Genomic DNA, 53192 nt, shown 5'->3' with positions numbered 1-53192 from the left:
GCAAGGTCGTCTGGTTCGAACTGGACTTCGCCGCGTGAACGCCCCCATCGGCCCCACGACAAGATCCTCCGCACCTACACCGAACCCGAAGTGACCTCCCTCCTCCGCGAACTCCACGAACGGGCTACCGATCTGTGAGGCATCCGGTCCTGGGAATTCCGCGCCACTAAAGGCAGGACACCGCCAAGCAGCAGCGGGGCCGGGGAAGGCGAGGAGGGCGGTGCTTCGAGAGAGTTCTCGAAGCACCGCCCTCCTCGTGGGTCAGTGCTGGGTGGGCGGGAGGGTGCCCGTGCTGGTGCCGGAGGCCGTCGCGGAGGCGGTGCCGGAGACGGTAGCCGCGGCGGAGCTGGAGCCGGAGGCGGTGGGCGAGCCGGTGCCGGTCGGGGTCGAGGTTGGGGTGCCCGTCGGGGTCCCGGTGGGGGTGCCGGTCGGCGTGCCGGTCGGCGTCCCCGTCGGCGTCGGGGTGCCGGTGGGCGTACCAGTGGGCGTGGGCGTACCGGTCGGCGTCCCCGTGGGGGTACCGGTCGGCGTTCCGGTGGCGGACGGCTCGGGCGTGCCCGGAGTGGTCGGCGTAGTCGCCGGGGTGCCCGGGACCGCCGGCACGACCGGGGGGACCACGGTGCCCTCGGGAAGCGGCGGCTGGTTGAGCGGGCTGGACGCGATCGGGGTGACCGCGTCCCAGCCGGCCGGCAGCTCCGGCACCTTCCAGGCGCCGCCCGCCTCGTCGGCCGTGCCGTCCGGGTCGGGCCGGACGGCGCCGAGGATCGGGTTGGCCCCGATCGGCCCGACCTTGACGTACGAGCCCGGCCGCGGCGCGTGCACGACCAGCCCGCCGCCGATGTACATCGCGACGTGCGTGGCGCCCTCGAAGTAGATGACCAGGTCACCGGGCCGCAGCTGGTTGAGCGGGATGTGCTGGAGCTGGGCCCACTGCTCCTGGCTGGTGCGCGGGATCGGCTTGCCGGCGTGCAGCCAGGCCTGCGAGGTGAGCCCGGAGCAGTCGAAGGCGTCCGGACCGGAGCCGCCCCACAGGTACGGCTTGCCCAACTGCGCGAGCGCGAAGGCGACGGCGGCCCGGCCGGCCAGCGAGGGGGTGCGCTCGTCCTTGCCGAGCACGCCGGTGGCGAGGAAGGCCAACTGCGCCTCGTCGGCCTTGGCCTTCTCGACCTGCTCCAGCTCGGCGCGCTGGGCGCCGGTGAGCGAGGAGACCAGCTGTTCGACGGCGGCGAGGTCGGCGGCGACCTTGGCCTTGGCGGTGTCCTGCTGGGTGACCAGGGTCTGCGAGGTGGCGAGGGCCTCCTCGTTCTGCTTCTTCAGCCCGCCCAGGGTGTCGCGGTCGGCGGTCAGCTTGTTGAGGAACTCGGACTGCGAGCGGCTGGCGACGGCGAGCAGCTCGGCGATGGTGACGGCCTCGTACGGGTCCTTGGAGAGCAGCAGCTCCGCGTAGGCGGAGGCGGAGCCGTTGCGGTACTGGGCGGCGGCGAGCTGGGCGGCGATGTCGGTGCCGGCGTCGACCTGCTTCTCCTGGCGCTCCAGCCTGGACTTGAGCTCGGCGAGCGAGGCCTGCTGCTCGGTGACCTTGGCGACGGCCGCGTTGTACTGCTCGGTGGCGGCCTCGGCGCCCTGGTAGAGCGCGTGCAGCTGGTCGAGCAGCGGGCCGAGGGTGGCCTTGGCGGCGGCGAGCGGGTCGCCGCCGGGGTCGGCGACAGGCGCACCGGCCGTGCCGGGCACACCGGGCGCGGTGGCGCCGGGGGTCGGCTGGGCCGGGTCGGCCCAGGCCTGGCCGACGGCCAGCGGCAGCGAGAGCGCGGCGGCCGCGAGGACGGCTCCGCAGCGCAACGCGGCCCGCACCCAGGCCGGCCGTCTGCCCCCGTGGAGGCCCGGGTTCCGCCCGTCCGTCAGCTCCGCACGCCGCACTGCCCCGCCCATGGTCCCGTCCTCCCCGTCCGCCCGCGTTCCGGGGTCCCCGGACCTCCGCAGATCCTGTCACGGGTTACTCGCCGGAAACAGACCGCACCCGGACGGCCCGATGAATTTTTCCCGCCGGCTGTGAGAGAGGTCTCACCAAAAGGGGCGAACCGGACGGATCTCCACTAATGTCCAGCTCGGAGCGGCCCACGACACCCATCAGAAAGCTCCCGGCAACCCCTCGGACACCCTCGGAACCATGATTCCGACGCCCGTTTACCTTCCGTTCACCAAGCATCCCTACCGTCGCGCCTGAAGCCAACATCAGTGCGACAACTACGACGATTGTTTGGGTATGGAACACATCTCGTTCCTGGTGGCCGTTGTGATCATCACGGCGCTCGCCTTCGACTTCACCAACGGGTTCCACGACACCGCCAACGCGATGGCCACCTCCATCGCCACCGGGGCCCTCCAGCCGAAGGTCGCGGTCACCATCGCGGCCGTCCTCAACTTCGCGGGCGCGTTCCTCTCCGTGAAGGTCGCCACCACCATCTCCGGCGGCATCGTCAACGAGAAGGCGGGCATCCACCCGGAGATCATCTTCGCCGCACTGGCCGGAGCCATCCTCTGGAACCTGCTGACCTGGCTGCGCGGCCTGCCGTCGAGCTCCTCGCACGCGCTCTACGGCGGACTGATCGGCGCCACCGTGGTCGGCGTCGGCGTCAACGGCGTCAACTTCGACACCGTCGTCAGCAAGATCCTCATCCCGGCCGTCGCCTCCCCGCTGGTGGCCGGCCTGGCCGCCTGGGGCGCCACCAAGCTCGCCTTCGCGATCACCCGCAAGAGCAACGACGAGACGGTCGGCAAGGGCTTCCGCACCGGCCAGATCTTCTCCTCCTCGCTGATCTCGCTGGCGCACGGCACCAACGACGCCCAGAAGACGATGGGCATCATCACCCTGACCCTGGTCTCGGTCGGCGCCCTGCCGAAGGGCGCGCTGCCCCCCATCTGGGTCATCGTCACGGCCGGTGCCGCGATCGCGCTCGGCACCTACATGGGCGGCTGGCGGATCATCCGCTCGATGGGCAAGGGCCTGGCGGACATCACCCCGCGCCAGGGCTTCGCCTCCGAGTCGGCCGCCGCGACGGTCATCCTGACCTCCTCGCACATGGGCTTCGGCCTCTCCACCACCCAGGTCTGCTCCGGCGGCATCATGGGCGCCGGCCTCGGCGGCCCGAAGTGCGAGCTGCGCTGGGGCATGGTCCGCCGCATGGTGTACACCTGGGGCCTGACCCTGCCCGCCGCCGCCACGGTGGGCGGACTCGCGGCCTTCCTGGCCGAGCAGGGCAACTGGGGCGTGGCGCTGGTCGGCGTCGCCCTGGTGGCCGGTTCGGGCGCGATGTGGCTCATCTCGCGCCGCCAGCCGATCGACGCGGACAACGTCAACGACCACCTCGCCGACGTCACCCCGGTCGAGGTCGACCCGGCCGCCGCGCCCGCCACTCCGACCCCCGCCTCGACCACGGTCGCGGCCTGATCGCCGCCGGCTGAGGAGCTCGAAACACCATGCACATCAAGTGGAACGCCCTGGCCCAGACCGCCGGAGTCAGCTTCGGCGTCACCGTCGCCGTGGTCGCCGTCTTCGCGCTCGGCATCCTGGCCCTCTCCCGCCGCGAGGCCTCGCTCACCGCGCAGCGCGAGGCGGCCGGCCCGAACGCCCCGGCGAACGGCGGGCGGCTGGCCCTGGCCGGCGCCTACGCCTGCTTCGCCGTCTGCGGCGCGGCCGTCCTCTACGGGCTGTCGCTGATCGCGGGCAAGTAGCCCCCGTCGGCGAAAACCGACGAACGCCGGAGGGCCGGGAGTGGATCACCACTCCCGGCCCTCCGGCGTTCCCAACAAACCCACGGCCCGCGTCAGTTCTGGCCGGTGCGCAGCACGGTCTCCCGGATGAACAGCACCGTGACGAAGGCCAGCAGCGCGAACGGCGCCGCGGTCAGGAACACCACGCCCACCCCGTGCCCGAAGGCGTCGGTGACCAGCGGCACCAGCGGCGCGGGCAGCCCGTGCAGGTCCGGGATGCCGCCGCCGAGGGCGCCGCCGCCCGCCGGGACGTGCGCGGCGGCCAGGTTCTCGGTGAGGTAGTGGCCGACCCGGTTGTTCATCAGCGCGCCGAGCGCGGAGACGCCCATCGCGCCGCCCATGGTGCGGAAGAAGGTGACCACCGAGCTGGCCGCGCCGAGTTCGGCCTGCGGCACGGTGTTCTGGACGGCGAGGACGAGGTTCTGCATGGTGAGGCCGAGGCCGAGGCCGGTGATCGCCATGTGGACGCAGAGCAGCCCGTAGGGGGTGTCGGCCCGGACGGTGCCGAGCAGGCCGAAGCCGACGGCGAGCAGCAGCGTGCCGGCGACCAGGTAGGCCTTCCACCGGCCGTACTTGGTGATCAGCCGGCCGGCGACGGTGGAGGAGACGGCCAGGCCGAGCATCATCGGCAGGGTCATCAGGCCGGCCACGGTCGGGGACTCGTCCCGGGCGAGCTGGAAGTACTGGCTGAGGAAGGTGGTCGCGCCGTACATCCCGATCCCGACCAGGACGCTGGCCAGCGCGGACAGGGTGACCGTCCGGTGCCGGAACAGGTGCGGCGGGATGATCGGCTCGGCGGCGCGGCGCTCCACCAGGACGGCGAGGGCGCCGAGCAGCAGGCCGCCGCCGGCCAGGGCCGCGGACTGCCAGGAGAGCCAGGGGTAGTTCTTGCCGGCCAGGGTGATCCAGATCATCAGCAGGCTGACCGCGCCGGTGATCACCAGCGCGCCGAGGTAGTCGATCTTCACCGGGCGGCGGACCACCGGCAGCTTCAGGGTGCGCTGCAGCACCAGGATCGCGGCCAGCGAGAACGGGACGCCGACGTAGAAGCACCAGCGCCAGCCGAGCCAGGAGGTGTCCACGATGACGCCGCCGATCAGCGGGCCGCCGATGGTGGCCAGTGCGAAGACGGCGCCGAAGTAGCCGCTGTACCGGCCGCGCTCGCGCGGCGGGACCATCGCCGCGAGGCAGATCTGGGCGAGCGCCGTGACACCGCCGACGCCGATGCCCTGGAGGGCGCGGCAGGCGATCAGCTGGCCGATGTTCTGGGAGAGGCCGGCCAGCGCGGAGGAGGCGATGTAGATGACCAGCGCGATCTGCAGCAGCAGCTTCTTGCTGGCGAGGTCGGAGAGCTTGCCCCAGATCGGGGTGGAGGCGGTGAGGGTGAGCAGGGTCGCGGTGATCACCCAGGTGTAGGCGGACTGTCCGCCGTGCAGGTCGGTGAGGATCCGCGGCAGCGCGTTGGAGACGACGGTCGACGAGAGCACGGCGACGAAGAGGCCGAGCAGCAGGCCGGAGAGCGCCTCCATCACCTGCCGGTGCGTCATCGGGCGGTCGGTCGTGGCGGCGGCGGCTCCGGTCGGGACGGCGGGGGTGGCGGTGACGGTCATCGAGGTCCTTCGAAATAGTTGCCTGAAGCAACCATAAGCAGAGATGGTTGACTTGGGCAACATTCTTCAAGAGCAAGTAAAGCCCGGACCGAACCCGGCCCGGGCCCTTCCATCCCCCGCCGCACCGCTCAGACGGCCGACACCGCCGCGTCACCCACCACGTCGTTGAAGCGGTGCAGCAGCTCGGCGAAGCGGACCACGTCCTCCTCCGACCAGCTGTCCATCAGCTCCCGCACCCGGGCCATCCGGGCCTCCCGGGCGGCCAGGAACCGCCGCCGCCCGTCCTCGGTGAGCGAGACCAGCGCCGAACGGCGGTCCAGCGGGTCCGCCTCCCGGGCCAGCAGGCCCAGCTCCTCCAGCGCCCGGATCTGCCGGCTGATCGTCGCCTTGCCGACCGCGAAGTGCACCCCGACGTCGGTCACCCGCACCGGCCCGGCCTGCTCGATGTGGCCCAGCAGGCTGTACGCCATGCCCTCCAGCTGCGGATGGACCCGCCGGGACAGCTCGGCCACCCGGGCCCGGCCGCGCCGGAACAGCACCCCGACCTCGCGCTCCACGGCCAGCAGGGGCTCCTCGTTCGGCACACTCACCGCGCCAGTATCCCGCAGCGGGCCCGGGCCGGGCCCTCAGGCCTCCAGCCGCCCCGGGTCGGCGAGCACCGCGCGGACCACGCCGACCGCAGCCCCCAGCAGGGGGCCGCGGCGGCCCAGCCGGGAGACCGTCAGCCGGTCGTCCGCCCAGGGGCGGACGGTCACCCGGGCGGCCAGCTCGGCCCGCATCGCGGGCAGCAGCCAGGGGGCCAGCTGCGCGTACCCGCCGCCCAGCACCACCTCGGCGGGGTCCAGCAGGTTGACCGCCCCCGCCGAGGCGATCCCCAGCGCGGCGCCGGCCCCGGCGAGCGCGTCCCGCACCTCCTCGTCCCCGGCCTCGGCCCGCTCGGCGAGCAGCGCCACCCAGTCGCCCCGGATGCCCTCGAGACCGGCGGCGCGCAGCACCGCCGCCTCCCCCGCGTACTGCTCCAGGCAACCGCGCGCCCCACAGGCACAGCGCGGCCCGTCCGGACGCACCGGGACGTGGCCCAGCTCGCCCGCGTAGCCGTCCGCGCCGCGCAGCAGCCGGCCCTCGACGACGATCGCCGAGCCGATCCCGGCCTCGGCGGAGACGTGCAGGAAGTGCGCCGGACCGCCGCCCAGCCAGAGCTCGGCGAGGCCGCCGAGGTTGGCCTCGTTGTCGGCCCGCAGCGGCAGTTCGGCGAGTTCCCCGGCGTCGGCGGCGCGCAGCGCGAGCCGCAGTTCGGCGGCGAGCGGCACGTCCTGCCAGCCCAGGTTGGCGGCCCGCTGGAGCAGCGCGCCGTCGGCCCCGACGAGTCCGGGCACCGCCAGCGTCAGCCCGGCCGGGCGCAGTCCGGACTCGGTGGTGGCCCGGTGGAGCAGTGCGGCGAGGTCGGCCATGACGGCGGCGGGCCGCCGGTCCCGGTTGCGGACCTCCTGGCGGCGCCAGGCGCGGACCTCCCCGCGCAGGTCGACCACGCAGGCGCCCAGGTGCTCCACCCCGATCTCGGCGCCGAGGCCGCCGAGGCCGTTCCGGTTGAGGCCGAGCGCGGTGCCGGGCCGGCCGACCTTGCCGCTGGGCGCGGCCGGGCCCTCCGCGACCACCAGCCCGGCCGCGATCAGCTCCTCGGTGAGCGAGGAGACCGCGGCCCTGGTCAGCCCGGTCTCGGCGGCCACCTCGGCGCGGGAGCGCGCGGCGCTCGCGATGACGCCGAGCACCAGCGCCAGATTGGCCCGGCGCATCCCCTGCTGGCTCGCCGGCCCCGTCCCGAAGCCGTCCGTCTCACGCATCGCCCTCACCCGCTCCGGCTTCCACTGACCGCACCTGTGAGCCCAGGACCGCCGGTCCCGGTGGGAGCGGCTCCGCTCCGCCCCGCCCGGTGAAGACCCAGCGTTGCATGGCCCAGAAGCGGAACAGCATCGCCACGAAGGTGCCCAGCACCATCCCGCTCAGGAAGTCGGCCACCTCCTGGGCGACCGGGCCGACCCAGGGCTCGCGCAGGTTCAGCAGGTAGCGGGAGGCGATCAGCGGCAGGTCGTTGACGGCGATCGCGACGGCGCTCACCAGGACGAAGAGCAGCGGTTCGCGCCGCCGCCAGGCGGAGCGGAAGCACCACCGCCGGTTGAGTACGTAGGAGACGGTGGTGGCCACCACGGTGGCCAGGGTGAGCGCCGCCACCGGCTTGCGCTCCAGCACGGTGAACCGCAGCCCGTAGTTGATCAGCACGGTCAGCGCGAAGCAGCCGTTGCCGATCAGCAGGAACTTCACCAGCCGCCGGTGCCGGACCAGGGCCGGGCGGAGCCGGACCGGCACCCGGGCCAGGACGCGCTGGGTGAGGGAGGGCACCCTTCGCAGTCTGGCACGGAGCACGGAGCCCGTCCCGTCCGGCGAACCGGACGGGACGGGACCGGATGACACCGGACGGGTCGGGCCGCGGCCCCCGCCCCCGCCGGGTCAGGCGACGGCGGCCAGCACCTCGGCCGGCTCCAGGGCCAGCTTCAGCACCTCCCGGACGTCCGCGACCGGGTGCACGGTCAGCCGCTCCAGCACCTCGGCCGGGACGTCGTCCAGGTCGGGCTCGTTGCGCCGCGGGATGATCACCGTGGTGACCCCGGCCCGGTCGGCGGCGAGCAGCTTCTGCTTCACCCCGCCGATCGGCAGCACCCGCCCGGTCAGCGACACCTCACCGGTCATCGCCACGTCCGTGCGCACCTTGCGCCCGGAGAGCAGCGAGGCCAGCGCCGTGGTCATGGTGATGCCGGCGCTCGGACCGTCCTTGGGGATGGCGCCGGCCGGGATGTGCAGGTGCACGCCGCGGTCGCGCAGCGAGGTGACCGGCAGCTCCAGCTCGGCGCCGCGCGAGCGCAGGTAGGAGAGCGCGATGTGCGCGGACTCCTTCATGACGTCGCCCAGCTGGCCGGTCAGGGTCAGCCCGGTGCCGCCGGTCTCGGCGTCGGCGAGCGAGGCCTCGATGAAGAGGACGTCGCCGCCGGCCCCGGTGACCGCCAGGCCGGTGGCCACGCCGGGCACCGCGGTGCGCCGCTCGGCGGGCTCCTGGGCCGCCTCCGGGACGTGGTGCGGCCGGCCGATCAGGGCGCGCAGGTCCTCGGCGCCGACCGCGGCGGGCAGCTCGCGCTCGCCCAGCTCGCTCTGTGCGGCGATCTTGCGCAGCACCCGGGCGATCGACCGTTCGAGGTTGCGGACGCCGGCCTCGCGGGTGTACTCGCCGGCCAGCTTCCGCAGCGCCGGCTCGTCGACCGCGACCTCCTCGCCCTTGAGCCCGGCCTTCTCCAGCTGGCGCGGGAGCAGGTGGTCGCGGGCGATGACGACCTTCTCGTCCTCGGTGTAGCCGTCCAGGCGGACCAGCTCCATCCGGTCGAGCAGCGGCTCGGGGATGGCCTCCAGCACGTTGGCGGTGGCGAGGAAGACCACGTCGGAGAGGTCCAGCTCGACCTCCAGGTAGTGGTCCCGGAAGGTGTGGTTCTGTGCCGGGTCGAGCACCTCCAGGAGGGCGGCCGCCGGGTCGCCCCGGTAGTCGGAGCCGACCTTGTCGATCTCGTCCAGCAGGACGACCGGGTTCATCGAGCCGGCCTCCTTGATGGCGCGGACCAGCCGGCCGGGCAGCGCGCCGACGTAGGTGCGCCGGTGGCCGCGGATCTCCGCCTCGTCCCGGACGCCGCCGAGCGCGACCCGGACGAAGTTGCGGCCCATGGCGCGGGCCACCGACTCGCCGAGCGAGGTCTTGCCGACCCCGGGCGGGCCGACCAGCGCGAGCACCGCCCCGCCCGCCCGTCGCCCGCCGCCACCCTTCTTGGGAAGGGCTTCGCCCTGCCCCTCCTGATGCCCGCCGACCTGCCCGAACCCCTGCTCGGCCCGGCGCTTGCGGACGGCCAGGTACTCGACGATGCGCTCCTTCACGTCGGTCAGGCCGGCGTGGTCGGCGTCCAGCACCGCGCGGGCGCCGGCGATGTCGTAGGAGTCCTCGGTGCGCTCGCTCCAGGGCAGCTCCAGGACGGTGTCCAGCCAGGTGCGGATCCAGGAGCCCTCGGGCGACTGGTCGCTGGCCCGCTCCAGCTTGTCGACCTCCTTGAGGGCGGCCTCGCGGACCGCCGCCGGCAGGTCGGCGGCCTCGACCCGGGCGCGGTAGTCGCCCTCCTCGTCGGCCGGGTCGCCGTTCAGCTCGGCCAGCTCCTTGCGGACGGCCTCCAGCTGGCGGCGGAGCAGGAACTCCTTCTGCTGCTTGGCCACGCCCTCCTCGACGTCCTTGCGGATGGTGTCGTTGACCTCCTCCTCCGCGAGGTGGTCGCGGAGCAGGCCGAGCGCGTACTCCAGTCGGGCGACCTGGTCGGCCTCCAGCAGCACCTTGAGCTTCTGCTCGGCGGTGACGAAGGGCGCGTAGCCGATGTTGTCGGCGAGCTCGCCGACGCCCTCGATGGCGGCCACCCGGTCGACGATCTGCCAGGCGCCGCGCCGGCGCAGCCACTGGGTGGAGAGGCTCTTGTACTCCTTGACCAGCTCGGCGGCCCGGCCGGCCACCGGGGTGCCGACCGAGGACTCCCGGAACGGCGTGGTCTCCACCCAGAGCGCGGCGCCGGGCCCGGTGGTGCCGACGCCGATGCGCACCCGGCGGACGGCGCGGACCAGCGCGGCCGGGTCGCCGTCGGCCAGCCGGCCGACCTGCTCGACGGTGGCGAGGGTGCCGGCCGCCGCGTACGAGCCGTCCACCCGCGGGACCAGCAGGACCTGGGGCTTGCCGGTGCTGCCGGTGGCGGCGGCGCGCGCGGCCTCGACGGCGGCGCGGACCTCGGTGTCCTGCAGGTCCAGCGGCACGACCATGCCCGGCAGGACGACCTCGTCGTCGAGCGGCAGCACGGGCAGGGTGAGCGGTGTGGACGTCGATGCCATGATCTCTCCCCAGTCAGTGAACTTGAGTCGATCTGACTAAAGGCTCGGCGGGCGCCGGATGTTCCCCGTCCACCGTTCGCCGTGAGCGAACGCGAGGGGGCCCCGGCGGGCCTGTCAAAAAGGGGCCTCGACGCGGGCCGGGAGCCAGCCGGGAGCGGGCCGGGAGCCGGCCGGCCGCCGTCGGAACCGGTCCGGCGCCGTCAGAACCGGTCCAGCACCGCGGTCCGCCCGCGCCCGCGCGCGGACCCGGGCGCCGCCGCGGGCCGGGAGCGCTCGGCGGGCAGTCCGACCCGGGTGCGGCGCGGCCGGTGCCCGTCCCAGCGGCGCAGCCACCGCCACAGCGCCACCCCGACCAGCAGCGCCGCCGGGTGGCCGACCCCGGTGACGAGGTCCCGGTCGGTGGCGATCTGGTCGGCGATCATGGCCGCGGCCGGCGCGAGCACCGCCGCCCGCCCGGCCGGCCGGAGCAGCCCGGCCAGCGCGCCGAGGCTGGCCAGCACGCCGTAGCTGACCCCGATGTCCAGGTGGTCCATCGCGGCCGGCTCCAGCCGCCCGGTCTCCACCCCGACGACGACCACGCCCTGGGAGAGCAGGGTGGCGGTGACGTGCCCGGCGGCGAAGACGGCCGCCGCCCGGGCGGGGCCGACCCGGCGCTCCAGCGGCGCGACGGTGAAGGCGAAGGCCCACAGATAGGGGATCCAGACCGGGCCGGCCACCCAGAAGCCGCTGAACAGCAGCGCGCGCAGCGGGTGCTGCAACAGGTTGTGCCCGTCCGAACTGGAGGCCTCCTGGAGCCGGAGCACGAGCTCCGGGTCGGCCAGCCCGGCGAAGGTGGTGGTCGCGCCGACCACGGCGAGGTAGCCGAGCGCGAAGGGATTGCGCCGCGGGGTCGGCACCCACGCCAGCGCCCGGTCGACCACGCCGGCCCGCAGGCCGAGCCGGTACATCCCGTACGGCGGCCCGCCACGCCCGGCGTACGCCTGCCGATCCGTCATGTCGCCTCCGCTCCACCGCTCGCAGCCGTCACCCCGCGTGCGTCCAACGTACCGGCGCGTACCGAAAGTCCCACCCTCCGCGATTTGTCGTGGCCACGGTACGTCCGGTGTCTGGGAGCCGGCTGGGAGAACGCCGTGAGAATCCGGGGTTTGACCGGCCCCGAATTGGTACGGACCTACCCTCCTCCTTCACACCCCCATCCCCCCTGACCGGCGGCTTGGCGTCAACTCAGGTGCATACGTACCGTTACACAGTGAAAAAACGCCGGGTAAGGTATCGGCCCGTGCCCACCTTCCGGTGGGCCCGACAACCGGCTTGACAGGCCGGTTCGTGGGCCGGAAATGTCCGGTCCACCTGCCGGGAATCGCCCGCTGTCCGTACGCTGCGAGGTGCACGGGAGACGGAGAGCGGCACACGCCCTCGCCGGACCCCGCGCACGCGACGGGACGGCGGACCCGGCACAGTCCACGACGGAACAAGACTACGAAGCGGAGCCTTCGCCATCCCCACAGGTGGCCGGCCCGCAGCCCTGGGGGCGGTGGCGTGACCGTGACAGAAATTCAGCAGGACAACCAGAGCACCGGCGGCACGGTGAGCAGCCAGCGCAGAGTGCTGGTGGTGGAGGACGAGCCCACCATCGCCGAGTCCATCGCGGCCCGGCTGGGCGCGGAGGGATTCAAGGTGGCCGTCGCGCACGACGGCCCGGGCGCCGTCGACGGCTTCCACACCTGGCAGCCCGACCTGGTCGTCCTCGACATCATGCTGCCCGGCTTCGACGGCCTGGAAGTGTGCCGCCGGATCCAGGCCCAGCGCCCGGTGCCGGTCCTGATGCTCACCGCGCGGGACGACGAGACGGACCTGCTGGTCGGCCTCGGCGTCGGTGCCGACGACTACATGACCAAGCCCTTCTCCATGCGCGAACTGGCCGCCCGGGTCAACGTGCTGCTGCGCCGCGTCGAGCGCGCCCAGCAGGCCGCCCGGACGCCCGCGTTGGGCAGCCTGCGGTTCGGCGAGCTGGAGATCGACCACGTGCAGCGCCGGGTCCGGCTGGCCTCGGGCGACGTCCACCTGACGCCGACCGAGTTCGACCTGCTCGCCTGCCTGGCCGCCCAGCCGCGCGCGGTGCTCACCCGCGAGCAGCTGCTGGCCGAGGTCTGGGACTGGACGGACGCGTCCGGCACCCGCACCGTCGACAGCCACGTCAAGGCGCTGCGCCGGAAGATCGGCGCCAGCTGGATCCGTACCGTCCACGGCGTCGGCTACGCGCTGGAGGCCCCGCTCTCGTAGCGCGGCGCTCCTTCGGACACCGGGCCGCCGGGGGGCCCGTGTCCCGAATCGCCGTGCTGCGGACCCACGCGGGGGATCACAGGGGACCAATGACCTTTCCACAGCAACGCAACGGGGACATCGACGGCAGTCGGCCGCCCACCCTGGCCGCCCGCGCCGCGAAACGGGTCTGGGCCGACATCCGGCCGCTCGACCCGGTCCGCTCCATCAAGGGCAAACTCGCCCTCCTGGTGATCGTCTCGGTCTTCCTGGCCACCGGCATGGTGGTCGTGGCGATCCGGTCCGAGACCCAGATCCGGATCATCATGATCTTCTCGATGATCGCCTCACTGCTCTTCATGCAGTTCCTCGCGCACGGGCTGACCGCCCCGCTGCGCGACATGACCGCCGCCGCCCGCGCGATGGCCTCCGGCGACTACAGCCGCCGGGTCGAGGTGAACTCGCGCGACGAGATCGGCGAGCTGGCCGCGACCTTCAACCAGATGGCGGCCGACCTGGAGGCCGCCGACCGGCACCGCCGCGAACTGGTCGCCAACGTCTCGCACGAGCTGCGCACGCCGATCGCCGCGCTGCGCGCCGTGCTGGAGAACGTGGTCGACGGCGTGGTCCAGCCCAACCCGGCGACCCTGGGCGCCGCGCTGGAGCAGACCGAGCGGCTCGGCCGGCTGGTCACCCACCTGCTCGACCTCTCCAAGATCGACGACGGCGTGGTCGACCTGGACGCGCGCCCCTTCGAGGTGCGCGAGTTCCTGGACGGCGTGCTGCGCGGGGTCACCGTGGACGGCGCCACGGCCGGCGGGGCGTTCTCCCGGCGCGGCGACGTCCGGCTCGCGCTGGAGGTGAGCCCGTCCGGGCTGACCGGCGTCGCCGACTCGGAACGGCTCCACCAGGTGGTCGCCAACCTGGTCGACAACGCCTGCAAGCACTCCCCGCCCGGCGGCACCGTGACCGTCCGCGCCAGGCCCGGCGAGGGGCCCGGCGCGCTGCTGCTGGAGGTCGAGGACGAGGGCCCCGGCATCCCGGCGGCGGACCGGACCAGGGTCTTCGAGCGGTTCGGCCGCAGCGGCACCGCGACCGCCGCCGGACCGGGCTCCGACGGCGGGACCGGCCTGGGCCTGGCCATCGCCCGCTGGGCGGTGGACCTGCACGGCGGGCGGATCGAGGTCGCCGAGGCCGAGCGCGGCTGCCGGATCGAGGTCCGGCTGCCCGGCCCGCGCTGAGCGCCGGGGCTGACCACCCGGGCTGACCACCCGGGCGGAGGTCCGGGCCTCGGAGGCGGATGTCACAGATCCGACACAGAGCCCCAGCTGAGGTCCGGACTACCCTTTGTCCCTATTCATCCACCTTTGGATGGCGATCGGAACCGGTCGGTTCCCCTTCGATCTGGGTTTCTAACGCACATTTTCAGCCAAACCGCAGGTCAGGACTGTGATCTGGGCGACGCCTGACCCCCGGGGACTGCGCGATCACTGGTCAGAGGCGTAGCCTTAATCCCCGCTGTCCAAACATCCCAAAAGGAAGCGGAAGAGGGCGGTTGCCGCCGTGTCGCCACAGTCCCATGAACACCCCAACAGCTCGGCAAGCTCCACTGGCTTCGGCCCCAATGAGTGGCTCGTCGACGAGATCTACCAGCAGTACCTCCAGGACCCGAACTCGGTCGACCGAGCCTGGTGGGACTTTTTCGCCGACTACAAGCCCGGTACCGAGGTGACCCCAGTGACCCAGGCCGCGACCCAGGTCGGCGCTACGCCGACCCCCGCCGCCGCCCCCGCGCCCGCCGCCGCTCCGGCCGTCCAGGCCCCCGCCGCACCGGCCGCGCCCGCGCCGGTGCAGCCCGCCCCGGTGCAGCCCGCCCCGGTGGCCGCCGCGCCGCTCGCCGCAGCTCCGGCCGCTCCGCCGGCCCCCAAGGCCGCCGCCCCGGTCGCCGCGCCCGCCGCCCAGAGCACCGGCCCCGAGCTGGTCCAGCTCCGCGGCCCGGCCAAGGCCGTCGCGACCAACATGGACGCCTCGCTGGAGGTGCCGACCGCCACCTCGGTCCGCGCCGTCCCGGCCAAGCTGTTGATCGACAACCGCATCGTCATCAACAACCACCTGCAGCGCGCCCGCGGTGGCAAGGTCTCCTTCACCCACCTGATCGGCTACGCCCTGGTCCAGGCCGTCAAGGCCTCCCCGGGCATGAACCACAGCTACAAGGTGGAGGACGGCAAGTCCTACCTGGTCAAGCCCGAGCACGTGAACCTCGGCCTGGCCATCGACCTGGTCAAGCCGAACGGCGACCGCCAGCTCGTCGTCGCGGCCATCAAGAAGGCCGAGACCCTCGACTTCTTCGGCTTCTGGCAGGCCTACGAGGACATCGTCCGCCGGGCCCGCGCCAACAAGCTGACCATGGACGACTTCACCGGTGTCACGGTCTCGCTGACCAACCCCGGCGGCATCGGCACCGTGCACTCCGTGCCGCGCCTGATGCAGAACCAGGGCACCATCGTCGGCGTCGGCGCCATGGAGTACCCGGCCGAGTTCCAGGGCTCCGCCCCGGAGACGCTGGCCCGCCTCGGCGTCTCCAAGATCATGACGCTGACCTCGACCTACGACCACCGCGTCATCCAGGGCGCGGCGTCCGGCGAGTTCCTGCGCACGATCCACCAGCTGCTGCTCGGCCAGAACGGCTTCTACGACGAGATCTTCGAGTCGCTGCGGATCCCGTACGAGCCGGTCCGCTGGGCCACCGACGTCGCCACCACCCACGACGACGAGGTCAACAAGACCGCCCGCGTCATGGAGCTGATCCACTCCTACCGGGTCCGCGGCCACCTCATGGCCGACACCGACCCGCTGGAGTACAAGCAGCGCAAGCACCCCGACCTGGACGTCGTCCAGCACGGCCTCACCCTGTGGGACCTGGAGCGCGAGTTCGCGGTCGGCGGCTTCGGCGGCCAGCGGATGATGAAGCTGCGCGACATCCTCGGCCTGCTGCGCAACACCTACTGCCGCACGGTCGGCATCGAGTACATGCACATCCAGGACCCGAAGCAGCGCAAGTGGCTGCAGGAGCGCCTGGAGAAGCCGTACACCAAGCCGGAGCGCGAGGAGCAGCTGCGCATCCTGCGCCGGCTGAACTCGGCCGAGGCCTTCGAGACCTTCCTGCAGACCAAGTACGTCGGGCAGAAGCGTTTCTCGCTGGAGGGCGGCGAGTCGCTCATCCCGCTGCTGGACGCGACCATCGACGCGGCGGCCGAGCACCGCCTGGACGAAGCCGTCATCGGCATGGCCCACCGCGGCCGCCTCAACGTGCTCGCCAACATCGTCGGCAAGCCGTACGGCAAGATCTTCGGCGAGTTCGAGGGCAACCTCGACCCGAAGTCGATGCACGGCTCCGGCGACGTGAAGTACCACCTCGGCTCCGAGGGCACCTTCACCGGCCTGGACGGCGAGACCATCAAGGTCTCGCTCGCCGCGAACCCCTCCCACCTGGAGGCCGTGGACCCGGTCGTCGAGGGCATCGTCCGCGCCAAGCAGGACGTCCTGGACCAGGGCGGCACGACCTTCCCGGTGCTGCCGATCCAGATCCACGGCGACGCGGCCTTCGCCGGCCAGGGCGTCGTCGCGGAGACCCTGAACATGTCGCAGCTGCGCGGCTACCGCACCGGCGGCACGATCCACCTGGTGGTCAACAACCAGGTCGGCTTCACCGCCGCGCCGGCGTCCTCGCGCTCCTCGATGTACTGCACCGACGTGGCCCGCATGATCGAGGCCCCGATCTTCCACGTGAACGGCGACGACCCGGAGGCCGTGGTCCGCGTCGCGCGGCTCGCCTTCGAGTTCCGCCAGGCGTTCCACAAGGACGTCGTGATCGACCTCATCTGCTACCGCCGCCGCGGTCACAACGAGGCCGACAACCCGTCGTTCACCCAGCCGCTGATGTACGACCTGATCGACAAGAAGCGCTCGGTGCGCAAGCTGTACACCGAAGGCCTGATCGGTCGCGGCGACATCACCATGGAAGAGGCGGAGCAGGCGCTCCAGGACTTCCAGGGCCAGCTGGAGAAGGTCTTCGCCGAGGTCCGCGACGCCGCCCAGGCGCCCGCCGCGGCCACCAACGGCAAGCCGGTCCCCGACTTCCCGGTCAACATCCAGACCGGCATCTCCCAGGAGATGGTCAAGCGGATCGCCGCCTCGCAGGTCAACCTGCCGGACTGGCTGACCGTCCACCCGCGCCTGCTGCCGCAGTTGCAGCGCCGCGCCGGCTCGGTCGAGGACAACACCATCGACTGGGCGATGGGCGAGACCCTCGCCATCGGCTCGCTGCTCATGGAGGGCCACCCGGTCCGCCTGGCCGGCCAGGACAGCCGCCGCGGCACCTTCGGCCAGCGGCACGCCGTCCTGATCGACCGGGCCACCGGCGAGGACTACACCCCGCTGCAGTACCTCACCGAGGACCAGGCCCGCTACACCGTGTACGACAGCCTGCTGTCCGAGTACGCGGCGATGGGCTTCGAGTACGGCTACTCGCTGACCCGCCCGAACGCGCTGGTCATGTGGGAGGCGCAGTTCGGCGACTTCGTCAACGGCGCGCAGACCATGGTGGACGAGTACATCGCCTCCGCCGAGCAGAAGTGGGGCCAGCACTCCGGCGTCACCCTGCTGCTGCCGCACGGCTACGAGGGCCAGGGCCCGGACCACTCGTCCGCCCGCCCGGAGCGCTTCCTCCAGCTGTGCGCGCAGAACAACATGACGGTCGCCATGCCGACCCTGCCGTCGAACTACTTCCACCTGCTCCGCTGGCAGGCGCACAACCCGCACCACAAGCCGCTGGTCGTCTTCACCCCGAAGTCGATGCTGCGTCTGAAGTCCGCGGCGAGCGCCACCGAGGAGTTCCTGTCCGGCTCCTTCCGCCCGGTCATCGGCGACACCACCGTCGACCCGGCGCAGGTCCGCAAGGTGGTCATCACCGCCGGCAAGTTCTACTACGACCTGGAGGCGGCCCGCACCGAGCGCGGCGTCACCGACACCGCGATCGTCCGGGTCGAGCGGCTCTACCCGCTGCCGGTGGCCGAGCTCCAGGAGGAGCTGGCCCGCTACGGCGACGACGTCCAGTTCATCTGGGCCCAGGAGGAGCCGGCCAACCAGGGTGGGTGGCCGTTCATCGCCATGAACCTGGTCGACCACCTGCAGGTCGTCATCGGCCGCAGCGCCGACGGCCCGCGGCTGCGCCGCGTCGCCCGCACGGCCTCCTCGGCCCCCGCGGTCGGCTCGGCCAAGCGCCACGGCGCCGAGCAGCAGGCGCTGCTCGACGAGGTCTACTCGCTCTGACGCACCGGCTCCCACCGGTCGCCCGCGCGAGCACGGCAACGGCCCCCCGCGTCCCTGGGATCCAGGGACGCGGGGGGCCGCCGTCGTTCCCGGAGGGGGCGCGCGCCCGTGCACGCGCTGTGTGCGAAGGTCCCAGCTCTGCAACCAAAGCGCTACCGACCTGCGCGGCGGGCTGACGGGTCGATAGGTTAGGCCTCGCCAGACCGTTGTCCGGGTGCTCCTCGTCGCACCCACCGCCGGCGGTCGGTGAACCTCGCCGCTCTCCCAGGGGGATCAAACCGCATGACCGCCGACACGCCACGGGACGCCTCCGCCGCACCGCTCCCGCCGGTCTTCCAGCCGCTGCTCCCGGACGACCCCCGGGAGGTCGGCGGCTACCGGCTGTTCGCCCGGCTCGGCGCCGGCGGCATGGGCCGCGTCTACCTCTCGTACACGCCCGGCGGCCGGCCGGTGGCGCTCAAGGTGGTCCGCCCGGAGTTCGCCGAGGACGGCGAGTTCCGCCGCCGGTTCGCCCAGGAGGTCTCCAACGCCCAGCGCATCCACGGCCTCTACACCGCCCAGGTGATCGACTCCGGCGGTCTGGACTCGGACGCGCCGTGGCTGGTCACCGCCTACGTCCCCGGGCCGTCCCTGCAGCAGGTGGTGCGGGAGAACGGCGCGCTGCCGGTGCGCACCGTGCTGCTGCTGATGGGCGGCATCGCCGAGGCCCTGCAGGCGATCCACAGCGTCGAGGTGGTCCACCGCGACCTCAAGCCGGCCAACGTGCTGGTGGCCGGCGACGGCCCGCGGGTGATCGACTTCGGCATCGCCCGGGCCGCCGACGCCACCGCGCTCACCGGCACCGGCTACCGGATCGGCTCGCCGGCCTTCATGTCCCCCGAGCAGGCCCAGGGCCGCCCGGTCAGCCCGGCGACCGACGTGTTCGCGCTCGGCGCGCTGGCCGCGTACGTGGCCGGCGGCAGCGCGCCGTTCGGCGACGGCCCGGACACCGCCGTGCTCTACCGGGTGGTGCACGAGCAGCCCGACCTGGAGGCCGTGCCGGCCGACCTGCGCGAGCTGGTCCTGCGCTGCCTCGCGAAGTCGCCGGAGGACCGGCCGAAGCCGGCCGAGATCATCGACATCGCCCGCAACCACCCGAGCGTCGGCGGCCAGCTGCGGTTCGCCGACGACTGGCTGCCCCGGCAGGTCAACACCGAGATCACCCGCCGCTCGGACCTGCCGAAGACGCCGCCCACCCCGCTGCCGGCCGCTCCCCCGGCCCCGGCCGGCCCGCCGACCGGCTCCTCCCACCACACCCCGGCGCCGCCGTCCGGCGCGCCCGCCACCCACGCGGCCACCGCGCCGTCCTTCGGCCCGCCGCCGCCCGGGTTCGGCCCGGTGCAGCCGGACACCCCGCCGCCCGGCTTCGTCCCGCCGCCGGTCGGCGCGTACGGGGTCGTGCAGCCGCCCACCGAGGCGCCGACCGGCCCGCTGCTCGGCACCCCGCCCACCGTCCAGCTGCGGCAGGACCCGCCGTCCTACGACACGCCGCCGCCCGGCCCGGTGGTCACCGACTCCCCGGCGCCCGCGCCGGAGCCGGCCCGCAGGAGCGGCGTCTCGTGGAAGGTGCTGCTGACCGTCGCCCTGGTGATGGCGGTCGGCGGCACGGCCGGCGGCGTCGCGCTGATGGCCAAGTTCAAGGACGACGACAAGAAGAACTCCGCCCAGTCCGGCCCGGCGAGCACCCCGGCGAGCGTCCCGCCGGCGAACAACCCGGCCCCGGCCGCCAGTACGCCCGCGGACACCCCCTCGCCGACCCCGACGCCCACGTCGAGCAAGACCTCCGGTGCCGTGACGGCGCCCTCGGCCCCGGCCTCCAACGGCGTGACCGCACCGGCCCGGCCGACCGGCTACCAGCCGATGATCGACAAGAAGCCGCTGGCCATCCCGGCCGCCGAGTACTCCAGCGACGCGTACCGGATCGACCTGACCGCCGGCACCGTGGTGCCGCGCGGCACCGAGCTGAAGTGGGGGCTCGGCCTCAGCCGGGAGTCCAACAGCTTCAGCGGCAGCCGGGCCGACTCCTTCGCCAGCTCCGGCGACAGCAAGTCGGACTTCGCGGTGATCACCGAGGCGGCCGTCACCCCCGAGCAGTGCGCGGTGGCGATCGACTCCCGCCCGGACACCGACCTGACCTTCAACCGGGTCACCCCGGGCCGGCTGCTCTGCATCCGCGACCGCGTCACCCGCAACATCGCCATCGCCGCGGTCGAGGTCGCGGACGCCACCACCGGTGCGGCCAAGGTGACCCTGTCCACCTGGCGGGCCAGCTGACCCGGTCTATCCTGACCAGGTCGAATCCCCACCGGACCGGAGCGAAACCCGTGTACTTCACCGACCGCGGCATCGAGGAACTGGAGAGCCGGCGCGGCGACGAGGAGGTCACCTTCGAGTGGCTCGCCGAGCGCCTGCGCGAGTTCGTCGACCTCAACCCGGACTTCGAGGTCCCGGTCGAGCGGCTGGCCACCTGGCTGGCCCGGCTCGACGACGAGGACGACGAGTGACCCGGTGAGACGGCCGTCCCGAGGGCCCGGAGGCAACCGCCTCCGGGCCCTCGCGCATGCCCGCCGCATGCCCGCCGCAAGACGGACCCTAGGGGCGGACCTCGGGGTCCGCTCCGGGTCGGTCTCGGGGTCGGACTCCCTTGACTTCGCCGTCACGCGATATATCGTCTTTTGCAGAAGACGCGATACATCGCGAGTTGTCAACGGGAGGCGGCAGAGATGAGCCAGTGGACGGTCGAAGGTCCCGACAGGATCACCATCGAGGAGGCGGTCCGGACCCTCCAGGTGCGGACCATCGACGGCACGGTCAACGTGGTCGCCGCCGAGGGCCCCGCCCGCCTGGAGGTCACCGAGCTCACCGGCGAGCCGCTGCACGTCACCCTGGCCGACGGCGTCCTCACCGTCACCTACCGGGACCTCAGCAGCTGGAACGAGTTCGGCGACGTCCTCAAGTCGGTCGAGTCGGTGAAGGGCTTCTTCTCCTCCTTCAAGCGCAAGCGGACCGCCGCGGTCACCGTGACCGTGCCGGCCGGCACCGAGGTCAAGGTCGGCACCGTGTCGGCCTCGACGACGGTCTCCGGCTTCACCGAGCACGTCTCGACGCAGACCGCCAGCGCCGACATCACCCTGGTCGGCCTGGCCGGGCGGACCGACGCCACCACCGTCACCGGCGACGTGGACGCCCAGTCGGTGGCCGGGCAGCTGCGGCTGAACACCGTCTCGGGCCGGCTCACCGTGCTCGCCGGCACCGCCGACAAGGTCAGCGCCAACGCCGTCACCGGCGCGGTCACCCTGGACCTCGCCGCCGCCACCCCGACCGAGATCAAGGTCAACACGGTCAGCGGCGCGGTCGGCGTCCGGCTGCCCCCGCTGGCCGACACCAAGGTCGAGGCCGGCACCACCAGCGGCGACCTCTCCTCCGGCTTCGAACAGCTCCAGGTCGGCGGTGGCTGGGGCACCAAGCGCCTCTCCGGCCAGCTCGGCGACGGCACCGGCAGCCTCTCGGTCACCACCGTCTCCGGCGCGGTCACCGTCCTCCAGCGGCCGGACGCCGAGGAGGACGGCCGGGCGGCCGTCCGGGAGCTGCCCGCCACCGACGGCCCGGCCACCGGCCCCGACTTCACCAAGGAGGCCTGACATGACCCCCGTCTTCGGCCACGGCCGGCTCCGGCTCTACCTGCTGAAGCTGCTCGACGAGGCCCCGCGCCACGGCTACGAGGTCATCCGCCTCCTGGAGGAGCGCTTCCAGGGCCTGTACGCGCCCTCCGCCGGCACCGTCTACCCCCGGCTCGCCAAGCTGGAGCAGGAGGGCCTGGTCGCCCACAGCACCGAGGGCGGTCGCAAGGTCTACCGGCTCACCGACGCCGGCCGCGCCGAACTCGCCACCCGGCAGGGCGAGCTGGACGAGCTGGAGCTGGAGATCCACGACTCGGTGACCCAGCTCGCCGGGGCGATCCGCGAGGACGTCCGGGACAGCGCCCAGGACCTGCGCGAGCAGCTCTGGGGCGCGGCGGCCGAGCAGGCCCGGCGCGACACCCCGCGGCCGGCGGAGCAGGACGCCGGCGGCGCCGGGAACCCGTGGGCCGGCCCGTGGGGCGACCAGGCCGCCTGGCAGCGCGCCAAGGAGGAGTTCGCCCAGTTCAAGCGGCAGGCCAAGGAGCAGGCCAAGCGGGCCAAGGAGCAGGAGAAGGCCGCCAAGGCCAAGGCCAAGGCCGCCGAGGAGGAGGCCCGCCGGCTGCGCGAGCAGTCCCGGGCGGCCCGGACGGCGGCCCAGCAGGAGGCGCTGCGGATCAAGCGCCGGGTCGAGCAGCAGGTCCGCGAGCACGCGGCGCGCGGCGACTGGCCGACCGGGCTGGCCGAGGGGCTCTCCGAGCTGACCAAGGGGCTGGCCGGACTGGCCGACGCGGCCCGCTGGGGCCACCCGGGCGAGGGCAAGGAGGCGCCCGCCGGCGCTCCCGCCGGCGCTCCCGCCTCCGCCGAGCGGATCACCGTCACCCGGATCGACCTGGACAAGGACGGGCCGGCCGACGAGGCCCCGGCCGACCTGCCGCCGTGGGCCGCCACCGATCCGTCCGGCGACCCGGGCCGGGAGCTGGAGCGGCTGCTCGACCGCTTCCGCGACCAGGTCCGCGACGCGGCCCGGGACGGCGGGGTGACGCCCGCGCGGCTGGCCGAGGCCCGCGCCGTCCTCGGCACGGCCGGCGAGCGCCTGAAGCGCCTGCTGGGCTGAGCCCGGACCTCGCCGGTGCCCCGGCTCCCCCGCGCGGGGAGCCGGGGCACCGGCGCGTCAGGACGTCAGAACATCACGGCGTCAGGACGAGCTTGCCGAAGACGTCGCCCTTGGCCAGCCGGGCGAAGGCGTCCGGCGCGTCGGCCAGCGGCAGCACCGAGTCGATCACCGGCCGGATCCCGGTGGTGGCGCAGAACGACAGCAGCCCGGCCAGCTCCTCCTTGGTGCCCATGGTCGAGCCGACCACCCGCAGCTCCAGGAAGAAGATCCGGTTCAGCTCGGCCGCCGCCGGGCTCGGCCCCGAGGTGGCGCCGGAGATGACGATCGTGCCACCCGGCCGGAGCGACTTCACCGAGTGCGACCAGGTCGCGGCGCCGACCGTCTCCATCACCGCGTCCACCCGCTCCGGCAGCCGGGCCCCGCTCGGGAACGCCGCGTCGGCGCCGAGCTCCACCGCCCGGTCCCGCTTGGCCTCGTCCCGGCCGGTGACCCAGACCCGCAGGCCGGCCGCCTTGCCGAGGACCACCAGCGCGGTCGACACCCCGCCGCCGGCGCCCTGCACCAGCACGGTGTCGCCGGGCTTCACCCCGGCGTTGGTGAACAGCATCCGGTAGGCCGTCAGCCACGCCGTGGGCAGGCAGGCGGCCTCCTCGAAGGAGAGCCCGGCGGGCTTGGGCAGCAGGTTCCAGGTGGGGACGGCCACCCGCTGGGCGAAGGTGCCCTGGTAGCGCTCGGTCAGGATCGAGCGCGGCTCGTCCGGCCCGACACCGTGCCCGGTCTGGCCGATCACGGAGTGCAGGACCACCTCGTCGCCGTGCTCGTCGACGCCGGCGGCGTCGCAGCCGAGGATCATCGGCAGCTTCCCGGCGGGCAGGCCGACCCCGCGCAGCGACCAGAGGTCGTGGTGGTTCAGGCTGGCGGCCCGGACCGTGACCACGCTCCACCCGGGCGGGGCCGTCGGTTCCGGGCGTTCGCCCAACTCCAGCCCGCTCAGCGGGTCGTCGGCGTCGATTCGTGCGGCGTAGGCAGCAAACATGCACCGGACGATAGCCAGAACGCCCCCGGGCCCGGAACACCACGTGACTGTGACGCGTGTCCCGGGCCCGGCGGCTTCTGGTCCCCGACCGCCTAGCGGCGGGCGACGCCCTCGGCGCGGGCGGCCTCGGCGACGGCCTTGCTGACCGCCGGGGCGACCCGCTCGTCGAACGGCGAGGGGATGACCTTCTGCGGCGTCAGCTCGTCGGCCACCACGCCGGCCAGCGCCTTGGCGGCGGCCAGCTTCATGCCCTCGGTGATCCGGCTGGCCCGGACCTGCAGCGCGCCGGCGAAGATGCCCGGGAACGCCAGCACGTTGTTGATCTGGTTCGGGAAGTCGCTGCGGCCGGTGGCCACCACGGCCGCGTACTTGTGCGCGACCTCGGGGTGGATCTCCGGGTTCGGGTTGGCCATGGCGAAGACGAACCCGCCCTCGGCCATGGTCGCGACGACCTCCTCCGGCACGGTGCCGCCGGAGACGCCGATGAAGACGTCGGCGCCGGCCAGCGCGTCGGCCAGGCTGCCCTTGAGGGCGGTCCGGTTGGTCAGCGCGGCGATCTCCGCCTTGACGTCGGTGAGGTCCTCGCGGCCCTCGTAGACCACGCCCTTGCGGTCGCAGACGGCCACGTCGCCGATGCCGGCCGCCACCAGCATCTTGGCGATGGCGATGCCGGCCGCGCCGGCGCCGGAGATGACGGCCCGGAGCGAGCCGATCTCCCGGCCCGTCACCTTGGCCGCGTTCCAGAGCGCGGCGGTGGTGACGATCGCGGTGCCGTGCTGGTCGTCGTGGAAGATCGGGATGTCGAGGGCCTCCTGGAGCCGGCGCTCGATCTCGAAGCAGCGCGGGGCCGAGATGTCCTCCAGGTTGACGCCGCCGAAGGACGGGGCCAGCCGGACCACGGTCTCGACGATCTCGTCGACCTCGGTACAGGCCAGCGCGATCGGCACGGCGTCCACGCCGCCGAACTGCTTGAACAGGATCGCCTTGCCCTCCATGACGGGCAGCGAGGCCTCGGGGCCGATGTCGCCGAGGCCCAGCACGGCGGTGCCGTCGGTGACCACGGCCACCGTGTTGGACTTCCAGGTGTAGTCGTTGACCAGCTCGGGCTGCTCGGCGATGGCCGTGCAGACGCGGGCGACGCCGGGGGTGTACGCGAGGGACAGGTCGTCCGCGTCGCGCAGGGGAACGGTCGCCCGGACCTCCATCTTGCCGCCGCGGTGGAGCGCGAACACGGCGTCGACCGGATCGTCGGTGTCCTGAGTACTGCTGTGGATGATCTCCGCTGCCACGATGACCTCTTCGTCACTGATCGAGCGAGGACACCCGGCCGACGGGGACGGACGACCCGGCCGGTCCCGGCGTCCGGTGTGGAGCGTCCGGTCACCGGAACCCGGGAACGCCGAAGCGCCCCCGGAGGAAGGCTGGGTCGGGGCGCCGCCGTCGGACGAGCGCCCTCGAAATGAGGGTTTATGGATTTGTCTGCGTAGGGCTGCGCTGTGCTTCCGGGCCGAGCGTAGGTCGGACGAGGGCATCGCACCCATGCCTTTTCGTCCAAGTCACATGGTTGTCATACGCCTCACAGCACCTGAGCACACCAGGCATCGTGAGGACCGGACCCCGGCTGCGGCAATGGCGAACGCGCACGCACACCCGCAGGAGTGAACGCAGACCCGGAGGGAGGCCGGTGCTTCGGATACGGAGTCGGCGTTCTGGACTTCCGTTCCTGCGCACCCCGGGCCTGTTGCGGCCCGGCGGTCTGGTTCGAGCGTCGGGGGTCACCCGGTACCGAATTCTGACACACCCGCCCACGGCTCCGGCAGATCGGGATGGGAGGATCCGTTGTTCCGCCATCTCGCGTCCACCCCCGCGACACCGCGGTCCCGAGCGGGGGTCCGGACCGCCGTGGGGCGGGCGCACGATCGGGCGAGTGCGCGGCCGGGCCTCCGGGCGGACCGCGGAGAGATCTGCATACTTATACGCAGGGTGACAGGGGCGCGGCATTCGTTCGTATATCGGACGGCACGGCCCCTCGTTATCCGATTTTGATCTGAATGAGGGCCACCCGAGCGTCACCAGATGGCAGGATTCCCCCATCTCGGATCGAGCCGGCCACTGGTCGAGGCGGTTCGGTCAACGCCCACCTCGGCGGAAGGTGGCGGAGAGCAGTACCCGGCACCACCCCTACGCCTGCCCCATCCGTACAGCGACGTACGGCCCTGCTGCTTAGGTGTGCCGCCCCCGCGGCGCGCTCCGCCCGACCTCTCCCTCAGGAGGAGATCCCCCCATGATCGCCCGTACCCAGCGCACCCGCCTCCTCGCCTCCGCGGCGGTGCTCGCGTCCGCGTCGCTCGTGCTGACCGCCTGCGGCAGCAGCAAGTCCTCCTCCAGCGCCGGCAGCGGTGCCGCCAACCCCAGCGTGAGCGTCGCCGCCGTGTCCGCCGACCCGGCCCTCGCCGGGCTCGTCCCGGCCGACGTCAAGTCCTCGGGCAAGCTGATCGTCGCCGCCGACGCCTCGTACGCGCCCAACGAGTTCAAGGACGACAAGGGCAACATCGTCGGCCTCGACGTCGACCTGGCCGGCGCGATCGCCAAGAAGCTCGGCCTGACCGCCGACGTGCAGAACGCCGACTTCACCTCGATCATCCCGGGCATCACGGCGAAGAAGTACCAGCTGGGCATGAGCTCCTTCACCGACACCAAGGAGCGCGAGCAGACCGTCGACATGGTCAGCTACTTCACCGCGGGCAGCGCCATCGCCGTGAAGAAGGGCAACCCGGACAAGATCGACCCCAAGGACCTCTGCGGCAAGAAGGTCGCCGTCCAGACCGGCACCACGCAGGCCCAGGAGATCACCGACGTCCGCAACCCCGAGTGCAGCAAGGCCAACAAGCCGACCATCCCGAACGACGGTGACAAGTTCACCCTCCAGACCGACGTGACCACCGCGCTGGTCTCGGGCCGCGACCAGGTGATGATGGCCGACTCGCCGGTCGTCGACTACGCGGTCAAGCAGACCAACGGCCAGCTGGAGAAGCTCGGCGAGACCTACGACAGCGCGCCCTACGGCGTCGTCGTCGACAAGGGCTCCCCGCTCGGCCCGGCCGTCCAGGGCGCCGTCCAGGCGCTGATCGCGGACGGCACCTACAAGCAGATCCTGGCGAAGTGGGGCGTCGAGGCCGGCGCGATCGACAAGTCCGAGATCAACGCCGCCAAGAGCTGATCCTCCGCACCACCAGACCCCTGAGGCCCCAAGGTGAATTCTTCCGCGCAGGGGGCGGTGAAATCGGGACGGCCTGAGACCATCAAGGCCGTCCCGGTGCGCCACCCCGGACGCTGGGCCGGAGCCGTCGTCATCGTCGTGCTCGCGGCGATGCTGCTCCATGCCCTGATCTTCAACCCCGCGTTCCAGTGGGACGTCGTCAGAGACACGCTCACCAACGAGCAGATCATCGACGGCATCTGGGTGACCCTGGAGCTGACCGCGCTGTCCATGCTGATGGGCGTGGTCGGCGGCGTGCTCCTCGCCGTCATGCGGCTCTCGCCGAACCCGCTGCTGTCGGGGACGGCGTGGTTCTACATCTGGATCTTCCGCGGCACGCCCGTCCTGGTGCAGCTGGTGTTCTGGAACTTCCTGGGCGCCCTCTGGCCGAACCTCTCGCTCGGCATCCCCTTCGGACCCGAGTTCTGGTCCGAGTCGACCAACACCCTGATCCCGACCTTCACCGCCGCCCTGCTGGGCCTCGGCCTCAACGAGGCGGCGTACATGGCGGAGATCGTCCGCGGCGGCATCCAGTCCGTCGACGAGGGACAGACCGAGGCCGCCCACGCCCTGGGCATGAGCCGCTCGGCCACGCTGCGCCGGATCGTGCTCCCCCAGGCGATGCGGGTGATCATCCCGCCGACCGGCAACGAGACCATCTCGATGCTGAAGACCACCTCGCTGGTCCAGGTCATCTCGCTCGCCGAGCTGTTCACCGCCGGCCACGACATCTACTCGCGGACCTTCCAGACCATCCCGGTCCTCGTCGCGGTCAGCATCTACTACCTGCTCATGACCTCGATCCTCACGGTGGGGCAGTACTACATCGAGCGGCACTACGCTCGTGGTGCGAACCGGACCCTGCCGCCCACGCCGATCCAGCGGCTGCGGCTGCTGTTCGGCGGCAGGACCACCCCGAAGGCCAAGAACGACGTGGTCCCCGGACTCGAGGGAGGTGGCCACGTATGACCGACCTGACCAAGACCCCGGCCGACGCCCACAACGGCGGCCCGATGGTGCGGGCCGAGGCCGTCCACAAGTCGTACGGCCTGGTCGAGGTGCTCAAGGGCATCGACCTGGAGGTCCAGCAGAGCGAGGTGTTCTGCCTGGTCGGCCCGTCCGGCTCCGGCAAGTCGACCTTCCTGCGCTGCATCAACCACCTGGAGAAGATCAACGGCGGCCGCCTCTGGGTGGACGGCGAGCTGGTCGGCTACCGGCAGAAGGGCGACCGGCTCCACGAGCTCAGGGACCGCGAGGTCGCGCTCAAGCGGCGGGACATCGGCATGGTGTTCCAGCGCTTCAACCTCTTCCCGCACATGACCGCGGTGGAGAACGTGATGGAGGCGCCGGTCCAGGTCAAGGGTGAGTCCAAGGCGGAGGCCAGGGAGCACGCGATGGCCCTGCTGGAGCGGGTCGGCCTGTCCGAGAAGGCCGGGAACTACCCCTCCCAGCTCTCCGGCGGCCAGCAGCAGCGGGTCGCCATCGCCCGGGCGCTCGCCATGAAGCCCAAGCTGATGCTCTTCGACGAGCCGACCTCGGCGCTCGACCCCGAGCTGGTCGGCGAGGTGCTCGACGTCATGCGCGGGCTGGCCGAGGAGGGCATGACCATGATCGTGGTCACCCACGAGATGGGCTTCGCCCGCGAGGTCGGCGACGCGCTGGTGTTCATGGACGGCGGCGTGGTCGTCGAGTCCGGCAACCCCCGCGACGTCATCGGCAACCCGCAGCACGAGCGCACCCGCGCGTTCCTCTCCAAGGTGCTCTGACGAGTGCTCTGAGCGTGTTCTGAGCGCACCGTCCAGTGGCGCCCGGCAGGCCGGTCCTGTCGGGCGCCGCGCTTTTCCCGCTTTCGCCCTCCGGGTAATAGGCTGGAAGCGATCAGCCCGTTACCGATCTCTGGAAGGACCACCGTGGAGCTCGCCTCGTACGCCGACCTGGCCGTCCGGCTGGTGAACACCGAGGAACCCGAGCGCGGCACCGACTCGCTGACCTCGGTGGACGCGGTGCGCGGCCTGTTCGCGGACTCCTCCCGCGCCCGCGACCTCGCCGACGAGTCGGACCTGCCCCGCCTGCGGGCCGTCCGCACCCGGCTGCGCGGCGTCTTCGAGGCCGCCGCCGAGGGCGAGGCCGTCCGCAGCGTCGACCTGCTGAACAGCCTGCTGATGGAGTTCCCGGTCAGCCCGCTGGTCTCCGGGCACGACTACCTCGACGAGGCCGGCCGGCCCCGCTGGCACCTGCACCTCGCCGACAACTCGCCCACCGCCACCGCGCACTTCAGCGCCGTCGCCTGCATGGGCCTGGCCGTCCACCTGACCGAGCTGGGGGCCGACCGGCTCGGCATCTGCCAGGCCGCGCCCTGCCGCAACGCCTACCTGGACACCTCGACCAACCGGTCCCGCCGGTACTGCTCGGACCGCTGCGCCACCCGCGCCAACGTCGCCGCCTACCGCGCCCGCAAGCGGCTGGAGGCCCAGGAGGCCGCCGCCGCGGCGGCCGGCCTCTAGGGATCTAGGGATCTAGGAGATCGGCAGTTCCTCGGGGCGGACCCAGACGCCGAGGCGGCGGGCGAGCCCGGGGATCCGGGCCAGCGGGGTGCCGAGCAGCAGCCGCTCCAGCCGCCGGCCGGGGGCCAGCCAGGCCGGGCGCGGGCGCAGCCGCAGCAGCACCCGGCCGAGCACCAGCTCGTCCGGGACCGCGCCGTAGCTGCGGCTGTCGCTGTCGACCGGCCGGTTGTCGGAGAGCAGCCACCAGCCCTTGGGTCGGCGGCCGTCGGCGCGCTTGACCACCAGCAGGTTCTGCTGGAACGGGTGGCGGAACACCACCACCGCGCCGGGCCGGATCCGCGCGCCGTAGCGGACCAGCAGTTGGTCCCCGTCGCGCAGCGTCGGCACCATGGAGTCCCCCGCCACGTCGATCAGCCCGAACGGCGCACCGCCGCCCGGCGCGCCGTCCTCCGGTTCCGTGCTCCGTCCCACGGCTCCTCCTCCCGGCTCGCGTCCGCCGTGTCCCGTCCGGCTACCGCCGCCTCCCGCTTGTCGCAGACCAGTCTGCCGCACCGGACCGGGCCCGCCGATGTCCGGATTCACCCGGTTCCTGCTCCGCCTTTTGCCCTAGGCCCGCCGCCCGATCGGGAAACCGCAGGGCACGGGGGGTAATCTCGGGCGCGGGAAGACGATCTAAGGAAGGACTTCCATGTTCTCTCGCCTGTTTGCACCGCGCGCCACCGCCCACGCCCACTGCGACCTGCCCTGCGGTGTCTACGACCCGGCCCAGGCCCGGATCGAGGCCGAGTCGGTGAAGGCCACCCAGGAGAAGTACCAGGCCAACGAGGACGCGCACTTCCGCGCCCGCGCCGTCATCATCAAGGAGCAGCGCGCCGAGGCCGTCAAGCACCACATCTCGGTGCTGTGGAGCGACTACTTCAAGGCCCCGCACTTCGAGAAGTACCCGCAGCTGCACCAGCTCATCAACGACACCCTGAAGGCCGCCTCGGCCGCCAAGGCGTCCACCGACCCGGCCACCGGCCAGGCGCTGCTCGACCTCATCGCCGAGGTTGACAAGATCTTCTGGGAGACCAAGCAGGGCTGATCCCCGCTCAGTCGCCCTTCGACCGCCCCCGTCCGGATCCGGACGGGGGCGGTCGCGCGTTCGCGGCCCGGTGCCGGCCGGTGCCGGTTGTTTGCCGATCCGATGCCGACCGGTAAGGGCCAGGGCCGAAAGGCGCTTGTTATGCTGCCAGGGCGTCCCACGGGGAAAGCCGGTGCGAATCCGGCGCTGACCCGCAACGGTAAACGGCCCCCGCGGCCGTGAGCCCGATCGCCCGGGGGCGCCGACCTCCCGACAACTCGCCGCGGACTGCGAGGGGATGGCGCCCCGGCACACCCCTGCCCGGGCCGCGCCGCCCCGCGCCGTACCCGGCCCGAGGCAAGGCGCGCCCCGTGAGCAGCAGCACCGCGACCGCACCCGCCACCGCCGCCCCACCGGGCCCGCGCCGGACGGCCGCCGTCCCCCTCGCCGCCGGACTCGCCGCGGCCCTGCTCGGCTCACTGGTCTGCGCCGTCGCGGTGGGCTCCTCCGGGCTCGGCCTCGGGCAGGTCCTGCGGCTGCTGGCCGCCGGACTGACGGGTGGCCGGCTGGCGGCCGAGGAGGCCGCGGCCTACGCCATCGTCTGGGAGATCCGGCTGCCGCGCGCCGTCCTGGCCGCCGTCGTCGGCGCCGGACTCGCCGCCACCGGGGTCGCCGTCCAGGCGATGGTCCGCAACGCGCTCGCCGACCCCTTCGTGCTCGGCATCTCCTCCGGCGCCTCGGTCGGCGCCAACGCCGTACTGATGCTGGGCGCCTTCGCCTCGCTCGGCGTCTGGGCGCTCTCCGTCTCCGCCTTCGCCGCGGCCCTGCTCGCCATGGTGCTGGTCTACCTGACGGCCCGTACCGCCCACGGGCTCACCCCGCTGCGCCTGGTGCTCACCGGCACCGCGATGTCCTACGGCTTCTCCGCGGTGACCGCCCTGATGGTCTTCGCCGCCGCCCGCGGCGAGGCCGCCCGCTCCGCCATGATGTGGCTGCTCGGCAGCCTCGGCGGGGCCACCTGGGGCTCGGTGCCGATCGCCGCCGTCACCGTGCTGGCCGGCCTGGGCTACCTGGCCTGCGCCGCCGGACGCCTGGACGCGCTGGCGATGGGCGACGAGACGGCCGCCTCGCTCGGCGTGGACCCGGACCGGCTGCGCCGCGAGCTCTTCGTGGTCACCGCGGCCGTCATCGGCACCGTGGTCGCGGTCAGCGGGGCGATCGGCTTCGTCGGCCTGATGGTCCCCCACCTGGTGCGGATGCTGGTCGGCGCCGGCCACCGCCGGGTGCTGCTGGTCGCGCCGCTCGTCGGGGCGCTGCTGCTGGTCTGGGTGGACATCGTCTCCCGCACCCTGCTGGCGCCCGCCGAACTGCCGGTCGGCGTGGTCACCGCGGCCCTCGGGGTGCCCTGCTTCCTGCTGCTGATGCGCCGTCGCGGCTACGCCTTCGGAGGTGGCCGGTGAGCACCACCGCCTCCGGGGCCCTGGACCTCGCCGTCGACCGGGTCTCGGTCGACCTGGCCGGCGTCCGCCTGGTCCACGACGTCACGCTGACCGCCGCCGCCGGCCGGGTGGTCGGCCTGGTGGGCCCGAACGGCAGCGGCAAGTCCACCCTGCTGCGCTGCGTCTACCGGGCGCTGAAGCCCGCCGCCGGGGCCGTCCTGCTGGGCGGCGAGGAGTTGCACGGGCTCGCCCCGCGCGAGGCCGCCCGGCGGATCGCAGCCCTGCCGCAGGAGCACTCCGCCGAGTTCGACTTCACCGTGGCCGAGGTGGTCGGCATGGGCCGGCTGCCGCACCGGCGCGGCGCCCTGGCCGGCCCGTCCGCCGCGGACGGGGAGCACTGCGCCGCGGCGCTGCGCCGGGTCGGCGCCGCGCACCTGGCCGAGCGGAGCTTCCCGAGTCTGTCCGGCGGTGAGAAGCAGCGGGTGCTGATCGCCCGCGCGCTGGTCCAGGAGCCCCGGGTGCTGGTGCTGGACGAGCCCACCAACCACCTGGACATCGCGCACCAGTTGGAGGTGCTGGCGCTGGTCCGGGAGGCCGGGCCGACGGTGCTGACCGCGCTGCACGACCTCAATCTGGCCGCCGGGCACTGCGATCTGCTGTACGTGGTCGCCGGCGGCCGGATCGTCGCCTCCGGGCCACCCGCCGAGGTGCTCGCACCGGCGCTGCTGGCGGAGGTGTTCCGGGTCCGTGCGACGCCCGTGCAGCACCCGGTCACCGGCGCCGCCCAGCTGCTGTTCGACCGCCTGCCGTAGCCGGCCCGCTCACCCGCCCCGCTCACCCGGACCGCCCCCGCCCCGCCCCCGAACGACCCGCCGACCACCGCCCCGAGGATCTCCCATGCGTACCAAGGCCGTTGCCGCCGCCACCCTGCTCGCCCTCGCGCTCACCGGCTGCGGGGCCGAGATCGCCCCGCGCGGCGACGCCGCCACCGCCTCCGCCCACTACCCGGTGACCGTCGAGAACTGCGGCGCCCCGGTGACCTTCCGGGAGAAGCCGGCCCGCGCGGTCACCAACGACGTCGGCATCACCGAGCTGATGTTCGCGCTCGGCCTGGAGGACCGGATGGCCGGCTACGTGATGCCGGACGACAAGGGCCAGGTCGACAAGGTCCCGTGGAAGGACGCCTACCAGCGGACCCCGTGGCTCTCCAAGCGGCAGATCACCAAGGAGATCGCCCTGGAGGCCAGGGCCGACCTGGTGTTCGCCGGCTGGCACTACGGCTTCGACGAGAGCAGCGGCTTCACCCCGCAGACCCTCTCCGGCCTGGGCATCGCCTCCTACGTGCTCACCGAGTCCTGCCACAGCGGCAAGGGCCCGGAGCGCGGGGTGATGTCCCCGCTGAACGCGCTGTACACCGACCTCGCCAACCTGGGCGAGATCTTCGACGTCCGGGACCGGGCCGACCGGCTGATCGCCGACTTCAAGGCGAAGATCGCCGCCGTCCCCGAGCCCGCGTACCGACCGGGCGTCTTCCTCTACGATAGCGGCGAGGACAAGCCGTTCACCTCCGGCCGGTTCGCCGCCCCGGAGGAGATCATCACCAAGGCTGGCGGCCGGAACATCATGGGCGACATCGCCGACTCCTGGACCACCGTGGGCTGGGAGAGCGTGGTCGAGCGCGACCCCGAGGTGATCGTGATCAACAACTACGGCACCCCCGACGCCGAGGCCAAGCGGAAGTTCCTGCTGTCCTTCCCGCCGCTGGCCGGCGTCTCGGCCGTCCGCAACAACCGGATCTTCGTGCTGGACTACGTCGACCTGGTGGAGAGCCCGCGCAACCCGGCCGCGGTCACCGCCCTGGCGGAGTACCTGCGGACCGTCCCGGCCCGCTGAGCCGCGTGCTGCCGACCCGCCCTCCGGCCGGTCCCGACCGGCGTACGCTCGGAGTACGAGCCGACGGAACCGACCGGAGGAGCGAGAACATGACCACCATGGCCGCACCGTCCGCCTTCGACGTCCGGGCCCTGCGCGCGGGGATCGAGCACGCCGACGCCCGGGCGCTGCTGGCGCTCTACGCGGACGACGCCGAAGTGCGCGTGGTCGACCGCAAGACCCAGCCCAGCCACCCCCTGGTGATGCACGGCCGGGACGAGATCGGCGCGATGCTGGACGACCTCTACGGCCGCGAGACGACCCACACCCTGGAACAGGTGGTGCTCCAGGCGGACCGCCTGGCCTTCCTGGAGTCCTGCCGCTACCCCGACGGGATCCGGGTGCTGGTCAGCTCGACCGCCGAGCTGCGGGACGGGCGGATCGTCGACCAGACCTCCGTCCAGGCCTGGGACGAGACCGAACCCCCGCAGTAGGCTCGTCACATGATCCGCACCGCCGTTCCCGCCGACGTCCCCGTCATCCACCGCATGATCCGCGAACTCGCGGAGTACGAGAAGGCCGCCCACGAGGCGGTCGCCACCGAGGAGCAACTGCGTACCGCGCTGTTCGGCGATCACCCGGCCGTGTACGGCCTGATCGCCGAGGACGACGCCACCGGCGAGCCGGTCGGCTTCGCCCTCTGGTTCCTCAACTTCTCGACCTGGCGGGGCACCCACGGGATCTACCTGGAGGACCTCTACGTCCGCCCGGAGGTCCGCGGCGGCGGCCACGGCAAGGCGCTGCTGCTGGAACTGGCCCGGATCGCCGTCGACCGCGGCTACTCCCGGGTCGAGTGGTCGGTCCTCGACTGGAACCAGCCCTCGATCGACTTCTACAAGGCGCTCGGCGCCGTGCCGATGGACGAGTGGACCGTCTACCGCCTGACCGGGGACGCGCTCACCGCCGCCGGCACCCGCTGAACCGGCGCGCGGGGCGCGCGCGACGGGCGTGCGGAGACCTCGTCCGACCACTGCCACCCTGCGTCGCGATGCCTTACCATGAGTGACTCCCGCACCGGGGCGCGAACGCGGTAACGTCTCGCACGGACGGCGGCGTCCGGTCGCCCCCCGAGGGGTATGACCGGTACGTACCGCACCACCCCTCTGGACAGTTGGGGCGAAGCAGTTGAGCCAAGCAACAGACAGTGCCGCGGCCACCGGCCCGGAAGCACAGCGCGTCACCCAGGAGGTGAGGGTGTCCCAGATCGACGGCGAGCCCGGAGTCCAGGACTTCGTGGAGGTCCGGCTGCCCGCGGCCGGGGCCTACCTCTCGGTCCTGCGTACAGCCACGGCGGGCCTCGCGGCCCGGCTGGACTTCACCCTGGACGAGATCGAGGACCTGCGGATCGCGGTCGACGAGGCCTGCGCCATCCTCCTCCAGCAGGCCGTCCCCGGCTCGGTCCTCTCCTGCGAGTTCCGACTGGTCGGCGACTCCCTGAAGGTGATCGTCTCGGCGCCCACCACCGACGGCCGGGCGCCCGAGCGGGACACCTTCGCCTGGACCGTGCTGTCCGCGCTGGCCGGCGAGGTGGAGTCCTCGGTGGCCGAGGACAACACCGTGTCGATCAGCCTGCACAAGAAGCGCGGCGGCTCCGCCGCCCACTAGGTCCGCCGCGGCAGCGCGGCAGCAGCACCTGACAAGGGTCGTCCGCCCGGCACCGGCCGGGCGGACGGCTCCCGGTACCGCCCCCACCCGGCGGTACGACCATCGAGACGAACCGGGACCGGCGGTCCCGGTGCTCCCGGAACGGAACGGGGGAATGGCCGTGAGTGATCTGGACCGTACCGGCCTCGCGACGGCGGGCCCTGCCGTACCGACCCAGGCGAGCGTTCCCGGCCTCGCCGCCAACGACGAAGCGCACCCGAAGGACGCCCACCGGATGAGCCAGCCGACCGAGCCGACGCCCGAGTCGTCGCCCGATCAGTCGCCCACGCCCGCGCCCTCGGCCGCGGACCTCCCGGAGGCCGGCCTCCCGGACGACGGACCGGACGGCGACCCGGACACCGACGCGGGCGACGGGGTCGCCGACCGGGCGGCGCCCGGGGTGCGCGCCGCGGTCCCCGCCCAGGGCCCGCAGCGCAGCGGCGCACCGGACCGCGAAGCGGCCCGGGCGCTGTTCGTCCGGCTGTCCGCGCTGCCCGACGGCTCCCCGGAGCGCGTCGAGCTGCGCAACCAGCTGGTGCGCATGCACATCCCGCTGGTCGAGCACCTGGCCCGGCGGTTCCGCAACCGAGGCGAGCCGCTGGACGACCTGACCCAGGTCGCCACCATCGGGCTGATCAAGTCGGTGGACCGCTTCGACCACGAGCGCGGGGTCGAGTTCTCCACCTACGCGACGCCGACCATCGTCGGCGAGATCAAGCGGCACTTCCGCGACAAGGGCTGGGCGGTCCGGGTACCGCGCCGGCTCCAGGAGCTGCGGCTGTCGCTGACCACGGCGACCAGCGAGCTCTCCCAGCGGCACGGCCGCTCCCCCACGGTGCACGAGCTCGCCGAGCACCTGGGGATCTCCGAGGAGGACGTCCTGGAGGGACTGGAGTCCGCCAACGCGTACTCCACGCTCTCGCTGGACGTGCCGGACAGCGACGACGAGTCGCCGGCCGTCGCGGACACCCTGGGCGCCACCGACGAGGCGCTGGAGGGCGTCGAGTACCGCGAGTCGCTCAAGCCGCTGCTCGCCCAACTGCCGCCCCGGGAGCAGAAGATCCTGGTGCTGCGGTTCTTCCGGAACATGACCCAGTCGCAGATCGCCGCCGAGGTGGGCATCTCGCAGATGCACGTCTCCCGGCTGCTCGCCCGGACGCTCGCCCAGCTGCGGGAGAAGCTCCTGGTGGAGGAGTAGGACCGACTAGGACTGACGGCCGCTCAGCGGCGGCCGTCGGGCCCGTGCCGGACCCCGGCAGACGGCGGCCCTCTGCGCTCAGCCCTCGTGCGGAGCGTAGAGGGCCGCCGTCGCCTTCGGGCTGAGCAGCGCGCAGATGCCGGCCAGGCCGAGCAGGCCGACGCCCACCGCGACGGCGGCCATCGCCCCGCCGCTCTGCCACATGTAGTAGGCCACCGGCAGGCAGAGCGAGTTGGTCAGCACGGCCGGGCTGCGGCCCCAGCGGCGGCCCTTGAGCAGCGCCCGGGCGGCCAGTACCGGCAGCACGCCGAGCAGCACGATCACCAGGCCGCCGAACTCGTTCAGGGCGAGCTGCTTGGACTGGCCGGACAGCGCGGCGACCATGTCCCAGACGCCGACGACGGCCAGCGCGGCGCCCGCGACGGCGGTGATGGCGGCGCCCACGGTGAGGGCGGTCGGGCGGCCGGCACCGGGCGCGGGTACGGGTGCGGAGGATTCTGCGGTCACTCCAGCAGGGTAGCCGCCGCTTGGTCCGTACCGACCCGTAGGCTGAGCACATGCGCGCTCTCCTGGTCGTCAACCCGAAAGCGACCACCACCAGCGGTCGGACCAGGGACGTCCTGATCCACGCCCTGCGCAGCGACCTCAAGCTGGAAGTGGCGCAGACCGAGTACCGCGGCCACGCGCGCGACCTGGCCCGCGAGGCGGCGGAGGACGGCGCGGTCGACCTGGTGGTGGCGCTGGGCGGCGACGGCACGGTCAACGAGACGGTCAACGGGCTGCTCTCGCACGGCCCGGGTGAGAAGGTCCCCCGGCTGGCCGTGGTCCCGGGCGGTTCGACCAATGTGTTCGCCCGCGCGCTGGGGCTGCCGAACGACCCGGTGGAGGCGACCGGCGCGCTGCTGAACGCCCTGGAGAGCCGGCGGGAGCGCCCGATCGGGCTGGGCAAGGCGATGACCGAGGGGCTGCCGGACCGCTGGTTCACCTTCACCGCGGGGCTGGGGTTCGACGCCGGGGTGGTGGGCCGGGTCGAGGAGCAGCGCCGGGCGGGGCGCAAGTCCACGCACGCGCTCTATGTCACGCAGGCCCTGCGCCACTTCATCACCCAGCGTGAGCAGCGCAGATCAGGCCCGGTCTCGCTGGAACTGGCGGGCAGCGAGCCGGCGCCGGGCATGGTGCTGGCGATAGTCAGCAACACCTCTCCGTGGACCTTCCTGGGCAACCGCCCGGTCTACCCCTCGCCACTCGCCTCCTTCGACGCGGACCTCGATGTCTTCGGCATCACCCGGATGACGGCGTTCGGCACCGCTCGAACGGTCCGTCAGATCCTGCGGTCGCACGGGCCTTCGACCGACGGCACCCCGCCGCCCGGTCCCTCCGGGAAGCATGTCGTCTCCTATCACGACGTCCGACACTTCACCTTGGTTTCACAGGAACCGGTCCCGTTCCAGGTCGACGGGGACCACCTTGGATCCAGGAGTCGCGTCAGTTTCACAGGCGTACGGCGGGCACTGCGTGTGATTGTGTGACTAGAAGGGGCCTTCACCCTTCTTCTCGAACGCACAAGCCCCCTTCACTCCATAGAAGTACTGGCTGTGAGCTAGGCGACACCGAAGAATCAAAAATTCCTCCCTGAAGGGGGTTGTATCCGAGCCCGAGGTTTGCGAACCTCTACATGGCGATCGGGACACATCGCAGCGACGGCTACCGCAGAACCTGTCGGGTGCCGACCGCGAGGTGTCCCTCGAATCGCCGAATCCCTCCTCAGCACAGACCTTCCGGGCCTCATGGGCCTTTGGTCTCTTTTGCTGTCGCGGGATTCGTGAAAGCGTTCACATTCACAAGGACTATCGATGTGCCGCGCGGGTCACCCGTCGGCAGGAGGAGTTGGACGACCATGGACTGGCGCCACCGCGCTGTCTGCCGCGAAGAGGACCCGGAGCTGTTCTTCCCGATCGGGAACACCGGTCCTGCTCTGCTGCAGATCGAGGAAGCCAAGGCCGTGTGCCGCCGCTGTCCGGTCATGGAGCAGTGCCTCCAGTGGGCCCTTGAGACCGGCCAGGACGCCGGCGTCTGGGGCGGCATGAGCGAGGACGAGCGTCGTGCCATGAAGCGCCGCGCCGCCCGCAACCGCGCCCGCACCGCCTGATCACACGCCGTAGTACCAGCGGTAACGCTGAACCGATCAACACATGATCACAGGCTTCCCCTGCACCTCCTGGTGAAGCCTTCCGTACAAAGGGCCTTGCTCCACGAGGTCCCGCGACACTCACCCGCTCAGCCACTTGATACTGCTCACTGAGAGCAATATTGTGGAGCTGTGGCGCTCACCGTGTGCAATGCACCGGTAGGTGTCGCACTACCCAGAGCCCCCGTTCCGGCCGACTCCCCCCGACGGCCGGAACGGGTTGAGAGGCCCTGTCGACCCACCCCCCCCGGTCGACAGGGCCTCGTTTCTGTCTTCACGCCGTGAACCGGTGGTGAAGGAGCGTGCCGCAGGCGCTCACGCCCGCCGCACGCTCCCCGCGCACCCCGATGCGCCGCGAGGCATCCCGTCCCATCGCGGCGGAGCACCCTGACGGAGCTCAGCGCACCGGGATCTCCAGGATCACCTTGGTCCCGCCGTTCGGGCCGGCCACCATGTCGAAGGTCCCGCCCAGCTCACCGGTGGCCAGCGTCCGGACGATCTGCAGCCCGAGGTTCCCCGACTGCTGCGGGTCGAAGCCCTCCGGCATGCCCTTGCCGTCGTCCTGCACGGTGATCAGCAGGTACTCCTCCGGCCGCGCCCCGCCGTTCCAACTGTCCGACCACCCCATGCCGGTGGCCGGCGCCCGGCCGCGCAGCGCGCTGACCTCCAGATTGCCGGAGGCGCTCGGGCCGAAGGCGTGCTCCAGCGCGTTCTGCAACACCTCGGTGAGCACCATCGACAGCGGGGTGGCCACCTCGGCGGAGAGGATGCCGAAGCTGCCGCTGCGGCGGGTCGCCACCCGGCCGTCCTGGGACAGCTCCATCACCATGGCCAGCACCCGGTCGGCGATCTCGTCGAAGGCCACCTGCTCGTCCAGCGCCTGGGAGAGCGTCTCGTGCACGATCGCGATCGAGCCGACCCGGCGGACCGCCTCGTCCAGGGCGGCGCGGCCGGCGTCCGACTCCATCCGGCGGGACTGCAGCCGCAGCAGCGCGGCGACGGTCTGCAGGTTGTTCTTCACCCGGTGGTGGATCTCCCGGATGGTGGCGTCCTTGGTCATCAGCTCGCGGTCCCGGCGGCGCAGCTCGGTGACGTCGCGGCAGAGCACCAGCGAACCGGTGAGCGTGCCCTTCGGCTTGAGCGGGATGGCCCGCACGGTCACCACCCCGCCCTGGGCCTCGACTTCGGTCTGCCGGGGCGCCCAGCCGCTGGCCAGTTTCACCAGCGCCTCGTGCACGGCGGCCCGGGAGGGCGGGACGAGCTCGGCGGTGGCGCGGCCGAGGTGGCTGCCGACCAGGTCGGTGGTGAGGCCGAGGCGGTGGTAGGCGGAGAGCGCGTTGGGGCTGGCGTAAGTGACGATGCCGTCCGCGTCGAGCCGGATCAGGCCGTCGCCGACCCGGGGCGCGGCGTCCATGTCGGTCTGCTCGACCCCCGGGTACGGGAAGGTGCCGGCGGCGATCATCTGGGCCAGGTCGGAGGCGCTCTGCAGATAGGTGAGCTCCAGCCGGCTGGGGGTGCGGACGGTCAGCAGGTTGGTGTTGCGGGCGATCACGCCGAGCACCTTGCCCTCGCGCCGCACCGGAATGGACTCGACCCGGACCGGCACCTCCTCCCGCCACTCCGGATCGCCCTCGCGCACGATCCGGCCCTCGTCGTAGGCGGCGTCCAGCAGCGGGCGGCGGCCGCGCGGGACGAGGTGGCCGACCATGTCGTCGTGGTACGAGGTGGGGCCGGTGTTGGGTCTCATCTGGGCGACCGAGACGTACCGGATGCCGTCCCAGGTGGGGATCCACAGGACGAGGTCGGCGAAGGACAGGTCGGAGAGCAGCTGCCACTCCGAGACCAGCATGTGCAGCCACTCCACATCGGCACCGGTCAGGGTGGTGTGGCGGCGGACGAGTTCGTTCAACGAGGGCACAGGGCGAGCGTAGCTCCAGGGGCGCGCGGACGGGGCGGGCGCACCTCGGCCGGCGCGCGCCGCGCACCCCTCCCCAAGTTGTCCAGACCAATTTTCCGGCCGGCCTGGACAACCCAGATTGGTCTAGTCCACAATGAAAGAGCACCAAGAAGAGGACCCCGCGCAACTGCCCTGACCGCGCGCGGCCCCTTCTCGGTCGGACGCCGCCGAGCGAGGACCCCGCACAGTTCTCGGTCACACACGGCGCCCGACGACAGCTCCGGGCTACGGTGCCGCACGGGTTGAGGGTCCCGTCGGCGCCGTGGCCCGTAGTGCTTTTTTGCGGCCCGGCCCGACGAGACCGCCCGACGACAGCTCCGGGCTGCGGTGCCATGGGCCCCTCCTGCCCGTTGGCGGGCAAGGAGGGAGGGTTGAGGGTCCCGTCGGCGCCGTGGCCCGTAGTGCTTTTCCGGCCCTTCTACAGGTCTGGAAAACACCGAGCCCCCGTCCACAGGCTGTGGACGGGGGCTCGGTCGTTGGGTCAGTGGGTCTCGGTGACCTTGGCGAGGGCGCGGGGGGCGTCCGGGTCCTGGCCGCGGGCGATGGTGACCTCGTAGGCCAGCAGCTGCAGCGGCAGGATCTCCAGGATCGGCTGGACCTCCTCGGGCACGCCCGCCGGCAGCGCGAAGCCCGCCGAGGCGGTCTCGACCTGCTCCCGCTGGCCGACCACGACCAGGTCCGCGCCACGGCCGCGGAGGCGGTCCAGCACCGGCTGCAGGGCCTCGCCGCCCTTGCCGTCCGGCACGATCGCGATGACCGGGGAGACGTTGTCGACCATGGCCAGCGGGCCGTGCAGCAGGTCGGCGCCGGAGAACGGGGAGGCCGGGATGTAGGTGGTCTCCATCAGCTTCAGCGCCGCCTCGCGGGCGGTCGGGTAGCCGTAGCCGCGCGAGGTGATCACCAGGCGCTGGGCGAAGCGGTAGCGCTCGGCCAGCGCCTTGACCTCGTCCTGGCGGGCCAGGATCCCGGCGGCCAGCTCCGGCAGGGCCTTGGCGGCCGAGCCGTCGCCGCCGCGCAGGCCCTCGATCAGCAGGTAGAGCGCGAGCAGCTCGGCGGTGTAGGTCTTGGTGGCGGGCAGCGCCTTCTCCGGGCCGGCCAGCACGTCGATGTGGAACTCGGAGACCTCGGCCAGCGGCGAACCGGCGTTGTTGGTGACGGCCAGGGTGATGGCCCCGGCCTCGCGGGCCGCCTTGGTGGAGGCGACCAGGTCGGGCGAGCCGCCCGACTGGCTGACGGTGATCACCAGGACGTCGGTGAGGTCCGGCTTGGCACCGTACGCGGTGGTGGTGGACATCGAGGTCAGGCCGGCCGGCTTGCCCAACAGGATCTCGATCAGGTACTTGGCGTACAGCGCCGCGTTGTCCGACGTGCCGCGCGCGGTCAGCAGGACGAAGCGCGGCTCGCGGGCCGCGATCTGCGCGGCGATCGCGAAGATCTTGGGAGCGCCCTCGTCGAGGATGCGCTGCAGGACGGCCGGCTGCTCGGCCATCTCCGCCGCCATGATCCGGCCAGGGACGGTCTGCGTGTCGGACATCTTGGGGGTGCCTCCGATGAGATGGTTCCACCCCGCCCGGGCGGGAATGCCCGGCGGGGACCTCTACGGCGGCGAGTCCGCACACTCGCTGCGATGCATGTGCTCCGGTAATCCTACGGGGGCCGACCGGGTGCGGCACATCCGAGGACGGGGCGGCGGCTCAGCCGGCCTTGTTGATGAGCTGGTCGATGGCGGCGTCCGCCTCCTTGGCGGCCTGGTCCACCGACTTGCCCTTGAGGATCGCGGTCAGCATGTCCGGCAGGACCTTCTGCTTCTCCACCAGGCCCCAGCCGGGGGCCGGCGGGGTGAACCAGGCGTCCGGCACCGCGTTGGCCGCGGCGGCGGTGGCGGGCTTGTTCTTCAGCGGGTTCAGCTGGGTGAGGTTGTTCGGCAGGATGTCCTTGTCGGCCAGCGCCTGCTCGGACTTGGTGCTGGTGAACATCCGGACCCAGTCGGTGGCCAGGGCCGCGGCGGGGGACTTCGCGGTGACGGCGAGGGCCGAGCCGCCGATGAAGGTCGGCAGCGGCTTGCCGCCGGGGCCGGGCATGGTGGCCACCTTGACCGCGTCCTTGAGGCTCGGGTCGCCGGTGACCGGCGCGGTGACGCTCGCCGCCTCGTAGCCGTTGCCGTAGAAGGACGCCGCGTGGCCGCGGGCCATCGCCTCGTACTGGTTCTGCTCGTTGACCGTCAGGTCGCCCCTGTTGTACTTGCGCACCAGGTCGACGAAGTGGCCGATGCCCTGCTGGGACTTGGGGTCGCTCAGGGTGCCGTGCCAGGTGCCGGCGCTGTCGAAGCGGGCGATGGCGCCGCCGTACGCGGAGACGTAGCTCATCGCGGCGTACCAGTACGGGCCGGGCAGGTGGAGCGGGGAGAAGGTCCGGTCGGCCTTGTTCCGGTCGGCGATCCGGTCCAGCGCCGTGCGCAGCTCGTCCTCGGTCTTCGGGAAGTCGGCGCTGCCGGTCGCCTGCTGGAAGGCCGCCGCGTTGTAGACGGCGACCCGGGCGCCCGCGTAGTAGGGCACGCACCAGAGCTTGTCCTGGTAGGTGCAGGTGTTGGCGAGCGCCCTGATCCAGCTGTCGGCGTTGTCGAAGGTGTTCCGCTCGACCGGCGCCAGCGCGCCGGAGAGCACGTACTTCATGGTCTCGGTGTTGCCGAGTTCGACCACGTCCGGGGCGGAGCCGTCGGCGAGCGCCCGGTCGAGCTTGCCGACCTTCTCGGCCCAGCCCTGGTAGGCGAGCTTCAGGGTGACCTTCGGGTACTTGGCGGCGAACTCGTCGTTGACCCGCTGCACGAGGTCGGGCCAGCTCTTCAGGGCGTCGTCCATCAGCCAGACCGTGACGGTGCCGGTGGCGGACCTCGGGTCCGCCGAGGCGGCCCTGGCGTCGCCGGAGTCCGGGCCGCCCGACGAGCACGCCGTCAGCCCCGCCGTCAGCCCTGCGGTCAGCGCCGTGATGCCGACCGCCGCCATGAACCGACGCTTTGCCACGCCATCCTCCGAGGTGTTGGGGAGCCTGTGCCCGCCGGCAGCGTGCCGGCGCCCGGTGTCACGATCCGGCGAGGCCTCAGCCGATCGCGCCCGGCTGCCCGGTGAGCACCTCGACGGCGGCCAGCCCGCAGACCCGGGCGGCGCCGTGGGTGGCGATGTGCAGCGCGCCGACCGGACCGGACTGCGGCAGGCCCATCTCGACCACCGCGGCGTCCGGCCGGGCCGCCACCAGGCGGGCCAGCGCGGCCGCCATCCACTCGTGCCGGTGCGCGTCCCGGACCACCAGCACCAGGCGGCGGTCCGCGGCCGCGGCCAGCACCTCGGCCACCACCGCGTCCAGCGCCTGCGGCGCGGCGGCCTCCGGGCCGACCTCGCGGGTCCGGGTGCCCGGGAAGCGGTCGGCCAGCATGCCGGCCACGCCCCACGGGGTGACGTCGCCGACGGCGATGTTCGGCTCGGCGGAGAACGAGGCCACGAAGGGGCGCTCGGTCACCGGCAGGACCTCCCGGCCCGGCGCGCGGACCACCCGCAGCGCCCGGCGGGCCGCCCGCAGGCCGACCGCGAGGTCCGCCTCCGGCCGCTCGCCCTGGGCCGCGATCCGGCCCCAGCTGCCCAGCGCGCGCACCCGGGCGGCCGCGTCGGCGAGCCGCTCCTCCGGGAGCCGGCCGGACCGCACGCCCGCCACGATGGCGTCGCGCAGCATCAGCACGGTGGCCTCGTCGGCCAGTCCGCCGCCCACGCAGATCGCGTCCGCGCCGGCCGCCAGGGCCAGCACGGTGCCCTCGCCCATGCCGAAGGTGTCGGCGATGGCGCCCATCTCGATCGCGTCGCTGACGATCAGGCCCTGGTAGCCCAGGCCGCCGTCCCGCGGGGCCGCGCGCAGCAGGTCGCGCAGGACCGTGGGGCTGAGCGTGGCGGGCAGCTTCGGGTCGAGCGCCGGGATCATGATGTGGGCCGTCATCACGGCCTTGGTCCCGGCGGCGATGGCGGCCTGGAACGGCACCAGGTCGCGGGCGCGCAGCACGTCCAGGTCGACGTCGATGACCGGCAGGCCGTGGTGCGAGTCGACGGCGGTGTCGCCGTGGCCGGGGAAGTGCTTGGAGCAGGCCGCGACGCCGGCCGACTGCAGGCCCTCGACCCAGGCGGCGGTGTGCCGGGCGCACAGCTCCGGGTCGGCGCCGAAGGAGCGGACGCCGATCACCGGGTTGCGCGGGTTGGAGTTGACGTCGGCGGTGGGCGCCCAGTTGTAGTTCACGCCGGCCGCGGCCAGCGCGCGGCCCAGTTCGCGGGCGACGTCGCGGGTCAGCGCCGGGTCGTCGATCGCGCCGAGGGCGAGGTTGCCCGGCCAGGACGAGCCGGAGCCGGCCTCCAGCCGGGTGACGTCGCCGGACTCCTCGTCGATGGCGATCAGCAGGTCGGGGTTCTCGGCCCGCAGCGCGGCGGTGAGGGCGGCGAGCTGGCCGAGGTCGGCCACGTTGCGGTCGAACAGCGCGACCGAGCCGAGGCCGGCCGCGAGGTGCCGGCGCAGCCACTCCGGCGGCTCGGTGCCGACGAAGCCGGGCTGGAGGACGGTCAGCGCGTCGCGGTGCAGTTGGTCGGAGGCCGGGAGGGTGGGGACGAGGATGCTCACGGGATCAGCCCTTCACGGCGCCGTCGGTGAGGCCACCGACCGCCTTGCGCTGCAGGAAGACGAACAGGATCAGCACCGGGAGGGCGAACAGCGTCGACGCCGCCATGGTGGCGCCCCAGTCGTTGCCGAAGGCGGTCTGGAAGGAGGACAGCCACAGCGGCAGGGTCTGGCCGTCGGTCTTGTTGATGATCAGGACGAGCGGGAACTCGTTCCAGGCCGTGATGAAGCCGAACAGCGAGGTGGACATCAGGCCCGGCGCCAGCAGCGGGAAGATCACCTTCACGAAGGCCTGGGTGCGGGTGCAGCCGTCCACCATGGCCGACTCCTCCAGTTCCTTCGGCACGGCGGCGATGAAGCCGCGGAGCGTCCAGATCGTGAAGGGCAGCACCATCATCATGTAGAAGGCGGTGAGCGGGACGAGGCTGTTCAGCATCTCGTTGTCGCGGGAGATCAGGTAGACCGCGATGGTCATGACCTCCCAGGGCGCCATCTGCGCGGCCATGATCACCAGGACGAAGGCCTTGCGCCCGCGGAACCGCATCCGGGCGACGGCGAAGGCCGCCAGCGTGGCGATCACCAGCGAGATGGCCACCGCGAGGACGGTGACGATGACGCTGTTGGCGGTGTACGTCCAGAACTTCGGCACGCTGACCGCGGTCTTGAAGTGCTCCAGGGTCGCGTCGAGCGGCACGAACACCGGCGTCTTGCTGACGATGTCCTTCGTCGGCTTGAACGCCGTGCTGATCATCCAGTAGACGGGGAACACGAAGAAGACGAAGAGGACGACCGCGACGACGTTGGGCCAGGTGCGTCCGATGAGCGAGCGCCTCACAGCTCGTCCTCCTGCTTGAGAATGATCCGGAAGTAGTACGCCATCAGGACGCCCAGGATCAGGATGGTGAGCACCGCGATCGCGGCACCGGTGCCGTAGTGCTGGCGGCCGGAGCCCTCCAGGAAGGCGTGGATCGGCAGGGTGCGGGTGAGCCCGTCGGGACCGCCGGCCTTGATCGCGTAGATCTGGGTGAAGGCCTTGAAGATCCAGATGACCTCGAGGAAGGTCGTGGCCAGGAAGAACGGCTTGAGGTTGGGGAACATCACCGCGGTGAAGATCTTCACCGATCCGGCGCCGTCCATCCGGGCGGCCTCGTAGAGCTCCTTGGGGATGGTGGTCAGCGCGGCGTACATGTTGAACGCCACGAACGGGATCGAGCCCCAGACCAGCAGCAGGAGGATCACGAAGAACGTCGAGTACTGGGTGCCGGTCCAGTTGTAGGCGGCCATCGAGTGCCAGCCCAGGGCGTCCAGGACCCAGTTGACGACACCGAACCTGGTCTCGAACAGCCAGGTGTAGACGGTCGTCGAGGCGACCACCGGCATCGCCCAGGCGAGCAGCAGGCCGATCGACAGCAGCAGCCGCATCTTCTTGCCGAGCCGGTTGAGCAGCAGACCGACCAGCGCGCCGCCGACCATGATCAGGAAGACGTTCAGCGCGGTGAAGGCCACCGACCGGCCGGTGACCGACCAGAACTGCGGGTCGGACAGCTGCTCGGTGTAGTTCTCGAAGCCGTTCCACTCGGTCAGGTGCTGGACGAGCTGGCGCGCGTTCAGGTTCTGGAACGAGACCAGGACGGTCTTCAGCAGCGGCCAGCCCAGCAGGCCCAGGGTGGCCACGGTGGCCGGCAGGAGCAGCAGGTACGGCGCGAACCGGGCGCCGAGGCCCGGGCCGTCCGCCGGTCTGGCGCTCTTCTTCGGGGTGCCGGCGCGGCCACCGCGGGCGGCGCTCGTCTCCCTGGTGGCCACAGCGGCCTTCCCTGTTTCCGGGGACCGCGCCTGCACCCGCTCCGAATGCACAGCCATCGTTCTCTCTTCCTGACAACCCGACCACGACCGACGGGCGCCGCCCACCGGCTCCCCGCCGGGAGCCGGTGAGCGACGCCGCTCGACTGCTACTGCTTGGCGTTGAGACGCTTGGCGATCTCGTCGTCCGCCTTCTTGGCCGCAGCGGCGTAGTCGCCGGTCAGGGCCGCGGTCAGGAACTCCTTGATCGGGTTCGGGTCGTTCTCGACGCTCGCCCAGTTCGGGGTGGTCGGGGTGATGCCGCCGACGCCCGAGGCCGGCTTCGCGGCGGAGGCGAAGTCACCGACGACCTTGTCGTTCAGCGTGGCCTTGTTCGGGATGAGGCCCGAGGCGGCGACCGCGCCCTCGTTCTTGTCGTTGAGGGCGATCTTCAGGAAGTCCTTGGCCATCTCGGTGTTCTTGCTGGCCGAGGCGACGGCCAGGTTCGAGCCGCCGAGGAACACGCCGGAGGGCTTGTCGGCGGTCTTGCCCGGGAGCGGGAAGAAGCCGATCTTGTCCTTGGCCATGGCCTTCTCGTCCGGGAGCTCCCAGCCGAGGCCGATGATCGAGCCGACGTCGCCCTTGCCGAAGACGTCCTTCTGCTGCGGCTTGGCCTCGTCCTTGTCCTTCGCGCCCGTGGTCGAGTAGCTCTGGATCTTCTTGTAGGTCTCGAAGGCCTTCTGCGCCTCGGGGGAGGACAGGCCGCCGGACCACTTGTCGCCGTCCTTCTTCGCCAGCTTGCCGCCCTCGCTGGTGAGCAGGCCGAAGTAGACGTACCACTCCTGGCCCGGCATGTAGATCGGGTCGGCGACGCCCTCGGTGGTCTTGAGCTTGTCGAGCGCGGCGTAGAACTCGTCCAGGGTCTTCGGGGCGGTCAGGCCGGCCTTCGCCCAGAGGTCCTTGTTGTAGGAGACGACGCGGTTGGTGACGAACCACGGGGCGGCGTACTGCTTGCCGTCCAGGATCGCGGACTCGCTCTGGTTGGCGGCCCAGTCGGCACCGCCGATGGCGGCCTTGTCCTTGGTGATGTCCAGCAGACCGCCGGTCGCGGCGTAGCCGGCCGTCTGGGTGTTGCCGACCTCCAGGACGTCGACGGAGCCCTCGGAGAGCGCGGCGGTGACCTTGGGGCCGATGCCGGTCCACTCCTGGATCTGGAACTCGACCTTGGAGCCCGGGTAGGTGGACTCGAACTCGGTCTTCACCGCCGTGTCCCAGCCCTTGGGGGCCGAGCCGGTCATCAGCCACACCTTGAGCGTCTTGCCGTTGTAGTCCTTCTTGCCGCCGGCCGCGGCGGACGAGGAGCCCGACCCGTTGGTGCCGGTGTCGTCCTTCTTGGCGTCCGAGCCACAGGCCGCGAGACCAACAACCATGGCCGCGACGCCGACCGCCGCGATGAGCTGACGCTTCACGCCATCCTCCTGAGGGATGCCTGGTTACCCCCGTCGGGTGGCAGCGGCATACCCACGCGAGGTGGGAGGAATGGTGCCGCGGACTCCAGCGAACGGGTGGGGGGATTCATAGTGACCGGCCTAGTGGTGTAGACCAGATGCCTGGAGCTTGGCCTAGACCAATGGGCCTGTCAACGGCTGTTCGACCGATCCGGACCACCCGTTATCAAGCCGACACCGCACATCGTTCATCGCGTGATGAGGTATTCGTTCCGTAGCCATACATGCAACGATGTGAGCCGTTAATGAAGTGGCGGGGCCTTCCAAGAGCCCCGCGAGAAGCGGGAGACAGGTCCGATGAGCAGCGACGGGGGCAGCACGGCCCAGGTCAACGACCCCCAGGTGAAGAGCCCCGCCGCCCAGGCCGGCGCGGACCCGACCGCCCGGGTGCCGAAGTACTACGGCCTCAAGCGCCACCTGCTGCAGCTCACCGAGACCCAGCCCGCCGGCACCCCGGTACCGCCCGAACGGGCGCTGGCCGCCCAGTTCGACACCTCGCGCACCACCGTCCGCCAGGCCCTGCAGGAGCTCGTCGTCGAGGGGCGGCTGGAGCGCATCCAGGGCAAGGGCACCTTCGTCGCCAAGCCCAAGGTGGCCCAGGCCCTCCAGCTGACCTCCTACACCGAGGACATGCGCGCCCAGGGCCTGGAGCCGACCTCCCGGCTGATCGAGATCGGCTACATCACCGCCGACGACCGGCTGGCCCCGCTGCTGGACATCAAGCCCGGCGGCCGGGTGCTGCGGATCGAGCGCCTCCGACTGGCCAACGGCGACCCGATGGCCATCGAGGTGGCCCACCTGTCCGCCAAGCGCTTCCCGGCCCTGCGCCGCAACCTGGCCAAGCACAACTCCCTCTACACGGCGCTGCGCGAGGTCTACGGGGTGACCGTGGCCGAGGCCGAGGAGACCATCGAGACCACCCTCGCCAACCCGCGCGAGGCCGGGCTGCTCGGCTCCGACCTCGGCCTGCCGATGCTCCAGCTCTCCCGGCACTCCTTCGACGCCGAGGGCGATCCGGTCGAGTGGGTTCGCTCGATCTACCGGGGCGACCGGTACAAGTTCATCACCCGCCTCCAGCGGCCGGAACAGCCGTAGCGCGTACGGGTTTCCAGCCCTCCACCGCTTCCGGGCCCCGGCGCACGCGCCGGGGCCCGTGGTGTGCCCGGGGCGCGCGGGGCGTCCGGATGGCGGGAATCTGCGCCGTTCCCGGTGACATGGATCACGCGATGCTCTAGATTCCGCATCCGTACTGACTGCCGATCACCAGTGGTGCTGCTCGGCGGGCTCACGGGGATGTCAGGTTCCCCGGGGGCTGCGGCGCCGGCGAGGTGAGACCCTCCGGAGCGGAGCCGAACGATGTCGTCCGACCTTGACCACGACCGACCTGTCATGCCCGAGCCAGACGACCCCCCGGGCCGTACCCTCCCGGCGGTGACCCCCGAACGGGTGCTGGCCGCGCTCGCCCTGCTGGTGCCGATCGTCGCGATGCTCTGGGTGGGCTCGTACGACAAGCTCGGCCCCGAGGCGGGCGGCGTCCCCTTCTTCTACTGGTACCAGCTGCTCTGGGTGCCGGCCTCGGCCGTCTTCACCGTCGCGGCCTACCTGCTGATCAGCCGGGACGAGAAGGCCCGCCGGGCCGCCCGCGCGGGAGAGGCGGGTGACGTCCGATGAACGGGGTCAACGTGCCCGCGCTGACGGTCTTCGTCCTCTTCTTCGTGCTGGTCACCGTGATGGGCTTCCTCGCCTCCCGGTGGCGGCGCGCCGACAACGCGCTCCACCTCGACGAGTGGGGCCTGGGCGGGCGCAGCTTCGGGACCTGGATCACCTGGTTCCTGCTCGGCGGCGACCTCTACACCGCCTACACCTTCGTCGCCGTCCCCGCCGCGGTCTACGCGACCGGCGCGGCGGGCTTCTTCGCCGTCCCCTACACGATCATCGCCTACCCGCTGGTCTTCCTCTTCCTCCCCCGGCTCTGGTCGGTCTCCCGGGTGCACGGCTACGTGACGCCCGCCGACTTCGTGCGCGGGCGGTACGGCTCCCGGCCGCTGTCGCTGATGATCGCGCTGACCGGCATCCTCGCCACCATGCCGTACATCGCGCTCCAGCTGGTCGGCATCCAGGCGGTGCTGGACGTGCTGGGCGTCGGGGGCGGCGAGAACGCCAACTGGTTCGTCAAGGACCTGCCGCTGTTCATCGCCTTCGGCGTGCTCGCCGCGTACACCTACTCCTCGGGGCTGCGCGCCCCGGCGCTGATCGCCTTCGTCAAGGACACCCTGATCTACATCGTGATCATCGTCGCGGTGATCTACATCCCGATCCGGCTCGGCGGCTACGGCCACATCTTCGACACCGTCGGCGAGAAGTTCAGCGCGCCCAAGTCGGGCGGCTCGCTCACCGTGCCCGAGAACAAGCAGTGGACGTACGCGACGCTGGCGCTCGGCTCGGCGATGGCCCTGTTCATGTACCCGCACTCGGTCACCGGCGTGCTGGCCAGCAAGTCCCGCAAGACGGTGCGGCGGAACATGGCGATCATGCCCGCGTACTCGCTGATGCTGGGCCTGCTGGCGCTGCTCGGCTTCATGGCGGTCGCGGCCGGGGTCGGCAAGGGCGACAAGACCTTCAACACCCAGCTGTCGGTGCCGCAGCTGTTCGAGAACATGTTCCCCGACTGGTTCACCGGGGTCGCCTTCGCGGCGATCGGGATCGGCGCGCTGGTGCCGGCCGCGATCATGTCCATCGCGGCGGCGAACCTCTTCACCCGCAACGTCTACAAGGAGTTCCTGAAGCCCGCCGCCACCCCGGCCGACGAGACCCGGGTCGCCAAGCTGGTCTCGCTGCTGGTCAAGGTCGGCGCGCTGGTCTTCGTGCTCGGCATGGACAAGCAGGCGGCGATCAACCTCCAGCTGCTCGGCGGCCTGTGGATCCTGCAGACCTTCCTCTCGATCGTCGGCGGCCTGTTCACCCGCTGGTTCCACCACTGGGCGCTGCTCGCCGGCTGGGCGGCCGGCATGGTCTACGGCACCTGGCAGGCGTACGGGATCGCCAGCCCGAAGACCAGGCACTTCGGCGGGAACGCGGCCGAGATCCCCGGCATCGGCGAGTTCGGCTACATCGGCCTCACCGCGTTCGCCCTCAACCTGCTGGTCGCGGTGGTGCTCACCGTGGTGCTGCGCGCCCTCAAGGCGCCGGACGGGCCGGACGAGACCCGGCCGGGCGACTACAACGCCGAGAGCGGCGACGTGGAGCTGAAGAACGCGCCGGAGCCCGTGGCAGCGCACTGATCCGCCACGCGCGCGCCCTGTGTTCGCGCCGTCTCCTCCGTCAACACTGGAGGGGGCGGCGCGATCATATGTATGAACGGCCGCGCGAATGGAGCACCACACTCAGGGCACAACCAGACCGGACCGACAACCGGCCGGCAACTGATCGACCCACGGGGAGCGGCGGCAATGGCAGACCTCGGCACCACCCTCAACGGACCGCACCACACCGACGGACGGCACCGGACGGCCGCTCCGCACCGGCCCGCCGGCGCCGCCGCGGCCACCGGAGCGCCCGCCGTCCCCTCCGTCCTGATCGCCACCCGCCACGGCGAGTCCACCGCCAACGTCGAGTTCCAGCGCGCCGAGGCGGTCGGCGCGCTCAGCGTGCCGATCAGCTGCCGGGACGCGGACATCCCGCTCTCCCCGCTCGGCCGGCGGCAGGCGCAGGCGCTCGGCCGCTGGTGGGCCGAGCTGCCCAGCGCCGACCGGCCGCGCAGCGTCTGGTGCTCGCCGTACGCGCGCACCGCCGAGACCGCCCGGATCGCGCTCGCCGAGGCCGCCGGCCTCGGCGCCGTCCCGGTCTCGCTCGCCGTCCGCCTCGACGAGCGGCTGCGCGACCGCGAGCTCGGCGTCCTGGAGATGCTGACCAGTGCCGCCATCGAGGCCGAGCACCCCGCGGAGGCGGCCCGGCGGCGGAAGATGGGCGAGCTGTACTACCGCCCGCCCGGCGGCGAGTCCTGGGCCGACGTGGCGCTGCGGGTGCGCAGCGTGCTGCGCGACATCTGCGCCGAGGAGGCCGGGCGGCCGGTCCTGCTGGTCGCGCACGACTGCACGGTGCTCATGCTCCGCTACGCGCTGGACCGGCTCGGCGAGGAGCAGCTGACCGCGCTGGAGCCGGTGCGCAACTGCTCCACCAGCGTCTGGCGGGCCGAGGGCGGCCGGCTGCGGCCGGACCACTGGAACCGCACCGGGCACCTGGCGGAGGGCGCGGACTGAGCGGCGGCCTCAGCCCCGGGCCGGAGGCCCCGGGTCGGAGGCCCCGGGTCGGAGGCCCCGGGTCGGAGGCCCCGGG

At 72.3% G+C, this 53192-nt stretch carries 45 protein-coding genes; 27 read left to right on the top strand and 18 right to left on the bottom strand.

What is annotated here, in order from left to right; all coding sequences use genetic code 11:
• Nucleotides 1-261 precede the first annotated feature (261 nt).
• Nucleotides 262-1929 carry a C40 family peptidase gene (locus ACFP3U_RS06075; protein WP_380224150.1) on the bottom strand — a complete coding sequence of 556 codons (1668 nt, stop codon included), beginning with the start codon at nucleotides 1927-1929 and terminating at the stop codon, nucleotides 262-264.
• A 334-nt stretch (nucleotides 1930-2263) separates the two neighbouring features.
• Here ACFP3U_RS06075 and ACFP3U_RS06070 point away from each other — a divergent pair, with 334 nt between their 5' ends.
• Nucleotides 2264-3448: an inorganic phosphate transporter gene (locus tag ACFP3U_RS06070; protein ID WP_380224149.1), complete on the top strand. Its 1185-nt coding sequence runs from the start codon at nucleotides 2264-2266 to the stop codon at nucleotides 3446-3448.
• Between the two features lie 29 nt (nucleotides 3449-3477).
• Nucleotides 3478-3732 (top strand): hypothetical protein, encoded by a 255-nt coding sequence (locus ACFP3U_RS06065; protein WP_380224148.1) that lies wholly within the window; start codon nucleotides 3478-3480, stop codon nucleotides 3730-3732.
• Between the two features lie 92 nt (nucleotides 3733-3824).
• On the opposite strand, the gene ACFP3U_RS06060 is transcribed toward ACFP3U_RS06065, so the two are convergent.
• From ACFP3U_RS06060 to ACFP3U_RS06035, 6 genes are all read right to left on the bottom strand, one after another.
• The gene (locus tag ACFP3U_RS06060) at nucleotides 3825-5318 is read right to left on the bottom strand and encodes an MDR family MFS transporter (RefSeq protein WP_465261955.1); all 1494 of its coding nucleotides are present in this window, start codon (nucleotides 5316-5318) and stop codon (nucleotides 3825-3827) included.
• A gap of 191 nt (nucleotides 5319-5509) precedes the next feature.
• Entirely contained in the window at nucleotides 5510-5971 is a 462-nt protein-coding gene (locus tag ACFP3U_RS06055; RefSeq protein ID WP_380224146.1) for a MarR family winged helix-turn-helix transcriptional regulator, read from the bottom strand.
• 36 nt (nucleotides 5972-6007) lie between these two features.
• On the bottom strand, nucleotides 6008-7222 hold the full coding sequence (locus ACFP3U_RS06050) for an ROK family protein (protein ID WP_380224145.1): 1215 nt from the start codon (nucleotides 7220-7222) through the stop codon (nucleotides 6008-6010).
• On the bottom strand, nucleotides 7215-7778 hold the full coding sequence (locus tag ACFP3U_RS06045) for a GtrA family protein (protein WP_380224144.1): 564 nt from the start codon (nucleotides 7776-7778) through the stop codon (nucleotides 7215-7217). Before ACFP3U_RS06045 ends, ACFP3U_RS06050 begins: the two co-directional genes overlap by 8 nt.
• 108 nt (nucleotides 7779-7886) lie before the next feature.
• A complete protein-coding gene (gene lon, locus ACFP3U_RS06040) occupies nucleotides 7887-10337 on the bottom strand; it encodes an endopeptidase La (RefSeq protein WP_380224143.1) in 2451 nt (816 codons plus the stop codon).
• A gap of 200 nt (nucleotides 10338-10537) precedes the next feature.
• Nucleotides 10538-11332, bottom strand: coding sequence for a rhomboid-like protein (locus ACFP3U_RS06035; protein ID WP_380224142.1), 795 nt, complete (start codon nucleotides 11330-11332; stop codon nucleotides 10538-10540).
• A 550-nt stretch (nucleotides 11333-11882) separates the two neighbouring features.
• Between ACFP3U_RS06035 and ACFP3U_RS06030 the strand changes: the two genes are divergently transcribed.
• The 7 genes from ACFP3U_RS06030 (at nucleotide 11883) to ACFP3U_RS06000 (ending at nucleotide 22703) form a co-directional block, all read left to right on the top strand.
• Nucleotides 11883-12620, top strand: coding sequence for a response regulator transcription factor (locus ACFP3U_RS06030; RefSeq protein ID WP_380224141.1), 738 nt, complete (start codon nucleotides 11883-11885; stop codon nucleotides 12618-12620).
• 89 nt (nucleotides 12621-12709) lie between these two features.
• A complete protein-coding gene (locus ACFP3U_RS06025; RefSeq protein ID WP_030309154.1) occupies nucleotides 12710-13840 on the top strand; it encodes a HAMP domain-containing sensor histidine kinase in 1131 nt (376 codons plus the stop codon).
• A gap of 322 nt (nucleotides 13841-14162) precedes the next feature.
• Nucleotides 14163-17930: a multifunctional oxoglutarate decarboxylase/oxoglutarate dehydrogenase thiamine pyrophosphate-binding subunit/dihydrolipoyllysine-residue succinyltransferase subunit gene (locus ACFP3U_RS06020; protein WP_380224140.1), complete on the top strand. Its 3768-nt coding sequence runs from the start codon at nucleotides 14163-14165 to the stop codon at nucleotides 17928-17930.
• Between the two features lie 282 nt (nucleotides 17931-18212).
• Nucleotides 18213-20243, top strand: a complete 2031-nt coding sequence (locus ACFP3U_RS06015; protein ID WP_380224139.1) for a serine/threonine-protein kinase — start codon at nucleotides 18213-18215, stop codon at nucleotides 20241-20243.
• 50 nt (nucleotides 20244-20293) lie between these two features.
• Nucleotides 20294-20473 carry a DUF6104 family protein gene (locus ACFP3U_RS06010; RefSeq protein WP_030309148.1) on the top strand — a complete coding sequence of 60 codons (180 nt, stop codon included), beginning with the start codon at nucleotides 20294-20296 and terminating at the stop codon, nucleotides 20471-20473.
• Nucleotides 20474-20692: 219 nt separating this feature from the next.
• A complete protein-coding gene (locus tag ACFP3U_RS06005) occupies nucleotides 20693-21610 on the top strand; it encodes a DUF4097 family beta strand repeat-containing protein (protein ID WP_380224138.1) in 918 nt (305 codons plus the stop codon).
• A 1-nt stretch (nucleotide 21611) separates the two neighbouring features.
• Nucleotides 21612-22703 (top strand): PadR family transcriptional regulator, encoded by a 1092-nt coding sequence (locus tag ACFP3U_RS06000; RefSeq protein ID WP_380224137.1) that lies wholly within the window; start codon nucleotides 21612-21614, stop codon nucleotides 22701-22703.
• A gap of 73 nt (nucleotides 22704-22776) precedes the next feature.
• Here ACFP3U_RS06000 and ACFP3U_RS05995 read toward each other — a convergent pair whose 3' ends face one another.
• The gene (locus ACFP3U_RS05995) at nucleotides 22777-23739 is read right to left on the bottom strand and encodes a zinc-binding dehydrogenase (protein WP_380224136.1); all 963 of its coding nucleotides are present in this window, start codon (nucleotides 23737-23739) and stop codon (nucleotides 22777-22779) included.
• A gap of 92 nt (nucleotides 23740-23831) precedes the next feature.
• Nucleotides 23832-25028: an NAD(P)-dependent malic enzyme gene (locus tag ACFP3U_RS05990; RefSeq protein ID WP_380224135.1), complete on the bottom strand. Its 1197-nt coding sequence runs from the start codon at nucleotides 25026-25028 to the stop codon at nucleotides 23832-23834.
• A 995-nt stretch (nucleotides 25029-26023) separates the two neighbouring features.
• Here ACFP3U_RS05990 and ACFP3U_RS05985 point away from each other — a divergent pair.
• The 4 genes from ACFP3U_RS05985 to ACFP3U_RS05970 all read left to right on the top strand — a co-directional run bounded on the left by ACFP3U_RS05985 (nucleotide 26024) and on the right by ACFP3U_RS05970 (nucleotide 29502).
• Entirely contained in the window at nucleotides 26024-26959 is a 936-nt protein-coding gene (locus tag ACFP3U_RS05985) for an ABC transporter substrate-binding protein (protein WP_380224134.1), read from the top strand.
• A gap of 96 nt (nucleotides 26960-27055) precedes the next feature.
• On the top strand, nucleotides 27056-27967 hold the full coding sequence (locus tag ACFP3U_RS05980) for an amino acid ABC transporter permease (protein ID WP_380224133.1): 912 nt from the start codon (nucleotides 27056-27058) through the stop codon (nucleotides 27965-27967).
• A gap of 44 nt (nucleotides 27968-28011) precedes the next feature.
• On the top strand, nucleotides 28012-28764 hold the full coding sequence (locus ACFP3U_RS05975) for an amino acid ABC transporter ATP-binding protein (protein ID WP_380224164.1): 753 nt from the start codon (nucleotides 28012-28014) through the stop codon (nucleotides 28762-28764).
• 144 nt (nucleotides 28765-28908) lie between these two features.
• Nucleotides 28909-29502 carry a CGNR zinc finger domain-containing protein gene (locus ACFP3U_RS05970; RefSeq protein ID WP_380224132.1) on the top strand — a complete coding sequence of 198 codons (594 nt, stop codon included), beginning with the start codon at nucleotides 28909-28911 and terminating at the stop codon, nucleotides 29500-29502.
• Nucleotides 29503-29514: 12 nt separating this feature from the next.
• On the opposite strand, the gene sodX is transcribed toward ACFP3U_RS05970, so the two are convergent.
• Entirely contained in the window at nucleotides 29515-29973 is a 459-nt protein-coding gene (gene sodX / locus ACFP3U_RS05965) for a nickel-type superoxide dismutase maturation protease (RefSeq protein ID WP_380224131.1), read from the bottom strand.
• Nucleotides 29974-30190: 217 nt separating this feature from the next.
• Between sodX and sodN the strand changes: the two genes are divergently transcribed.
• The 8 genes from sodN (at nucleotide 30191) to ACFP3U_RS05925 (ending at nucleotide 36778) form a co-directional block, all read left to right on the top strand.
• Nucleotides 30191-30586 (top strand): superoxide dismutase, Ni, encoded by a 396-nt coding sequence (gene sodN / locus ACFP3U_RS05960; protein ID WP_030392857.1) that lies wholly within the window; start codon nucleotides 30191-30193, stop codon nucleotides 30584-30586.
• 350 nt (nucleotides 30587-30936) lie between these two features.
• Nucleotides 30937-32025 carry a FecCD family ABC transporter permease gene (locus tag ACFP3U_RS05955; RefSeq protein ID WP_380224130.1) on the top strand — a complete coding sequence of 363 codons (1089 nt, stop codon included), beginning with the start codon at nucleotides 30937-30939 and terminating at the stop codon, nucleotides 32023-32025.
• Between the two features lie 20 nt (nucleotides 32026-32045).
• Nucleotides 32046-32816, top strand: a complete 771-nt coding sequence (locus tag ACFP3U_RS05950) for an ABC transporter ATP-binding protein (RefSeq protein ID WP_380224163.1) — start codon at nucleotides 32046-32048, stop codon at nucleotides 32814-32816.
• A gap of 85 nt (nucleotides 32817-32901) precedes the next feature.
• Nucleotides 32902-33897, top strand: coding sequence for an ABC transporter substrate-binding protein (locus ACFP3U_RS05945; RefSeq protein ID WP_380224129.1), 996 nt, complete (start codon nucleotides 32902-32904; stop codon nucleotides 33895-33897).
• Between the two features lie 89 nt (nucleotides 33898-33986).
• Nucleotides 33987-34370 (top strand): nuclear transport factor 2 family protein, encoded by a 384-nt coding sequence (locus ACFP3U_RS05940; protein ID WP_380224128.1) that lies wholly within the window; start codon nucleotides 33987-33989, stop codon nucleotides 34368-34370.
• A 9-nt stretch (nucleotides 34371-34379) separates the two neighbouring features.
• Nucleotides 34380-34856 (top strand): GNAT family N-acetyltransferase, encoded by a 477-nt coding sequence (locus ACFP3U_RS05935; protein ID WP_380224127.1) that lies wholly within the window; start codon nucleotides 34380-34382, stop codon nucleotides 34854-34856.
• 274 nt (nucleotides 34857-35130) lie between these two features.
• Nucleotides 35131-35541, top strand: a complete 411-nt coding sequence (locus ACFP3U_RS05930) for an ATP-binding protein (protein WP_093860582.1) — start codon at nucleotides 35131-35133, stop codon at nucleotides 35539-35541.
• Nucleotides 35542-35695: 154 nt separating this feature from the next.
• A complete protein-coding gene (locus ACFP3U_RS05925) occupies nucleotides 35696-36778 on the top strand; it encodes an RNA polymerase sigma factor SigF (protein ID WP_380224126.1) in 1083 nt (360 codons plus the stop codon).
• A gap of 78 nt (nucleotides 36779-36856) precedes the next feature.
• On the opposite strand, the gene ACFP3U_RS05920 is transcribed toward ACFP3U_RS05925, so the two are convergent.
• Nucleotides 36857-37285, bottom strand: coding sequence for a hypothetical protein (locus ACFP3U_RS05920; protein WP_380224125.1), 429 nt, complete (start codon nucleotides 37283-37285; stop codon nucleotides 36857-36859).
• Between the two features lie 50 nt (nucleotides 37286-37335).
• Between ACFP3U_RS05920 and ACFP3U_RS05915 the strand changes: the two genes are divergently transcribed.
• Nucleotides 37336-38307 (top strand): diacylglycerol/lipid kinase family protein, encoded by a 972-nt coding sequence (locus ACFP3U_RS05915; protein WP_380224124.1) that lies wholly within the window; start codon nucleotides 37336-37338, stop codon nucleotides 38305-38307.
• Between the two features lie 368 nt (nucleotides 38308-38675).
• Nucleotides 38676-38927 (top strand): WhiB family transcriptional regulator, encoded by a 252-nt coding sequence (locus ACFP3U_RS05910; RefSeq protein WP_014138019.1) that lies wholly within the window; start codon nucleotides 38676-38678, stop codon nucleotides 38925-38927.
• 436 nt (nucleotides 38928-39363) lie between these two features.
• Here ACFP3U_RS05910 and ACFP3U_RS05905 read toward each other — a convergent pair whose 3' ends face one another.
• The 7 genes from ACFP3U_RS05905 to ACFP3U_RS05875 all read right to left on the bottom strand — a co-directional run bounded on the left by ACFP3U_RS05905 (nucleotide 39364) and on the right by ACFP3U_RS05875 (nucleotide 48818).
• The gene (locus ACFP3U_RS05905; RefSeq protein WP_380224162.1) at nucleotides 39364-40875 is read right to left on the bottom strand and encodes a sensor histidine kinase; all 1512 of its coding nucleotides are present in this window, start codon (nucleotides 40873-40875) and stop codon (nucleotides 39364-39366) included.
• 529 nt (nucleotides 40876-41404) lie between these two features.
• Complete coding sequence (locus ACFP3U_RS05900; RefSeq protein WP_380224123.1) at nucleotides 41405-42457, bottom strand: SIS domain-containing protein; 1053 nt, start codon at nucleotides 42455-42457, stop codon at nucleotides 41405-41407.
• A gap of 160 nt (nucleotides 42458-42617) precedes the next feature.
• Entirely contained in the window at nucleotides 42618-43925 is a 1308-nt protein-coding gene (locus ACFP3U_RS05895) for an extracellular solute-binding protein (protein ID WP_380224161.1), read from the bottom strand.
• 94 nt (nucleotides 43926-44019) lie between these two features.
• Nucleotides 44020-45573, bottom strand: coding sequence for a glycoside hydrolase family 3 protein (locus tag ACFP3U_RS05890; protein ID WP_380224122.1), 1554 nt, complete (start codon nucleotides 45571-45573; stop codon nucleotides 44020-44022).
• Between the two features lie 4 nt (nucleotides 45574-45577).
• Nucleotides 45578-46405 carry a carbohydrate ABC transporter permease gene (locus tag ACFP3U_RS05885; protein ID WP_380224121.1) on the bottom strand — a complete coding sequence of 276 codons (828 nt, stop codon included), beginning with the start codon at nucleotides 46403-46405 and terminating at the stop codon, nucleotides 45578-45580.
• Nucleotides 46402-47430, bottom strand: a complete 1029-nt coding sequence (locus ACFP3U_RS05880; RefSeq protein ID WP_380224120.1) for a carbohydrate ABC transporter permease — start codon at nucleotides 47428-47430, stop codon at nucleotides 46402-46404. Before ACFP3U_RS05880 ends, ACFP3U_RS05885 begins: the two co-directional genes overlap by 4 nt.
• 89 nt (nucleotides 47431-47519) lie before the next feature.
• Nucleotides 47520-48818, bottom strand: coding sequence for an extracellular solute-binding protein (locus ACFP3U_RS05875; protein WP_380224119.1), 1299 nt, complete (start codon nucleotides 48816-48818; stop codon nucleotides 47520-47522).
• Nucleotides 48819-49154: 336 nt separating this feature from the next.
• Here ACFP3U_RS05875 and ACFP3U_RS05870 point away from each other — a divergent pair, with 336 nt between their 5' ends.
• From ACFP3U_RS05870 to ACFP3U_RS05855, 4 genes are all read left to right on the top strand, one after another.
• Nucleotides 49155-49952 carry a GntR family transcriptional regulator gene (locus ACFP3U_RS05870; RefSeq protein ID WP_380224118.1) on the top strand — a complete coding sequence of 266 codons (798 nt, stop codon included), beginning with the start codon at nucleotides 49155-49157 and terminating at the stop codon, nucleotides 49950-49952.
• Between the two features lie 336 nt (nucleotides 49953-50288).
• Nucleotides 50289-50528 (top strand): DUF3311 domain-containing protein, encoded by a 240-nt coding sequence (locus tag ACFP3U_RS05865; protein WP_380224117.1) that lies wholly within the window; start codon nucleotides 50289-50291, stop codon nucleotides 50526-50528.
• Nucleotides 50525-52138, top strand: coding sequence for a monocarboxylate uptake permease MctP (gene mctP / locus ACFP3U_RS05860; protein WP_380224116.1), 1614 nt, complete (start codon nucleotides 50525-50527; stop codon nucleotides 52136-52138). The genes ACFP3U_RS05865 and mctP overlap by 4 nt, the downstream gene beginning before the upstream one ends.
• A 168-nt stretch (nucleotides 52139-52306) precedes the next feature.
• Nucleotides 52307-53116 (top strand): histidine phosphatase family protein, encoded by an 810-nt coding sequence (locus ACFP3U_RS05855; RefSeq protein ID WP_380224115.1) that lies wholly within the window; start codon nucleotides 52307-52309, stop codon nucleotides 53114-53116.
• Nucleotides 53117-53192: the final 76 nt, after the last annotated feature.

It is taken from the genome of Kitasatospora misakiensis (assembly GCF_042656005.1).
In the GTDB taxonomy this organism is placed as follows: Bacteria; Actinomycetota; Actinomycetes; order Streptomycetales; family Streptomycetaceae; genus Kitasatospora; species Kitasatospora misakiensis.
Note: the sequence above shows the minus strand (reverse complement) of the source record. Positions and strands in the feature narration are given on the sequence as shown.

Bases quoted from the DNA above. Each gene is read 5' to 3' on its own strand.
- ACFP3U_RS06075 (WP_380224150.1), bottom strand. From the start codon at position 1,929: ATGGGCGGGGCAGTGCGGCGTGCGGAGCTGACGGACGGGCGGAACCCG.
- ACFP3U_RS06070 (WP_380224149.1), top strand. From the start codon at position 2,264: ATGGAACACATCTCGTTCCTGGTGGCCGTTGTGATCATCACGGCGCTC.
- ACFP3U_RS06065 (WP_380224148.1), top strand. From the start codon at position 3,478: ATGCACATCAAGTGGAACGCCCTGGCCCAGACCGCCGGAGTCAGCTTC.
- ACFP3U_RS06060 (WP_465261955.1), bottom strand. From the start codon at position 5,318: ATGACGCACCGGCAGGTGATGGAGGCGCTCTCCGGCCTGCTGCTCGGC.
- ACFP3U_RS06050 (WP_380224145.1), bottom strand. From the start codon at position 7,222: ATGCGTGAGACGGACGGCTTCGGGACGGGGCCGGCGAGCCAGCAGGGG.
- lon (WP_380224143.1), bottom strand. From the start codon at position 10,337: ATGGCATCGACGTCCACACCGCTCACCCTGCCCGTGCTGCCGCTCGAC.
- ACFP3U_RS06035 (WP_380224142.1), bottom strand. From the start codon at position 11,332: ATGACGGATCGGCAGGCGTACGCCGGGCGTGGCGGGCCGCCGTACGGG.
- ACFP3U_RS06025 (WP_030309154.1), top strand. From the start codon at position 12,710: ATGACCTTTCCACAGCAACGCAACGGGGACATCGACGGCAGTCGGCCG.
- ACFP3U_RS06015 (WP_380224139.1), top strand. From the start codon at position 18,213: ATGACCGCCGACACGCCACGGGACGCCTCCGCCGCACCGCTCCCGCCG.
- ACFP3U_RS06005 (WP_380224138.1), top strand. From the start codon at position 20,693: ATGAGCCAGTGGACGGTCGAAGGTCCCGACAGGATCACCATCGAGGAG.
- ACFP3U_RS06000 (WP_380224137.1), top strand. From the start codon at position 21,612: ATGACCCCCGTCTTCGGCCACGGCCGGCTCCGGCTCTACCTGCTGAAG.
- ACFP3U_RS05995 (WP_380224136.1), bottom strand. From the start codon at position 23,739: ATGTTTGCTGCCTACGCCGCACGAATCGACGCCGACGACCCGCTGAGC.
- ACFP3U_RS05985 (WP_380224134.1), top strand. From the start codon at position 26,024: ATGATCGCCCGTACCCAGCGCACCCGCCTCCTCGCCTCCGCGGCGGTG.
- ACFP3U_RS05975 (WP_380224164.1), top strand. From the start codon at position 28,012: ATGGTGCGGGCCGAGGCCGTCCACAAGTCGTACGGCCTGGTCGAGGTG.
- sodN (WP_030392857.1), top strand. From the start codon at position 30,191: ATGTTCTCTCGCCTGTTTGCACCGCGCGCCACCGCCCACGCCCACTGC.
- ACFP3U_RS05945 (WP_380224129.1), top strand. From the start codon at position 32,902: ATGCGTACCAAGGCCGTTGCCGCCGCCACCCTGCTCGCCCTCGCGCTC.
- ACFP3U_RS05940 (WP_380224128.1), top strand. From the start codon at position 33,987: ATGACCACCATGGCCGCACCGTCCGCCTTCGACGTCCGGGCCCTGCGC.
- ACFP3U_RS05935 (WP_380224127.1), top strand. From the start codon at position 34,380: ATGATCCGCACCGCCGTTCCCGCCGACGTCCCCGTCATCCACCGCATG.
- ACFP3U_RS05925 (WP_380224126.1), top strand. From the start codon at position 35,696: ATGGCCGTGAGTGATCTGGACCGTACCGGCCTCGCGACGGCGGGCCCT.
- ACFP3U_RS05915 (WP_380224124.1), top strand. From the start codon at position 37,336: ATGCGCGCTCTCCTGGTCGTCAACCCGAAAGCGACCACCACCAGCGGT.
- ACFP3U_RS05910 (WP_014138019.1), top strand. From the start codon at position 38,676: ATGGACTGGCGCCACCGCGCTGTCTGCCGCGAAGAGGACCCGGAGCTG.
- ACFP3U_RS05900 (WP_380224123.1), bottom strand. From the start codon at position 42,457: ATGTCCGACACGCAGACCGTCCCTGGCCGGATCATGGCGGCGGAGATG.
- ACFP3U_RS05895 (WP_380224161.1), bottom strand. From the start codon at position 43,925: ATGGCGGCGGTCGGCATCACGGCGCTGACCGCAGGGCTGACGGCGGGG.
- ACFP3U_RS05880 (WP_380224120.1), bottom strand. From the start codon at position 47,430: ATGGCTGTGCATTCGGAGCGGGTGCAGGCGCGGTCCCCGGAAACAGGG.
- ACFP3U_RS05870 (WP_380224118.1), top strand. From the start codon at position 49,155: ATGAGCAGCGACGGGGGCAGCACGGCCCAGGTCAACGACCCCCAGGTG.
- mctP (WP_380224116.1), top strand. From the start codon at position 50,525: ATGAACGGGGTCAACGTGCCCGCGCTGACGGTCTTCGTCCTCTTCTTC.
- ACFP3U_RS05855 (WP_380224115.1), top strand. From the start codon at position 52,307: ATGGCAGACCTCGGCACCACCCTCAACGGACCGCACCACACCGACGGA.